Annotated in this window: 44 protein-coding genes and 1 tRNA gene (2 of these 45 only partly in view); 21 read left to right on the forward strand and 24 right to left on the reverse strand. The window is 60.6% G+C overall.

What is annotated here, in order from left to right:
* The 5 genes from HP062_RS05290 to HP062_RS05310 all read right to left on the reverse strand — a co-directional run.
* On the reverse strand, positions 1 to 61 hold the 5' end (the start) of the coding sequence (locus HP062_RS05290; RefSeq protein WP_154911704.1) for a MaoC family dehydratase. It extends 404 nt beyond the left edge of the window; the window shows 61 of its 465 coding nt (coding positions 1-61); its start codon is at positions 59 to 61; the stop codon falls past the left edge of the window.
* Positions 62 to 82: 21 nt separating this feature from the next.
* Positions 83 to 814: a hypothetical protein gene (locus tag HP062_RS05295; protein ID WP_154911703.1), complete on the reverse strand. Its 732-nt coding sequence runs from the start codon at positions 812 to 814 to the stop codon at positions 83 to 85.
* Entirely contained in the window at positions 811 to 1,899 is a 1,089-nt protein-coding gene (locus HP062_RS05300) for an AI-2E family transporter (protein WP_083376750.1), read from the reverse strand. Before HP062_RS05300 ends, HP062_RS05295 begins: the two co-directional genes overlap by 4 nt.
* Before the next feature lie 78 nt (positions 1,900 to 1,977).
* A complete protein-coding gene (locus HP062_RS05305; protein WP_010460308.1) occupies positions 1,978 to 2,613 on the reverse strand; it encodes a response regulator transcription factor in 636 nt (211 codons plus the stop codon).
* Positions 2,614 to 2,617: 4 nt separating this feature from the next.
* Positions 2,618 to 4,894 (reverse strand): PAS domain S-box protein, encoded by a 2,277-nt coding sequence (locus HP062_RS05310; RefSeq protein WP_172791003.1) that lies wholly within the window; start codon positions 4,892 to 4,894, stop codon positions 2,618 to 2,620.
* A gap of 231 nt (positions 4,895 to 5,125) precedes the next feature.
* Here HP062_RS05310 and HP062_RS05315 point away from each other — a divergent pair, with 231 nt between their 5' ends.
* The 6 genes from HP062_RS05315 to phaR all read left to right on the forward strand — a co-directional run bounded on the left by HP062_RS05315 (position 5,126) and on the right by phaR (position 12,833).
* Positions 5,126 to 6,748, forward strand: a complete 1,623-nt coding sequence (locus tag HP062_RS05315) for an acyl-CoA synthetase (protein WP_172791004.1) — start codon at positions 5,126 to 5,128, stop codon at positions 6,746 to 6,748.
* 121 nt (positions 6,749 to 6,869) lie between these two features.
* Positions 6,870 to 7,196 (forward strand): DUF485 domain-containing protein, encoded by a 327-nt coding sequence (locus HP062_RS05320; RefSeq protein WP_010460314.1) that lies wholly within the window; start codon positions 6,870 to 6,872, stop codon positions 7,194 to 7,196.
* Positions 7,196 to 8,866, forward strand: a complete 1,671-nt coding sequence (locus HP062_RS05325) for a cation acetate symporter (RefSeq protein WP_010460315.1) — start codon at positions 7,196 to 7,198, stop codon at positions 8,864 to 8,866. Before HP062_RS05320 ends, HP062_RS05325 begins: the two co-directional genes overlap by 1 nt.
* A gap of 63 nt (positions 8,867 to 8,929) precedes the next feature.
* Positions 8,930 to 10,702: an acyl-CoA dehydrogenase C-terminal domain-containing protein gene (locus HP062_RS05330; RefSeq protein ID WP_083376747.1), complete on the forward strand. Its 1,773-nt coding sequence runs from the start codon at positions 8,930 to 8,932 to the stop codon at positions 10,700 to 10,702.
* A 128-nt stretch (positions 10,703 to 10,830) separates the two neighbouring features.
* Positions 10,831 to 12,099 carry an OprD family porin gene (locus HP062_RS05335; RefSeq protein ID WP_010460319.1) on the forward strand — a complete coding sequence of 423 codons (1,269 nt, stop codon included), beginning with the start codon at positions 10,831 to 10,833 and terminating at the stop codon, positions 12,097 to 12,099.
* 185 nt (positions 12,100 to 12,284) lie between these two features.
* The gene (gene phaR / locus HP062_RS05340; protein WP_010460321.1) at positions 12,285 to 12,833 is read left to right on the forward strand and encodes a polyhydroxyalkanoate synthesis repressor PhaR; all 549 of its coding nucleotides are present in this window, start codon (positions 12,285 to 12,287) and stop codon (positions 12,831 to 12,833) included.
* Between the two features lie 38 nt (positions 12,834 to 12,871).
* On the opposite strand, the gene phaP is transcribed toward phaR, so the two are convergent.
* Positions 12,872 to 13,429 (reverse strand): TIGR01841 family phasin, encoded by a 558-nt coding sequence (gene phaP, locus HP062_RS05345; RefSeq protein WP_172791005.1) that lies wholly within the window; start codon positions 13,427 to 13,429, stop codon positions 12,872 to 12,874.
* 242 nt (positions 13,430 to 13,671) lie between these two features.
* Here phaP and HP062_RS05350 point away from each other — a divergent pair, with 242 nt between their 5' ends.
* The gene (locus HP062_RS05350) at positions 13,672 to 16,140 is read left to right on the forward strand and encodes a DUF3141 domain-containing protein (protein ID WP_172791006.1); all 2,469 of its coding nucleotides are present in this window, start codon (positions 13,672 to 13,674) and stop codon (positions 16,138 to 16,140) included.
* A 181-nt stretch (positions 16,141 to 16,321) separates the two neighbouring features.
* Here HP062_RS05350 and HP062_RS05355 read toward each other — a convergent pair whose 3' ends face one another.
* A complete protein-coding gene (locus tag HP062_RS05355) occupies positions 16,322 to 17,359 on the reverse strand; it encodes an AraC family transcriptional regulator (RefSeq protein WP_010460330.1) in 1,038 nt (345 codons plus the stop codon).
* A 281-nt stretch (positions 17,360 to 17,640) separates the two neighbouring features.
* Here HP062_RS05355 and phbB point away from each other — a divergent pair, with 281 nt between their 5' ends.
* From phbB to HP062_RS05380, 5 genes are all read left to right on the forward strand, one after another.
* A complete protein-coding gene (phbB, locus tag HP062_RS05360) occupies positions 17,641 to 18,387 on the forward strand; it encodes an acetoacetyl-CoA reductase (protein ID WP_010460332.1) in 747 nt (248 codons plus the stop codon).
* Between the two features lie 57 nt (positions 18,388 to 18,444).
* On the forward strand, positions 18,445 to 19,623 hold the full coding sequence (locus HP062_RS05365; RefSeq protein WP_172791007.1) for an acetyl-CoA C-acetyltransferase: 1,179 nt from the start codon (positions 18,445 to 18,447) through the stop codon (positions 19,621 to 19,623).
* Between the two features lie 99 nt (positions 19,624 to 19,722).
* On the forward strand, positions 19,723 to 21,426 hold the full coding sequence (phaC, locus tag HP062_RS05370; RefSeq protein WP_172791008.1) for a class I poly(R)-hydroxyalkanoic acid synthase: 1,704 nt from the start codon (positions 19,723 to 19,725) through the stop codon (positions 21,424 to 21,426).
* A gap of 144 nt (positions 21,427 to 21,570) precedes the next feature.
* Positions 21,571 to 22,224 (forward strand): hydrolase, encoded by a 654-nt coding sequence (locus HP062_RS05375; protein WP_010460339.1) that lies wholly within the window; start codon positions 21,571 to 21,573, stop codon positions 22,222 to 22,224.
* Positions 22,225 to 22,290: 66 nt separating this feature from the next.
* The gene (locus HP062_RS05380; protein WP_083376741.1) at positions 22,291 to 23,613 is read left to right on the forward strand and encodes an OprD family porin; all 1,323 of its coding nucleotides are present in this window, start codon (positions 22,291 to 22,293) and stop codon (positions 23,611 to 23,613) included.
* A gap of 7 nt (positions 23,614 to 23,620) precedes the next feature.
* On the opposite strand, the gene HP062_RS05385 is transcribed toward HP062_RS05380, so the two are convergent.
* From HP062_RS05385 to fdnG, 7 genes are all read right to left on the reverse strand, one after another.
* Positions 23,621 to 23,716: transfer RNA gene (locus tag HP062_RS05385), tRNA-Sec, on the reverse strand.
* Positions 23,717 to 23,722: 6 nt separating this feature from the next.
* Positions 23,723 to 25,630, reverse strand: a complete 1,908-nt coding sequence (selB, locus tag HP062_RS05390) for a selenocysteine-specific translation elongation factor (RefSeq protein WP_172791009.1) — start codon at positions 25,628 to 25,630, stop codon at positions 23,723 to 23,725.
* On the reverse strand, positions 25,627 to 27,048 hold the full coding sequence (selA, locus tag HP062_RS05395) for an L-seryl-tRNA(Sec) selenium transferase (RefSeq protein WP_172791010.1): 1,422 nt from the start codon (positions 27,046 to 27,048) through the stop codon (positions 25,627 to 25,629). Before selA ends, selB begins: the two co-directional genes overlap by 4 nt.
* A 50-nt stretch (positions 27,049 to 27,098) precedes the next feature.
* Entirely contained in the window at positions 27,099 to 28,025 is a 927-nt protein-coding gene (gene fdhE / locus HP062_RS05400; RefSeq protein ID WP_077748482.1) for a formate dehydrogenase accessory protein FdhE, read from the reverse strand.
* A gap of 5 nt (positions 28,026 to 28,030) precedes the next feature.
* On the reverse strand, positions 28,031 to 28,684 hold the full coding sequence (locus tag HP062_RS05405; protein WP_010460348.1) for a formate dehydrogenase subunit gamma: 654 nt from the start codon (positions 28,682 to 28,684) through the stop codon (positions 28,031 to 28,033).
* Positions 28,681 to 29,616 carry a formate dehydrogenase subunit beta gene (gene fdxH, locus HP062_RS05410; RefSeq protein ID WP_172791011.1) on the reverse strand — a complete coding sequence of 312 codons (936 nt, stop codon included), beginning with the start codon at positions 29,614 to 29,616 and terminating at the stop codon, positions 28,681 to 28,683. The genes HP062_RS05405 and fdxH overlap by 4 nt, the downstream gene beginning before the upstream one ends.
* Complete coding sequence (gene fdnG, locus HP062_RS05415; RefSeq protein ID WP_154911692.1) at positions 29,617 to 32,682, reverse strand: formate dehydrogenase-N subunit alpha; 3,066 nt, start codon at positions 32,680 to 32,682, stop codon at positions 29,617 to 29,619. It lies immediately after the preceding gene.
* 356 nt (positions 32,683 to 33,038) lie between these two features.
* On the opposite strand from fdnG, the gene HP062_RS05420 reads away from it, so the two are divergent.
* The 6 genes from HP062_RS05420 (at position 33,039) to HP062_RS05445 (ending at position 38,792) form a co-directional block, all read left to right on the forward strand.
* Complete coding sequence (locus HP062_RS05420; RefSeq protein WP_083376736.1) at positions 33,039 to 34,193, forward strand: MalY/PatB family protein; 1,155 nt, start codon at positions 33,039 to 33,041, stop codon at positions 34,191 to 34,193.
* A 221-nt stretch (positions 34,194 to 34,414) separates the two neighbouring features.
* On the forward strand, positions 34,415 to 35,272 hold the full coding sequence (locus HP062_RS05425) for an SDR family oxidoreductase (RefSeq protein WP_010460357.1): 858 nt from the start codon (positions 34,415 to 34,417) through the stop codon (positions 35,270 to 35,272).
* A 169-nt stretch (positions 35,273 to 35,441) separates the two neighbouring features.
* Positions 35,442 to 36,053, forward strand: a complete 612-nt coding sequence (locus tag HP062_RS05430) for a Yip1 family protein (RefSeq protein WP_010460359.1) — start codon at positions 35,442 to 35,444, stop codon at positions 36,051 to 36,053.
* 46 nt (positions 36,054 to 36,099) lie between these two features.
* A complete protein-coding gene (locus tag HP062_RS05435; protein WP_172791012.1) occupies positions 36,100 to 37,443 on the forward strand; it encodes a sodium:proton antiporter in 1,344 nt (447 codons plus the stop codon).
* A gap of 191 nt (positions 37,444 to 37,634) precedes the next feature.
* Entirely contained in the window at positions 37,635 to 37,931 is a 297-nt protein-coding gene (locus tag HP062_RS05440) for a hypothetical protein (protein WP_010460363.1), read from the forward strand.
* 384 nt (positions 37,932 to 38,315) lie between these two features.
* Complete coding sequence (locus HP062_RS05445) at positions 38,316 to 38,792, forward strand: hemerythrin domain-containing protein (protein WP_172791013.1); 477 nt, start codon at positions 38,316 to 38,318, stop codon at positions 38,790 to 38,792.
* 54 nt (positions 38,793 to 38,846) lie between these two features.
* Here the strand turns inward: HP062_RS05445 and HP062_RS05450 are convergent, their stop codons facing one another.
* Positions 38,847 to 39,383 carry a hypothetical protein gene (locus tag HP062_RS05450; RefSeq protein ID WP_010460367.1) on the reverse strand — a complete coding sequence of 179 codons (537 nt, stop codon included), beginning with the start codon at positions 39,381 to 39,383 and terminating at the stop codon, positions 38,847 to 38,849.
* 139 nt (positions 39,384 to 39,522) lie between these two features.
* On the opposite strand from HP062_RS05450, the gene HP062_RS05455 reads away from it, so the two are divergent.
* Complete coding sequence (locus HP062_RS05455) at positions 39,523 to 39,756, forward strand: hypothetical protein (RefSeq protein WP_010460369.1); 234 nt, start codon at positions 39,523 to 39,525, stop codon at positions 39,754 to 39,756.
* A gap of 12 nt (positions 39,757 to 39,768) precedes the next feature.
* Here the strand turns inward: HP062_RS05455 and HP062_RS05460 are convergent, their stop codons facing one another.
* Positions 39,769 to 41,691 (reverse strand): PAS domain-containing sensor histidine kinase, encoded by a 1,923-nt coding sequence (locus HP062_RS05460; RefSeq protein ID WP_172791014.1) that lies wholly within the window; start codon positions 41,689 to 41,691, stop codon positions 39,769 to 39,771.
* Positions 41,692 to 41,837: 146 nt separating this feature from the next.
* Between HP062_RS05460 and HP062_RS05465 the strand changes: the two genes are divergently transcribed.
* Positions 41,838 to 42,593, forward strand: coding sequence for a DJ-1/PfpI family protein (locus HP062_RS05465; protein WP_172791015.1), 756 nt, complete (start codon positions 41,838 to 41,840; stop codon positions 42,591 to 42,593).
* Here the strand turns inward: HP062_RS05465 and HP062_RS05470 are convergent.
* From HP062_RS05470 to HP062_RS05480, 3 genes are all read right to left on the reverse strand, one after another.
* Complete coding sequence (locus HP062_RS05470) at positions 42,574 to 43,470, reverse strand: zeta toxin family protein (protein ID WP_172791016.1); 897 nt, start codon at positions 43,468 to 43,470, stop codon at positions 42,574 to 42,576. The two genes, HP062_RS05465 and HP062_RS05470, sit on opposite strands and share 20 nt — an antisense overlap.
* A 128-nt stretch (positions 43,471 to 43,598) precedes the next feature.
* Entirely contained in the window at positions 43,599 to 45,878 is a 2,280-nt protein-coding gene (locus HP062_RS05475) for an ATP-dependent DNA helicase (RefSeq protein ID WP_172791017.1), read from the reverse strand.
* Positions 45,875 to 47,479: a VRR-NUC domain-containing protein gene (locus HP062_RS05480; RefSeq protein WP_245006838.1), complete on the reverse strand. Its 1,605-nt coding sequence runs from the start codon at positions 47,477 to 47,479 to the stop codon at positions 45,875 to 45,877. The genes HP062_RS05475 and HP062_RS05480 overlap by 4 nt, the downstream gene beginning before the upstream one ends.
* Before the next feature lie 235 nt (positions 47,480 to 47,714).
* Here HP062_RS05480 and HP062_RS05485 point away from each other — a divergent pair, with 235 nt between their 5' ends.
* Entirely contained in the window at positions 47,715 to 47,939 is a 225-nt protein-coding gene (locus HP062_RS05485; protein WP_010460381.1) for a YgdI/YgdR family lipoprotein, read from the forward strand.
* Between the two features lie 84 nt (positions 47,940 to 48,023).
* Here HP062_RS05485 and HP062_RS05490 read toward each other — a convergent pair whose 3' ends face one another.
* The 5 genes from HP062_RS05490 to HP062_RS05510 all read right to left on the reverse strand — a co-directional run.
* Entirely contained in the window at positions 48,024 to 48,386 is a 363-nt protein-coding gene (locus HP062_RS05490; RefSeq protein ID WP_010460382.1) for a hypothetical protein, read from the reverse strand.
* Between the two features lie 200 nt (positions 48,387 to 48,586).
* Complete coding sequence (locus tag HP062_RS05495; protein ID WP_172791019.1) at positions 48,587 to 50,440, reverse strand: polyurethanase; 1,854 nt, start codon at positions 50,438 to 50,440, stop codon at positions 48,587 to 48,589.
* Between the two features lie 96 nt (positions 50,441 to 50,536).
* The gene (locus HP062_RS05500) at positions 50,537 to 52,225 is read right to left on the reverse strand and encodes a polyurethanase (RefSeq protein WP_172791020.1); all 1,689 of its coding nucleotides are present in this window, start codon (positions 52,223 to 52,225) and stop codon (positions 50,537 to 50,539) included.
* 24 nt (positions 52,226 to 52,249) lie between these two features.
* Positions 52,250 to 55,321 carry an autotransporter serine protease gene (locus tag HP062_RS05505; RefSeq protein WP_172791021.1) on the reverse strand — a complete coding sequence of 1,024 codons (3,072 nt, stop codon included), beginning with the start codon at positions 55,319 to 55,321 and terminating at the stop codon, positions 52,250 to 52,252.
* Positions 55,322 to 55,536: 215 nt separating this feature from the next.
* Positions 55,537 to 57,671 carry the 3' portion of an autotransporter serine protease gene (locus HP062_RS05510; protein WP_172791022.1) on the reverse strand. The gene runs 823 nt beyond the window's last position, so 2,135 of the gene's 2,958 nt are visible here — the last part of the coding sequence; the start codon falls outside the window, past its right edge; it ends in the stop codon at positions 55,537 to 55,539.

A 57,671-nucleotide genomic window follows, 5' to 3' on the forward strand; every position in this document is an offset into this window, starting at 1 on the left:
CGAACTGCTGACCCAGGCTCAGGTCATCGAGGTAGAGTTTTTCCCAGGCATGTACGGTCATGATTGTTCCCTGCGCAGCGCATCAGGAATAGCCGATTTCGCTGAGATCGATGGCTACCAGCAAGGCATCCATGTCAGCCAGGCCGTCCTTCCCGCGTCGGTAGGCACGACGCTTGCCGGGCATGCGCAGCCCGTCAGCCTCGATGTAGTCAGACACATATTGGGTGGCAGGCATACCACCACTGACATCCACGTTGTAGTCGTGTCGCCGCAGCAGGAAGTCTTCACCGAAGTAGAAATCCTGTACGGCGCAGTGCGTGGCGATGCTTTCGGGAAAGTGCACCCGCAAACGGCGCCAGCGCTCGGTTGCTTCTTGCCAGGGTTCGATTTCCTCGGTCACCACACCCGGCCACTTGAACAGAAAAGGCATGGTCAGGTAGGACCAAAGCGCATACCCGTTGAAGTACGCGCGATGCAGCGGATCCCACGGGGTGTTTTCGGTGTGGTCGCCAAAGGATTCCCGGGGCGCCCGGCGCTCGGCGATCACCTGCCCGTCGGTGGCTTCGATGGCGATTCGATCGGGTGAATAGGCTGTCCGTTTATCCGGGCCACCGAAGGGGGTTACCGAGGCTTTCTGTTCATGCAGCCAAACGGTCATCTGGCGAGGGGCGCTGTCTTGGGTCAGCCCTTTCGCGGCCCAGAGCGAGCCGCCGGTCACCAGGGTGGCGCGCACAGTGTTGAAGCTGTTCCAGCGGTCCAGACCGCCATGGGCGATCAGCACCTGATCCAGCAGTGGATGATCCTGCGCATTCACAGTGGCGGCCCTCCTGTTTCCGATGGTCGATCCTGCACCCACTGCCAGAATAATTGATAGCCGACGGCAAGGACCACTGGCCCGATGAACAGCCCGATGATGCCACTGGTGACCATGCCGCCCAACGCACCAATCAACACCACCGGCATCGGCACGTCGACACCGCGCCCCAGCAACAAGGGCTTGAGGACGTTGTCCACCAGGCCGGCAATGAACACATAGATGGCGAAAATAATGGTCGCGGTGCTGGCGCCTTCGGTGGCAAAGACGAAGGCAATCACCGGTAGCGTAATCAGCGTCACCGGCAATTGCATGATGCCGAGCAGCAGCACCGCCAAGGCCAGCAGACCGGCACCGGGGATGCCCTTGAAGACAAAGCCGAGGCCCACCAGCAGCATCTGGATGAACGCGATGCCGACCACGCCCAACGCCACCGCACGGATGGTGGCGGTGCACAGTTCAGCGATTTTCGGGCCCCGTGCCGGACCGCTGACTCTGGAGGCAATCTGGACCGCGGCGCGACTGCCGCCTTCGCCATGGGCCATGAAAATCCCGGCAATGATCAAGGCGAAGATGAACGTCAGGAAACCCATGCCGACACCCGCGAGTTTACCCAACAGGCCCAGGCTGACGTGTTTGATTTGCGGTACGTATTTGGCGGTCAGCTCGGGAAGATTGGTGGAGGCTTGAAGCCACAGATCAGAGAGTGGCCGGCCCACCAACGGCCAACTGGCAACTGATTCGGCCGGCGGTGGAATGTGAAAACCACCGCCCTTGACGACGTCCATCGCCCGTTCGACCGAATCGGCAATCGAGGTACCCAGCAGGTAGATCGGCACCATCAGGATGACGATGGCGATCAGAATGATCAGCGTCGCGACGTGCCCGGGTTTGTGGCTCCCCCTGAGTCGCTCTTGCAGCGGATAGAGGGTGATCGCCAGGATCAGCGACCACAACATCAAGTCGCGGAACGGGCTGAATATCTGGAAACAGAAAAGTACCAGCACCGCGATCAACCCGGCACGAATCATTACATCGAGCAGGGTGCGGCTCAGCGTTTTCTCGGTAAAGGGTGTGGGCTCCACGGGTGGCTCCTTGCAGATCACTGCAACGGTAGCGGATCGGTTAGCCCAGCATAGACGCTCAATACACGGCGTGAGGCCTCAACGCAATTTCAGTGGATCGACCAGTCCGGCGGCAATGGCCATGCCCACCAGGTCCGGCAGGTTGCTGGCCTGCATGCGCTTCATCACGCGTGAGCGATACAGGTCGACGGTTTTTGCGCTGACGCCCAGTTGCTCGGCGATTTCCCGAGTGGTGTAACCCTGCACCAGCGGCAGCAAGACATCGCGCTCGCGGGGGGTCAGTGTCAGCAAACGGGCTTGCAAGGCGTCATGGCCCTGATTACCCGAACGGTTGGCCGCGCAGTTGCTCAGCGCCTGTTGCACGCTGTCCAGCAACAACTGCTCGTTATAAGGTTTTTCGATGAAGTCATGGGCGCCTGCCTTGAACGCGCGCACCACGATGGGCACATCGGCGTGGCCGCTGACGAAGATGATCGGCAGGTTCAACTCCCGAGCGCGCATTTCTTCCTGCACGTTCAACCCGCCCATGCCGGGCATGCGCACATCCAGCAGCACGCAGGCGTCGAGCGTGGCATCGCAGGCGCTGAGAAACTCCACGCCACTGGTAAAGGGCAAGGCCTTGAGCCCGACCGATTCCAACAGCCAGACCGTTGAATCGAGCATGCCCTGGTCATCGTCGACCACATACACCACGTGCTCAGTCACACCTGCCATTGCGTTATTCCTGTTGTTGTTTTGTTGGGCCGGCAAGCGGCAAGCGGCAACCCATCAGCAGCCCGACCGGTTGGCGCCGGGCCTGCAATTCACCGCCGAAACCTTCGATGATGCTGCGGCTCATGGACAAGCCAAGGCCCAGGCCATCGGCCTTGCTGGTATAGAACGGGGTAAATATCTGCTCCAGTTCGGGCTCACTGACGCCCGGCCCCTGGTCTTGCACACGGATTTCCACGGTGGCACCACCACCCTGCTCCGCCGTCATCACGATCAGCGAGGGCTGCCCCGGATGTTGTTCGCGATTGGCGTCGATGGCATTGCGCAACAGATTGAGCAGCACTTGCTCCAGCAACACCCGGTCGGCATAAACGGGCGGCAGATTATCCGGCAGTCGATCCTCGATTGTCACTTGGCAATTGCTCGCTTCCCAGGCACACAAACGCACGGCCTCACGGGCGACGTCGGTAAAATTCAGGGCCTGCATGCGCCGCTGCCCCTTGCGCAGAAACGCCCGTAACCGCTTGATCACTTCCGAGGCATGGGTGGCGTGATGGGTGATGCGTTGCAGCCCTTTCGCCACGCGTTCGGCGGCCTCGGGGTTGGTGTCGAGCGTCTGTAAATAGCGTTGACTGGCATTGGCGTAATTGACCACGGCGGCCAACGGCTGGTTGATTTCGTGGGCAATGCCCGAGGCCAGCTCGCCGAGCGTGACCAGTCGCGCCGTGTGTGCCAATTCGTCTTGATGGCGGCGCTGTTGTACCTCGCGCAACTCGCGCTCGGTCATGTCCCGCGCCACCAAAGAGTAATAGCGCTCGCCGCCGGCCGAACGGTGCGCCAGCAGCACCAGCGACACCGGCACCGACGTGCCGCCACCGGGCGGTTGCAACCGTGCATCGGTGCTCCACACGCCGTCGCGTTCGGCGCTGCTCCAGCCGTCACGTTGCAGGCGCGTCAGGTCAGCGCTGGCAAACAGCTGCGCCAGGGCCGGCATCGGTTGTTGCTCGTCGATATCGAGGATGCGCCGTGCGGCCGGGTTGAGGTAAGTGACTTGCCCGTCAGGGTCGATGAACAACACCGGATCGGTGTTGGCCTCGACCACTTCCGCCAGGCGCCGCTTGTTCTCTTCGGCCTGTACCCGGGCCGTGATGTCCCGGGACACACTGACCACCTCGACCACCGCGCCGGTGTAGGTTTCACGAATCGCCCGGCTGGCGGTTTCGAACCAGAGGTAATGCCCGGCGCGGTGGCGAATGCGGTACGTCATGGTGTGATAACCGTCCTGCTCCAGCGCGTCCCGCGCACGCTGCACCAGGTTGGCGAGGTCCTGGCCGTGAAACAGGCCCTGGGCCATTTGCCCGCGCAACTCTTCGGGCCAGTAGCCAAGCAATGTCCAGGATGCCGGCGAGGCATCGAGAAAACGCCCGTCCGGGGTGTGCCGGGAAATCAGGTCGGTGGTGTTCTCGATGATCAGCCGGTACAGCCGCCGTGCCGTGGCGGCTTCGCGTTCGGCCAATACTTGTACCGTGGCGTCGCGGCAACGGGCGAGCACGCGGTTGTCCTGGGGATCGGGGATAAACGTCCAGATCAGAATCTGCGCCTCGAACTGGGCTTCGACCCCTTCGATGGCACGTTGCTGGTCGAGGCAGGCACGCACCAACACCCGATGATTGACCGGCAAAAAGCCCAACACCTCGGTCAGCGGCTTTTCCGCGAGCAGGGCCAGCAGCGCGGCATTGAACTCCAGCGGTCGGCCCTGCGCATCGAGCAACAGACTCGGTTGTGGGTCGTGCCCCACCAGCGGCGACCCCCGCAGCATGCCGTTGACGCTGCTGAGCAAGGTGGTCAACAAATCCTGCACCCAACCCAGCCAGTCCAGACTCACGCCGTCGCAGACTTCCACCAGCAACAGGCCTGACTGCCCCGCCTGCAAGGCCAGATCAAACACTTGGCCATGGCTGATGGCTGCGCGGCGTAATCGGCCGGACAGCCAGCAATCGAGTTGCCGCACCTGGGCCAGGTCCAGGCGCCCGGTCTCGCCCAGCCGATCAAACAGCAGCTGATCGCTGGCCAGCGACGGATCGCCAAGGCCCGGCGGGAAATGCTGGGCGGCGCCTTCGTGGCTGTAAATTCGCGCGGTGGGTTGCCAACTCAGGTAAACCGCCCGCCGCACCTCGGGACATTCCTGCAGCGCACGGCACAACGCATCCGCCCGAGCGGCCAGGGACACGCCCTCGCGCTGCAGGCGCAACCAGCTGTGCAATCGAACGGGAGTCAGGGTCATCACAGGTCCGCATTGTCGGGGGAGCCAAGAATATACCGGCGCTAGAGGTATCGCCGCATTCATTTGGAAGCAGAAGAATCAAATATAGTACATCTACTATACTGCGTAGGTTGTACTTCCATATCCATGGCAGATTGTTATATAAAGCACACCGGACATAAAGGATGACCTCAGCGGCTACGCTGAACAGGCCCATCCATAGAGCTAACAATCAGCCACCGAGTACCCGTCATGTCGATCTATGAACAAGGGCTAGGCCCTTCGGCTGTCAATCACATTGCTTTGTCGCCGCTCAGCTTCATCGAACGCACTGCCAGCGTTTACCCCCACTACCCCGCCGTGATCCACGGTTCGATCCGTCGTACCTGGGCGCAGACCTACACCCGTTGCCGGCGTCTGGCCTCGGCGCTGGCGGGTCGCGGCATCGGCAAGAACGACACGGTGGCGGTGATGCTGCCCAACATTCCCGAGATGCTTGAAGTGCATTTTGGCGTGCCGATGATCGGCGCCGTGCTCAACCCGCTCAACGTGCGCCTGGATGCCGAAGCCATTGCCTTCATGCTGCAGCATGGTGAAGCCAAGGTGCTGATCACCGACCGTGAATTCCATGACGTGATTCACGCGGCCATCGGCATGCTCGATCACCCGCCGCTGGTCATCGACGTCAATGACCCGGAATACGGCGAAGGCAAGGCCGTCAGCGACCTGGATTATGAAGCGCTGCTGGCCGAAGGCGATCCGGATTACGCCTGGCAATGGCCGGACAACGAGTGGCAAGCCATCTCGCTGAACTACACCTCAGGCACCACCGGCAACCCGAAAGGTGTGGTCTACCACCATCGCGGCGCGTACCTGAACTCGCTGGGTAACCAGATGACCTGGGCCATGGGCAACCATCCGGTCTACCTCTGGACCCTGCCGATGTTCCACTGCAACGGTTGGTGCTACCCGTGGATCATCACCGCCATGGCCGGTGTGCATGTGTTCCTGCGCCGGGTCGATCCGCAGAAAATCCTCACGCTGATTCGCGAGCATCAAATCACGCACCTGTGTGCTGCGCCTATCGTGCTCAATGCATTGGTCAACATGCCGGAATCGGCGAAAGCGGCCATCGACCATCCGGTCAACGCCATGGTTGCCGGTGCTGCACCGCCCGCCAAAGTGATCGGCGCCGTGGAAGAAATGGGCATCAAGGTCACGCACGTCTATGGCCTGACCGAAACCTACGGTCCGGTGACGCTCTGCGCCTGGCATGCCGAATGGGATGAGTTACCGCTGGACGAACGGGCACAGATCAAATCCCGTCAGGGCGTGCGCTACCCGACGCTTGAAGGTGTGATGGTCGGCGACTCAAAGACGCTGGAACCTACCCCACGGGACGGTCAGACCATCGGTGAGATCTTCATGCGCGGCAACACCGTGATGAAGGGCTACCTGAAAAACCCGACCGCCACCGCCGAAGCATTCGAAGGCGGCTGGTTCCACACCGGTGACCTGGCGGTGTGTCATCCCAATGGTTATGTCGAGATCAGGGACCGACTCAAGGACATCATCATTTCCGGCGGCGAGAACATTTCCACCATCGAACTGGAAGGCGTGCTGTATCGCCATCCGGGTGTGATGGAAGCAGCCGTGGTTGCCCGTCCCGATGAAAAATGGGGAGAAACGCCGTGTGCGTTCATCACCTTGAAGGCCGACCACCAGGACGTTCGCGAGGCCGACATCATCAGTTTCTGCCGCGAGCATCTGGCGGGCTTCAAAGTCCCGCGCACGGTGATCTTCACCCTGTTGCCGAAAACGTCCACCGGCAAAATCCAGAAGTACGTCCTGCGCGACAGGGCTAAAGCGCTCTAACCCGAACCGACGTTTTACCCACCCGGCGGCAGGTGTTTCATCTGCCGCTTCGGGCTCGTGCAGGCCGAATTCGGCCCTGCCCTGCCCCCAGACACATAACAAAAACAATGTGGAGCCACCCATGATCGACATCCATTCAACCGATACCCAACGTTGTGAACGCATTCGGACCAATCCGAAATTCCTTCAATTGGTGAGCAGCCGTTCGCGCCTGGCCTGGTCGCTGAGTGCCGCCGTGCTGGGCACTTACTACGGATTCATGCTGGTGGTGGCGTTTGCCCCGCAATGGCTGCATGCGCCAGTCGCCGAGCATCGGATGTTGACCCTGGGCATGCCGGTGGGTGCGGCGATCATCATTTTTTCCTGGCTGCTGACCGGTTGGTATGTCTACCGCGCCAACACGCGTTTCGATGCACTGGGCGCCGCCATTCTCGAGGAGAGCAAGTGATGAACCTGCTGCGTAAGCTCATCCTCGCCGCTGCCGGCCTGTTGCCGGCCTCCATCGTCCTCGCCGCCCCGACAATGGGCGCAGTGGAAAAACAACCGCTGAACCTGCATGCGATCGGCATGTTCTTTGTCTTCGTGCTGGGCACCCTGGCGATTACCTGGTGGGCCGCACGGCAAACCAAATCCACGTCGGACTTCTACACCGCTGGCGGTGGTATTACCGGGTTCCAGAACGGCCTGGCAATTGCCGGTGACTACATGTCCGCCGCCACGCTGCTGGGGCTGTCCAGCCTGGTGTTTGCCAAGGGCTACGATGGCTTCATCTACACCATCGGCTTCTTTGTCGGCTGGCCGATCATCACCTTCCTGATGGCCGAGCGCCTGCGCAACCTGGGCCGCTACACCTTCGCCGACATCGTTTCCTATCGACTCGACCAGAACAAGGTGCGGATCTTCGCCGCGTTCGGTTCGCTGACGGTGGTGTGCTGCTACCTGATCGTGCAGATGGTCGGGGCCGGTCAGTTGATCAAGTTGCTGTTCGGTCTCGACTACCCGGTTGCGGTGGTGATCGTCGGTGCATTGATGCTGGTCTACGTGATCTTCGGCGGCATGATTGCCACCACCTGGGTGCAAATCATCAAAGCTGTGCTGCTGCTCGCCGGCGGAACCACCCTGGCGGTGATGGCCATGTCGCAGTTTGGTTTCAGCTATGAAACCCTGGCCGACAAAGCCGTCCAGGCCCATGCCAGCGGCTGGAACATCATGGGGCCAGGCTCGATGCTCGCCGACCCGATCAACACCGCGTCGATGTCGTTGGGCCTGGTGTTCGGTATTGCCGGTCTGCCGCACATTTTGATGCGTTTCTTCACCGTGCCGAACGCCAAGGAAGCGCGCAAGTCGGTGTTCTACGCCACAGGCTTTATCGGTTTCTTCTTCCTGGTGGTCTGCACCCTGGGCTTTGCCGCGATGGTCATCATCGGCACCGACCCGCAGTACTACGTCAACGGTGAAGTCGGCGGCGCCCTGATCGGCGGCGGCAACATGGTTGCCATGCACCTGGCCAAAGCAGTGGGCGGCAACCTGTTCTTCGGTTTCCTCTCGGCCGTGGCCTTCGCCACCATTCTGGCGGTCGTCTCCGGACTGGCCCTGGCCGGTGCCTCGGCGATTTCCCATGACCTCTACGCCACGGTGTTCAAGAAAGGCAAGGCCAGCCAGAAACAGGAAATGCGCGTGACGCGCATGGCGACGGTAGGCCTGGGCATCATCGCGATTCTGTTGGGCATTCTGTTCGAGAAGATGAACGTCGCGTTTCTGGTAGGCCTGACCTTCGGCATTGCCGCGTCGACCAACTTCCCGGTGCTGATCATGGCCATGTACTGGAAAGGCCTGACCACCAAAGGCGCGATCCTCGGCGGTTTTGCCGGCCTGATCTGCGCACTGGTGCTGGTGATCCTGTCGCCAGCGGTCTGGGTCACCGTGCTCGGTCACGCTCACGCGATCTTCCCCTACGACCACCCGGCGCTGTTCTCCATGCCGCTGGCGTTCTTCGTGATCGTCGTGGTGTCGAAACTCGACCGCAGCGTGCGCGCCGACAAGGAGCGTGACGCCTACGCCGACCAGTTCGTTCGCGCCCAGACCGGCCTCGGCGCCGCCAGCGCTTCCGCTCATTGATTGAAAGGGCACGGTCTGCCGTAACGGCGCCGTGCCCACCGCACACCTTTTGAGGTTCACGTTATGCCCGAATTCAACGCCCCGCTGCGCGACATGCGCTTTGTGCTGCACGAAGTGTTCGATGCCCCGGCCCTGTGGGCGCGCTTGCCGGCCCTGGCCGACACGGTCGACGCCGCCACCGCTGACGCCATTCTTGAGGAAGCGGCGAAAGTCACCTCGCACCTGATTGCGCCGTTGAATCGCAGCGGCGACGAAGAAGGCGCCCAGTGGCTCGATGGCCAGGTCAGCACGCCGATCGGCTTCAAACAGGCTTATGCCACCTTCATCGAAGGCGGCTGGGTGGGCCTGTCCGGTAACGCCGATTTCGGCGGCATGGGCATGCCGAAGATGCTTGCCGTGCAGTTCGAAGAAATGCTCTACGGCGCCAACTCAAGCTTCGCCCTGTATTCGGCCTTGAGTTCCGGGGCCTGCCTGGCGCTGGATGCCCACGCCAGCGAGACCCTGAAAAATCTGTATTTGCCACCGATGTATGAAGGCCGCTGGGCTGGTTCCATGTGCTTGACCGAAGCGCATGCCGGCACTGATCTGGGGATCATCCGCACCCGCGCCGAACCCCGGGCCGACGGCAGTTTCAGCATCACCGGCAGCAAGATCTTCATCACCGGTGGCGATCAGGACCTGACGGAAAACATCATCCATCTGGTGCTGGCCAAGCTGCCGGATGCGCCAGCCGGACCAAAAGGGATCTCGCTGTTCGTCGTGCCCAAGGTGCTGGTCAATGCCGACGGTTCCCTTGGCGACGCCAATGCCGTGAGCTGCGGTTCGATCGAACACAAGATGGGCATCAAGGCTTCGGCCACCTGCGTGATGAACTTTGACGGCGCCAGCGGTTGGCTGGTCGGCGAAGCCAACAAAGGCTTGGCGGCGATGTTCACCATGATGAACTACGAGCGCCTGTCCATCGGCATTCAGGGCATCGGCTGTGCGCAAGCGTCCTATCAGAGCGCCGTGGCTTATGCTCGTGAACGTGTGCAGAGCCGCGCACCGACCGGCGCGATGGCCCCGGACAAAGTGGCTGATCCGATCATCGTCCACCCCGATGTGCGCCGCATGTTGCTGAGCATGAAAGCCATGACCGAAGGTGGCCGCGCGTTTGCCAGTTACGTCGGTCAACAACTGGACCTGGCGAAGTTCTCCGATGACGCCCAGGAGCGCGACAGCGCACAAACCCTGGTCGCGCTGCTGACACCAGTGGCCAAGGCGTTCTTCACCGACACGGGTCTGGAAAGCTGCATCAACGGCCAGCAAGTGTTCGGCGGCCATGGCTACATCCGTGAATGGGGCCAGGAGCAGTTGGTCCGTGACGTGCGCATCGCGCAGATCTACGAAGGCACCAACGGCATTCAGGCGCTGGACCTGCTCGGCCGCAAAGTGTTGGCCGACAGCGGCTTCGCGCTGCGTCAATTCACCGGGGAGATACGTCGTTTCGCCCATCAGCCTGACGCGCCCTACTCCGTGCAACTGTTCGATGCCGTGCAGCGTCTGGAAAACCTGAGTGACTGGCTGCAAGACCAGGCCGCCACCAACCGCAACGAAATCGGCGCGGCTTCGGTCGAGTATTTGCACCTGTTCGGTTACGTCGCCTACGCCTGGCTCTGGGCGCGCATGGCCCAGGTCGCGAAGAAAAAACTCAGCGAGGACCCCAAGTTCTATGGCGCGAAGATCGCCACCGCCGATTTCTACATCCGTCGCCTGCTTCCGCGCACATTGAGCCTGGAGCATTCCATTCTCGCCGGCAGCGCCTCGTTGTACGGCCTGAGCGCCGAACAGTTCTAACGATTGAACCGACGCGGCGCCACGCTCCTCTCGATTCGGCGTCCGCGTTTTTTTATTGATAAGCCCTCGTCCACCCGGCGAGGGCCGCGGGACCTGTCTTTCCATAATAAAAACAAAGGGGCTTCACCATGGACCGCAACACCCGCATCCTCGCTACCCGACTATTGCTGGCCGGCGGCGTCATCAGCCTCTCGGCCCCCGCCGCGGCTGACTTTGTCAAAGACAGCAAGGCCAGCCTTGAGCTGCGCAACTTCTATTTCAATCGGGATTATCGCCAGGACAACGCCGCCCAATCCAAACAAGAGGAATGGGCTCAGGGTTTCCTGCTGCGCTATGAGTCGGGCTTCACCGACGGTTTGGTCGGTGTCGGTTTCGATGCCATCGGCCTGGTCGGCGTCAAGCTTGATTCGAGTCCTGACCGCGCCGGTTCCGGCCTGCTCAAACGCCATCGCGACACGAGCAAAGGCGCTCAGGACGAGTACGGCGAACTGGGATTGACCGCCAAACTGCGCGCCTCCAAAAGCACCCTGAAACTCGGCACGCTGCTGCCGAAGTTGCCGACGGTACTGGCCAACGATTCACGGCTGTTGCCACAAACCTTCAAGGGCGGTCAATTGAACTCGCTGGAGATTGAAGGCTTGACCGTGGATGCCGGGCGGCTAACCCAGGTCAATCAGCGTGACTCCTCGGACTACGAGGACATGGGCATCACCCGGACCGGCGCCAAAGGCATCACCACGCGGCACCTCGACAGCGACAGCTTTGATTTCGCCAGCCTGAACTACAAATGGACCAGCAACCTCGCCACCGGCTACAGCTACGGCCACCTCGACAATTTCTACAGCCAGCACCTGGTGAACCTGACCTACGTGATGCCGGTAACGACGGGGCAATCGTTCAAGACTGACCTGCGCTTTGCCCGCTCCACGGATGATGGCGGCAGCAATGTCGACAACAATGCGATTGGCGCCATGTTCACCTACAGCCTCGGCGGTCACGCGTTTGGCCTGGGTTATCAAGGCATGAGCGGCGACACCGGTTTTGCCTACATCAACGGCACCGATGCGTTTCTGGTGAACTTCGTGCAGATCGGTGACTTCGCAAGCAAGGATGAAAAATCCTGGCAGGCGCGTTACGACTACAACTTTGCAGCCATGGGTGTGCCGGGGCTGACCTTCATGACCCGCTATATCACTGGCGACAATATCGACCTGGGCGGCAACCGTCCCGAAGGCAAGGAATGGGAGCGTGACACCGACATTGGTTATGTCGTGCAGAGCGGTCCGCTGAAGAATGTCGGGGTGAAATGGCGTAATGCGACAGTGCGTTCGACCAACTTCGGCAGCGATCTGGATGAGAATCGCTTGATTGTCAGCTACACCCTGCCGATCTGGTAACGATTCAGGCTTCACAAGGGGGACTCGCTTGGCGGCGCAGTTCCCCTTTTTGTTGTGGATTTTCGCTGAGATGGCGAGCCTCTTCGCGAGCAGGCTCGCCCCCACAAGGGGAACGCGGTCAACGGTAGGAGCGAGCCTGCTCGCGAAGGCGGCCTCAAAGGCGCCAAACATGAGAGTAGGTTAAGATGCCTGCAAACCAGGCCCGCCGCGAGACGCCCCGCATGACTGATACCACCCCCCGCCTGATCAAGAAATACCCCAATCGCCGACTCTACGACACCCACACCAGCAGTCATTTGACGCTGGCGGATGTGCGCCAACTGGTCGTCGATAAAGTTGCGTTTAAGGTGGTCGATGCCAAGAGCGGCGAAGACCTGACGCGCAGTATCCTGCTGCAAGTGATTCTGGAAGCCGAAAGCGGCGGCGAGCCGATCTTCACCAGCGAGATGCTGATGGGGATTATCCAGTTCTACGGTCCGTACCAGGGTGTGCTCGGCAGCTACCTGGATAAAAGCATCCAGACCGTCATCGACATCCAGTCCCAGACCGGCGCGCAGTCATCCGAAGCCTGGAGCGACTTCATGCATCAACAGGCCCCGGTCATGCAGGACCTGATGCGCCAGTATGTCGACCAGTCCAAGGCCTTGTACCTCAATACCCAGAACCTGTTCGGCATGTTTGGCGCCAAGCCCGGCACCGATAAAGGGCCGAAAAAAAATGGCGATGGGGAATAAACCCATCGCCATCGTTTGTGCCGCTGGCCTGAAATGACTTACTTGTTACCGCTGGTGGCCTTGGCGCTCGCTTCTGGTGCTGCTTTGGTGGCGGCGTCAAAATTGCTCTGAGCCACATCGGAAGCCTGTTTCACGGCTTTCTGTGCGCTTTCAAACACGGTACTGGCATTGGCAAGGCCCGACTTGAATGCAGCCACGACAGGCTCGGAGCCGGCCGGTGCATTCTTGCTGATCGATTCAACAAACTCATTGACCTGCTGGGTGCCCGCCTCGACCTGACTCGACGTCAGTTTGGCGATGTCCGACTGCGTGCCCACGATCAGCGCTTGAACCTGACGATTGAACTCGGCCAGACGTTCGGCCTGCGCGCTCGGCTGGGTAAACGATGCCTGCAAATCGGCAAAACCTTGTGGATCACGCACGGCCAGCAGCTTGCGCACGCCTTCGAAGTGCTCTTCGGTGGAGTCGCGCAGTGCCTTGAACTGCAACTGGCTCAGCTGTTCAACGCTGGCGAAGACTTTGCCGCTGATCTGCTGCAAAAGATCGAGGTTGGCTTTCTGAGCGGTTTGCAGTTTTTCCGAATTGAAAAAAGACATGCTTTATCTCCTGGTTCTGGAAGGCCCGGATGGGCCTGAGGACGCGATAGCGATCCTGCCAGACATCGCGTTAGCCTTGATATTGCAGTGCACAAAACTATTTGGCAACGGCTATTTTGTGCGGCGCACAATAAAGTTCGCTTCCTTGACCGTTATTCCCTATACACTCGTGAAAATCGAACGACCGGCTTGATTGCTATTAGTCAGGGCAACGTTCCCACGCATGGCGTCAGGAGTTCACGATGGGTCAGGAAGAAAATATTGCGCTGCAAGATAAAGGGCTTTCGACTGCGTCCGGTGTGTTCGAGCACCTGAACCATCTGCAGCGCCTCAATACCCGCAACGTTATTGACGCCGTGCAACAGCGCCAGGCCAAAACCTACGCACCTTCAAGTCTTGAACAACTCAAGCAGCCGACCGCCGCTGACTGGCAGGAATACTTCACCGACCTTGGCCAACGCAGCGTGCTGTTCTGGGACACCTTGCGTCAGCGCGGCGACAACACCCTGGCCCACGAACGCGCCGGGTATCCGCTGCTGCTCAAGTTCAACCATGAAACCCTGATTGCCGGTGAAGACCTGCCGCGCCCGGTCAACTACTCGCTGCTGCAGATCATCGCGGGCCCCGGGCAACAGCTCGACAGCAAAAAGCAGCCGGTGATCATCATCGACCCACGCGGCGGCCACGGCTCGGGGATCGGTGGCTTCAAACAGGATTCGGTCATCGGCGAAAGCCTGCGCGCCGGCCACCCGACCTATTTCATTTCGTTCAGCCATTCGCCACGCCCCGGGCAAACCCTAGCGGACATCGTTGCAGCCCAGGCGCGGTTTATCGAAGAGGTCAGCGCGCGACACCCCGCCAGCACCAAACCCGTGGTGATCGGCAACTGCCAGGCCGGCTGGGCCTTGATGGGCCTGGCGGCGACCCGTCCGGAACTGCCGGGACTGATCATCGTCAATGGCGCGCCGTTGTCCTACTGGGCGGGCGTCAATGGGCGCAATCCGATGCGCTACACCGGCGGTTTGCTGGGCGGTGGCTGGATGGCACGCCTGGGCAGCGACTTGGGCAATGACCGTTTCGACGGCACTTGGCTGGTGAGCAATTTCGAAAGCCTCGACCCGGCCAACACCTGGTGGGGCAAGTACTACCACCTGTTCAGCGAAGTCGACAGCGAGGCCCCGCGCTTCCTGGATTTCGAACGCTGGTGGGGCAGCCCCACCCTGCTCAATGGCGAAGAGATCGAGATGATTGTCGATGACCTGTTCATCGGCAACCAACTGTCCGGCGGCCTCGGGCGCAAGAGCAGCGGGCTCGACCTCAAACGCATCGAAGTGCCGGTGGTGGTGTTCTGTTCCTATGGCGACAACATCACCTCGCCCCAGCAAGCACTGGACTGGATCACCGACGTCTACCCCAGCGATCTCGCCCTGCAAAATGCCGGTCGCACCATCGTTTACCTGCGGCACGCGAGCATTGGCCATCTGGGCATCTTTGTTTCCGGCGAAGTCGCGCGGCGTGAGCACCGGGAGTTGTTGGGCGCCGTCGACGCGATCAACGAACTGCCGGGCGGGCTCTATGAAATGCTCATCGAGGACCTGCCGGAACATTCGCCAACACCCTATGCCGTGCGTTTCGAGCGACGACGTATCGCCGACATCCACGGTGACGTGCAGTCGCCCCGTGACGACGATCGCGAATTCGCGCTGGTCGAGCGTGCCTCTGATTTCAACAACACCCTTTACGACGGGTTTGTAAGACCGTGGTTGCGCCAGTTGATCAACGAGCCGACCGCCGAGCTGATGCGCAAGGCCCACCCGTTTCACCAGCAACAGGTGATGTGGAACAGTTTGAACCCGGCGCTCTGGTGGTTGGCAGGCAGTGCCTCCCAGGTGAGCAAGAACCGTCAGCCGGCAAACCTGTCCAATCCGTTGCTGGCCTGGCAGGCATTGTTTTCCAACCAGATACAGGATGCCTTGAACGGCTATCGGGACCTGCGTGATGCCGCTCAGGAAATGAGCTTTTACGGCGTGTATGGCGTGCTCAACAGCCTTACCGGCAACGTACCGGCTCGCAATCTCCAGGCGCATGCCGAGCAGCACGATAAAGTCCTGATCGACCGCCTTCAGGACGCCCTGCCCCTCGGCGGCTTGATGGAAGCCTTGATCCGGATCCTGTTCCTGCTGGGCCGCGACAGCGACGAACCGGGCAAGCAAAGCGTCGAGAAACTCATCCTGCAATTGCAGGTGCTGCTGCAGGACTACAGCGCCGAGCCGCTGGACTTGCGCGAAACCCTGCGCCTGCAAAAACTGCTGGTCGCCACCCATCCGCAGGAAAGCCTGCAAAGTCTGCCCCTGATGCTGGCTGAGGTCGAAGAACGCCAGCAAGTGCTGGCCGCCGTCGCCAACATGCTGCCAGAACTGCTGACCAGCGGCGCAGACAATCCGTTCTGGTGTGAGCTGCACACGCTGCTCGACGTGCCACTGCCGGGGTTCAACCTGACTCAACCTCCGGGCGCAGCCGATGTTGTCGAGGAGGAAACCCCGACGACAACCCCGGAGCCGATCAAGCCGAACACCGCGGTCGTCGCACCAGAGCCCGCCAAACAAAGCGCCCCCGTGGTCGTCGTTGAGCCGATTGCTCCGGGAGCGCTGACAAAAACGCGCAAACCCGCGAAGGGCAAAAAAGCCGCGAAGAAACCTCCTGCTCCCTGATGAGTAACTTGTGGGAGCGAGCCTATGTGTGTGGCGAGGGAGCTTGCTCCCGCTCGGCTGCGAAGCAGTCGCATAGCTTTTGGGGCCGCTTCGCGACCCAGCGGGAGCAAGCTCCCTCGCCACAAAAGCGCGCTCCCACAAAGGGTTCGTTGTCGACAAAATGTTAGAGCAGTTCACCGCGTCACACTGGCGCGGCTTCCTGGATCTCGAACGATTCATCGGACCGATACTGCCCCGGCGTCATGCCAAACCAGCGGCTACAGGCTTTGTTGAAGCTGCTGTGGTCATGAAAGCCAAGGAGATAGGCGACATGCTTCATGTTGAAGTGAGAATGGCGCAGGTAGAAATCAGCGAGTTGCCGGCGCACCGCGCTCAGCACGTCCTTGAACTGTGTCCCTTCCTTTTCCAGCGCTCGTTGCAGCGTTCGCTTGCTGATGTTCAAGGCCGCCGCAATCGATTCCATGTCGCATTGCCCCTGGCCCTGACTCAGGCGCTCGGTAATCAGCGCGCGAATTCGCCCGACAATGCAAAAACCAAACAGCAGGTCCAGTTGCGCCTCGGCAAAACTGTCATGCAGCACCGCCAGCGTTTCGTTGGCCATGCTCAACGGTCGCATCAATTCCTGCCCGTCAAACAAAATGCTGTCGTAAGGCGCGTTGAACTGCAGATTGCAGCCAAACAGCCGTCGATGCTCGGTGGTGTCTTCGGGTTCTGGATAGGTGAATTCGACGCTCAAGGGTTGCGGTGCGTTGCCGCCCGCCAGCTTGCGGCAGAACCCCAACAACGACGCCAGCCCGGCATCGGTGTATTGGCGCGGTTTGACCGAACCCTGCTGCTGATGATCGAGCCCGGACAACCGGTAATGTTGCTGTTCGGCGGTAAAGAAAAGGCTGAACCCGGTGCCAATCAGCGGACTGAAACGGACCAGGCGTTCGAGGGCGTTTTTCAGATTCAGGCTGGACATCATGGTGTAGCCGATGATCTGAAAGCTGCCGGGGTGGAAACTGCCATAGGCCCTCAAGCCAATGTCCTGATCGCCCGAGGCTTCGGCGGCCAGCTCCCAGAGTCGATAGATGGCCTTTCGCTCGCAAAACGCACCTGGTTGGTCCGCGAGGTCAATGTCTAGTCCAGCCTCCCGACACAGACTGGCAACATCCAGTCCTTGGGCCGAGAGCGTATTGACCAGCACGCTGGCATAGCCTGAACTCATTTTATACATGGCGTCCTCAATGACCTGTGGAACCGGACATCCTGTCCGGAGCCGTGACTGATCTGAAATAAATCAAATATTAACGAGTGGTTCCGTTGCCAATATTGATCCCAGTATAGGTAATCCTCATTTTTCGCCACTGTTCCCGGCCATTCGTCGCCCGGATGCAACTAAACCGGCCATGGCGCCTTTGGACACCAGCCCGTCACCTCCAAACACTTCCGCATCCCCCGCCAATACCGAACAATCGCCCATCTTGCAGCGCAAAACAAAAAAGAGGAACGGAGCTTATGAAGTCGCTTGGTCGTATTGCGTTGGTCACAGGTGGTATGGGTGGGATTGGTACGGCGATCAGCCAGCGCCTGTACAAGGAAGGGTTCAAAGTCATCGTCGGTTGCAGCTCGGATTCCGCCCGCAAAAACGACTGGATTGCCGGCCAATTGGCAGCCGGTTATCAGTTCGAATGCATCTACGGCGACATCACCGATTGGGAGTCGACGCGCAAGGCCTTCGAGATGGCGCGGGAACAATTCGGCCCGATCGATGTGCTGGTCAACAACGCCGGCATCACCCGGGATGCCTCCTTCCGCAAGCTGACGCCCGAGGACTGGAATGCCGTGATCGGCACCAACTTGAGCGGCATGTTCAACACCACCAAGCAGGTGATTGAAGGAATGTTGGCCAAGGGCTGGGGACGGGTCATCAATATCTCCTCGATCAACGGCCAACGAGGCCAGTTCGGCCAGACCAACTACAGCGCGGCCAAGGCCGGCATCCATGGCTTCACCATGGCCCTGGCGCGGGAAGTGTCCGGCAAGGGCGTGACCGTCAACACCGTCTCCCCGGGCTACATCCAGACCAGCATGACCGCGGCCATCCGCCCGGACATCCTCGACACCATGATCGCCGCCACCCCCGTCGGGCGCCTCGGCCAACCCGAAGAAATCGCCTCGATCGTCGCCTGGCTGGCCTCCGATGAATCGGGCTACAGCACCGGCGCTGATTTCTCGGTGAACGGCGGCATGAACATGCAGTAGACCGATCAGGGCAAGGACGCCCTGCTCCCGCTCGACAACATCTTAATGAGGTCACGCATGAACGAAGTCGTAATCGTTGCCGCTACACGTACCGCCATCGGCAGTTTTCAAGGGGCCTTGTCCGCGATTCCAGCCACTGAACTGGGCGCAGCGGTGATCCGCCGTCTGCTGGAAGAAACCGGCCTGGACGGCACGCAGATTGATGAAGTGATTCTTGGCCAGGTGCTCACCGCAGGCGCGGGGCAAAATCCGGCACGCCAGACGGCAATCAAGGCTGGCCTGCCCTTCACCACCCCTGCCCTGACGCTGAACAAGGTCTGCGGCTCGGGCCTCAAGGCTGTGCAACTGGCGGTCCAGGCGATCCGCTGCGGCGACGCCGAGCTGGTGATTGCCGGCGGTCAGGAAAACATGAGCCTGGCGCCTTATGTGCTGCCCAAGGTACGCACCGGTTTGCGTCTGGGTCATGCGCAGTTGCAAGACAGCGTGATTCAGGACGGTTTGTGGGACGCCTTCAACGACTACCACATGGGCATCACCGCTGAAAATCTGGCCACGCAGTACAGCGTCAGCCGCGAAGATCAGGACGCCTTCGCCGCCGCCTCGCAACAGAAAGCAGCTGCCGCCATCGAAGCGGGCTACTTCAAGGGGCAAATCACCCCGATCCTGATCCCTCAGCGCAAGGGCGATCCGCTGGTGTTCGACACGGATGAACAACCGCGCCCGGGCGGCACGCTGCAAGCGTTGAGCAACCTTAAACCGGCGTTCAAGAAAGACGGCAGCGTGACCGCCGGCAATTCGTCGACTCTCAACGATGGTGCCGCCGTGTTGCTGCTGGCCAGCGCCGCCAAGGCCCAGGCCCTCGGCTTGCCGGTGCTGGCGCGCATCAAGGCTTACGCCAGTGCGGGCGTCGACCCGTCGATCATGGGCATCGGCCCGGTCCCGGCCACCCGTCTGGTGCTGGAAAAAGCCGGCTGGAGCCTGGACGACCTCGACCTGATCGAAGCCAACGAAGCGTTCGCCGCGCAATCGCTGGCGGTTGGCAAGGAACTGGGTTGGGACACCGCCAAGGTCAACGTCAACGGTGGCGCGATTGCGTTGGGGCATCCGATCGGCGCGTCGGGCGCGCGGATTCTGGTGTCGTTGGTGCACGAGCTCATTCGCCGTGACGGCAAAAAAGGCCTGGCCACGTTGTGCATCGGTGGCGGCCAAGGTGTCAGCCTGGTCATAGAACGATAACAAGAATCACAGGACTGCTTGCTTGACTGCTGACGCGGTGCCGAATGGCGGCACCGCGGTTTTTTTCTGCCCGGTTTACCGATGTGGGCAAGGAGTTCCATGGACAATAACGCGCACACCTTCAACACCTTCTGGTCAGGCCAGGTCCCGTTCATTGCCTCCTTTGCAGTGCAACAATTACGCTTGTGGGTGAGCACCAATCCTTGGTTCACCGGCCAGGAATACGAGAAGTGGTTTGACCTGCCACGCACCACACTGGAAAGCCTGCAAGCCGAGTATCAAACCCAATGGGGTGATCTGGGCCAGAGGCTGCTGACCGGCCAGCCGTTTTCCTTTGAAGATCGACGTTTTTCCAGTGGCAACTGGAGCACACCGCTGTTCGGCTCCCTCGCGGCGTTCTATCTGCTCAATGCCGGTTTTCTGCTGAAGCTGCTCGATAAACTGCCGATCAAAGACAAGAAACCCCGCCAGCGTCTGCTGTATCTGGTGGAGCAAGCGATTGCCGCCGGGGCGCCCAGCAACTTTCTGGCGAGCAACCCCGATGCCTTGCAACGCGTCGTCGACACTCAGGGCGGCAGCCTGTTCACCGGCCTGTTGCACCTGGCCAGCGACCTGCAAGAAGGCAAGATGCGTCAGTGCGACAGCGGCGCTTTCAAGGTCGGCGTGGATCTGGCCAACACCCCCGGCGAAGTGGTGTTCGAGAACGAACTGTTCCAGTTGATTCAGTACTACCCGCAAAGCGAAACCCAGTACCGGCGCCCGGTGTTCATCGTCCCGCCGTCGATCAACAAGTACTACATCCTCGACCTGCGCCCGGACAACTCGATGGTTCGCCATCTGCTGCAACAAGGCCACCCGGTGTTCCTGATGTCGTGGCGCAACTTCGATCAGGCGCACGCCGGCACCACCTGGGATGACCTGATCGACACCGGCATCATCAAAGGCCTGCAAGTGACCCGCGAGATCAGCGGCGAACAACGCCCCAATTGCGTGGGTTTCTGCATCGGCGGCACGCTGTTGAGTTCGGCGCTGGCGGTACTGGCGGCGCGCGGCGACAAGGACATTGGCAGCGTGAGCCTGTTGACCACCTTCCTCGATTACCTCGACACCGGCCCCATCGACATCTTCGTCGACGAACAACTGGTGGCCTACCGCGAGCGCACCATCGGTGGTCAGGAGGGCCCCATCGGCCTGTTCAAGGGCGAGGACATGGGCAACACCTTCTCGCTGCTGCGCCCGAATGATTTGTGGTGGAACTACAACGTCGACAAATACCTCAAGGGCCAGAAACCCATCCCCCTCGACTTGCTGTTCTGGAACAACGACAGCACCAACCTTCCGGGGCCGATGTACTGCTGGTATCTGCGTCACACCTACCTGCAGAACGACCTGAAATCCGGTCAGCTGGACTGCTGCGGGGTCAAGCTCAACCTGCGCGCCATCGATGCACCGGCGTACATCCTCGCCACCCACGACGATCACATCGTGCCGTGGCGCAGCGCTTATGCCAGCACCCAATTGCTCTCCGGGACCAAGCGCTTTGTGCTGGGTGCCTCAGGGCACATCGCCGGGGTGATCAACCCGCCGGCCAGGGAAAAACGCCATTACTGGACCAACAATCGAGTGTCGAAGGATCCCGACACCTGGTTCATGAATGCCCAGGAACAGGCCGGCAGCTGGTGGAATGACTGGTTTGTCTGGCTGGCAGACCAGGCCGGCGAGCGTCAGCCTTCGGTGTCGCACATCGGCAACGCGAACTTCCCGGCGCTGGAATCGGCACCCGGGCGTTATGTGATGCAATGACCGACAGCCCCGCGCACTGACCGATATTGCGCGGGGCCGTTCTTCTGGCGTCCTCGCAAATAACCAAACACAGCACATCGCTTCAATATTCCCGCCTGAATCTGCGCAACCATGGCCTCCTCACTCACCCGTAAGGACCTCGCCATGGCCATCGCCAAAGCTGCTCCCGGCAAAACCCTGCTGACCCCGACCGACCACACCCTGATCATGATTGATCACCAATCGCAGATGTCCTTCGCGACCAAGTCGATCGACGCCGTCACCCTGCGCAACAACGCAGCCCTCGTGGCCAAGGCCGCGCGCGGCTTCAAAGTCTCGACCATCCTGACCACTGTCGCCGAGAAGAGCTTTTCCGGGCCGATCTTCGACGAAATCAAGTCGGTGTTTCCGGAACACAACGTCATCGACCGCACCAGCATGAACACCTGGGAAGACGAGCGCATCGCCGTCGAAGTCAACAAATTCGGCAAACAGAAAATCGTCCTCGCCGGCCTGTGGACCTCGGTGTGCATCGTCGGCCCGGCGCTGTCGGCCATCGACCAGGGTTTTGAGGTCTACGTGATTGCCGACGCCTGTGGCGACGTCAGCACCGAAGCCCATGAAATGGCCATGCAGCGCATGATCCAGATCGGCGCCCGTCCAATGACCTCGCTGCAATACCTGCTCGAACTGCAACGCGACTGGGCACGTACCGAAACCTATGAAGAAACCGTGAAAACCTCGATTGCCAACGGTGGTTCCTACGGTCTTGGCCTGATCTACGCCAAAACAATGTTCGGTGCCTCGGAAGGCCATTAAGCGGTCCTCCTCTGAAAAGCGAGCGACTGCGGACCCTCCGCAGTCGCTGCTGCGTGGTGATTGATGATGAAGTTTGGCAAGCAAGACCTGCGTACCCGGTTGCCCTTTTGGTTGTCGGTGCTGTTCGCCGGAACAGCCTGGGCGGATGAACCCGCACAAGGGTTTCTGGATGGCGCGGCGCTTGACGTGCTCAGCCGCAACTTCTACCTCAACAGCGACTACCGGTCCCCTTCGCCGACAGGTAAAAGCTATAAAGCCGAGTGGGCTCAAGGCTTTATCAGCACTTTTGAATCTGGATTCACACCCGGCACGCTCGGCTTAGGCCTCGACGCCCACGCCTTTCTGGGATTGAAGCTGGATGGCGGCAAAGGTCATTCCGGGACCGGATTGCTGCCCGTGAATGATGACGGCCGTAGCGAAGACAACTATTCCAGTGGCGGCGGCGCACTGAAAATCAGAGCCTCGCGAACCACCTTGGCGTTCGGTGAAATGATGGTGGAAACCCCGGTGTTCGACACCGCGGACAAACGCTTGCAACCGGAATACGCCACAGGCTTTCTATTGAACAGCCGCGAAATCGATGACGTGAATCTGCTGGCCGGGCATTTCACCGCGTTCAAAAACCAGGACAGTTCTTCGAGCAAAGGCAATTTCTACGGCTACGGCGCCAACACCGAAGCCGGAGGCATTACGTTTCTGGGCGCTGACTTATTCACCCAACGCCCCGTCGGCGGCGCGCTCTATGCCTCAGAACTCAGCGACACCTGGCATCAGTACTACGCCAACCTGCACCTGAAGCAGCCCGGGGTGTTCCTCGACGCCAATCTCTACCACACGCAAGACACCGGCAAAGCGCTGGCCGGCGCCATCGACAACACCGCGTTCAGCCTGTCGGGCAAGTACACCGTCGATGCCCACGCCTTCACCCTGGCCTATCAAAAAATCAATGGCGATACGCCGTTCGATTTTGTCGGCGGCGACTCGATCTACCTCGCCAACTCGATCAAGTACGCCGATTTCAACGGCGCCCACGAACGCTCATGGCAGGCACGCTACGACCTCGATTTGAGCACCTTCGGCATACCTGGCCTGAATTTCATGACCCGTTACGTCATGGGCAGCCGGATCGACGGCACCCGTGCGCCCAAGGGCGGCGCCTACAACCCTTTCGATGAGTCCATCGGCGAATACGTGCCACAACAAGGTGATGGCGGCCGGCATTGGGAGCGCGACATCGACCTGCGCTACATCGTGCAGTCCGGCGCGGCCAAGGGGTTATCGCTGCAACTGTCCCATGTCTCGCATCGGGCCAATGCGGCGCAGGCCGGCGATGATATTGACCGGGTGTACGTGGTCGTTCAGTACCCGCTGAATTTCGGGCATCTATGAAGGGAAATGGCGGAAGGCAGCCGGAGTCGAACCTGCCCGGGAACGGATGCCGTCCCCAACCGGGTTTGAAGCCCGGCCGCGCCACCGGGCGCGATTGCCTTCCTTGAAGTCAGTTTCCTGATGGCTGGGCCAGGGCATTGTCGAGCCGCAGATGGCGCTTGTCGCCAAAGCGTCGGGTCAGGCCCAGCCGGTCGAAGTATTCGAGGATCTGGATGCTGCGCTTGCGCCCCAGGCCCACGGCATCGCGAAATGCCGTGACCTGAATCACCGGGTTCTGCGCGGCCAGTTGCACAAGCATAGCCGCCAATCGGCGAATGACTGCTTCGGTGTAGAACAGGTCGCGGACGACCTGATGCACCAGCCCCAGCCTCGCCATTTTTCGCAGCAGCAGGCGCACCGTCACTTCGTCATGGCCAAGGTCGCGCACCCATGGGGCATTGAATCCGGCCTGTTCGAACAACGGTTGCAGCTGTTGCCACAACGCTTCGTCCTCTTCGCTCAAGCGCACCTGATGCTCGGGCAAATGCAGCCACGGCCCGCTGGCCAGCATGGCGCCACTGGTGAGTAATTCGTCGACCAGGCTGATGAAAGTCGGCCGATCCAAAGATGTCCCGGCGAAGCGCCGCAAGCGATCCCGGTCGGGGCCCATCTGGTCCGGTTCGAGCTGGTGGAAACGAGCCAGATGCCCCAGCAATGGCGCTTTCAGCGCTTCCCAACGGTCAGCGCTGAACAGCAAGGGGCCTTGGCGGGTATCGATCAAACGGATATTGGCGGGCAGGACCCAGGTGTCACGCGGCCGGTTGAACTGACGCTCCAGGCGTCGCGGGTCGAGCCCGGTTTCGCTGTTCAGCAATAACGCAGGCAGCACGTCTTCCAGCGCATGGCGGGTGGCGAGTGCCTGCAGCTGCGCCAATCGCTCGGGACTGCGACGGTGTCGGGTCGGGGCGAACGGGTCGAGCACCCGGCCACCGCCGAGGGTTCGTTGAGCGCTCTGGTCACGCAGAATCAACGGATCGCCCTTGACCACCTGCGCCGGCGCATTCAGCAGGATTTGCGCGAACATCCGTTCACCCGGCGCAACGCTGGCACCTTCCAACAGCGCCACTCGCCCCGTGACATCCTGCGTCCCCAAGTGAACATGCACCGTTTGAAAGTGCTCGAACGCCTTGGCTTCGCTGGCCAGTAACCGCATGTCGATGTCCAGGCGCTGGGTCGGTGCGTAGAGCCACTCGGACACCAGCCAGTGGCCACGGTGAATCTGCTCCAGTGCCAAGCGCTCGGCACTCAGGTTCAGCGCCACTCGCTGACCCGCAACCCCAATCTCTGCGGCCTGGTTTTGCGCATGCAAGCCACGCACGCGCACGGACTTGCCCAACGGACCGAGCATCAGCGTATCGCCCACGGCAACCTGCCCGGACAGCGCCGTGCCGGTCACCACGATACCGGCCCCGGCCACGCTGAACGCACGATCAATCGCCAGACGAAAACCGCCACGGGTGCTGCGTTGCAGCACATCACGCTGCGCATCCAGCAAGGCCAGACGCAACGTCTCGACGCCCTCCCCGGTCACGCTCGACAGGGCAATCTGCGGCGCGCTGGCATACGGCCCGGGCGCCAGCAAACTTTCGATTTGTTCGCGCACGGCCTGCACGCGGGCCGGATCGACCCGGTCGCATTTGCTGATCGCCACCAGCGCCCGAGGGATGCCCAGCAGTTCGACGATTGCCAGATGTTCGCGGGTCTGGGGCATGACGCCGTCATCCGCTGCCACTACCAGCAATACCAGATCGATGCCCTGGGCTCCGGCCAGCATGTTGTGAGTGAAGCGCTCATGACCCGGTACGTCGATAAAACCGGTCAATGCAGCGCCCGGTTCCAATGCGGCGTAGAGATAACCGAGGTCGATGGTCATGCCGCGCTCGCGCTCTTCCCGGCGACGGTCGCCGGCCTGGCCAGTCAATGCCTGGAGCAACGCCGTCTTGCCGTGGTCGATGTGCCCGGCAGTGCCCACGATCACCCAGGCACCTGCAACTGATCGAGTTGCGCCAGCCACGCGACTTCATCGTCCAGTTGGCGCAGATCCAGCCACAACGCATCGTCGTCAATCCGGCCCAGAACCGGGATAGCCAATTGACGAAGCGCCGCTTCAAGGGCCAGTAATTGCCGTCCACGCAATCGTTTAGAAACATTTGGCCGCAGACATAAAGCGGCGCTCGGCAGGCGAGCCACCGGTTGGCTGCCGCTGCCGATCATGCCCAGCGCCGCCACTGCGCTGACGCTCCAGCCATCGCCCAAGGCCTGCGCCAATGACGGTTGCAGACGTTCGGCTTGCGCAAGAATGTCGGCCTGCGGTCGGGTCAGCAGGCGCAGGCTCGGTAGTCGTTCGGCCAGTTGATCGGGATTGCGGTACAGACTCAACACCGCTTCGAGGGCTGCCAGGGTCAGTTTGTCGACCCGCAACGCACGTTTGAGCGGGTTCTTCTTGATCTTCGCGATCAAGTCTTTGCGGCCGACGATCAACCCAGCCTGTGGACCGCCGAGTAACTTGTCGCCGCTGAAGGTGACGATGTCCGCGCCATCGATCAGCGCCTGGCGCACCGTGGGTTCGGCGGGCAAGCCCCAGCGGGTCAGGTCCAGCAGACTGCCGCTGCCAAGGTCTTCGAGCAGTGGCAGCCCGTGCTTGTGCGCCAATTCAGCCAACTCGGCCGTCGGCACCCGGGCGGTGAAGCCTTCAATGGCGTAATTGCTCGCATGCACCCGCATCAGCAGACCACTGCGCGGGCCAATCGCCGCCTCGTAATCCCGGGCGTGGGTACGATTGGTGGTGCCGACTTCGTGCAGTTTGACGCCGGCCCGGGCCATGATGTCGGGAATGCGGAAGGCACCGCCGATTTCGATCAGCTCGCCCCGGGAAATGATCCCTTCCTTGCGCGCGCCCAGGCTGTTGAGCGTCAGCAGCACGGCAGCGGCGTTATTGTTGACCACGGTCACGGCTTCGGCGCCGGTCAGCTCACGGATCAAGCCTTCGACCAGGTCGTCACGGTCGCCGCGCTTGCCGCTTTGCAGGTCGAATTCGAGATTGAGCGGATAGCGAGCGGCCCTTTGCACCGCTTCGATGGCTTCGTCTGGCAATAACGCGCGACCGAGGTTGGTGTGCAGCACTGTGCCGGTCAGGTTGAACACCCGGCGTACCTGGCTGCGATGCTGGAGATCCAGGCGCTCGCCCGCTCTGCCAGCCAAGACTTCGGGGGTGATTTCAACGGCGTCGAGTTGGCTTGACAGTACCGGTTCGCGCAGGTCATCCAGCAACTGCCGCAGGCTGGCCAGCAGCGCGTCACGCCCATAGCGCTCGGTCAATGGCACGCACGCCGGATGGCGCAGCAAACTGTCGATGGAAGGCAGCCGCAAGGCTGGGCTGGCGGATCTGGCAGGCATCAGGCGCTCCCGCAAACGTTAACTGTCGCGCCTGAGTGTAGCCGTTGTGCTTAATCGCCTCCCGGTGCGAGCAGAAGATTCGGTGCCGGGCGCACGTAACCCTCCTGTTCCAGACGCATGTCCAGCATCAGGCTGGTCAGGTCGGTCGAGAGCGCTTCGGCCTCGGCGTCGTTTTCCAGGTACAGCAGTTTCAGGTAGCTGTGGCAGCCGGGGCAGGTTTCGGCGCGCAGCGGCGCCTGATTAGCGGCATGGCGGTCGTCATCGAGGCTGACGTATTCCAGGCCTTTGCTTTGTTCGCAGTACACGCATTTGACCCGCACCACGTGCCATTCGCAGGCACACAACGAGCACACCAGATAACGCAAACCGTTGTGTTTGCCGCGATGGCGAATGACCCCGGCCATGGCCGGCGAACCACAGGCCGGGCATTGGTTGAGGCTGTCGCCGGGTTTGAGCGCAAGCTTCGGCGTGTGCAGCAGCCAATGACTGAACGCGGCCTGCAACGCTGCGCCAAGAAAGGGCACCAGCGCCGCCGGCAGCAGCGAATACTGGCCGCTGACCAGTGCGATCGCCCAGGCTTTGCGTTGCCCGCTGTTGGCATTGCGCAAGGACGCGATGGCTTTCTCGACGGCGGAGTCTGGTGGTGGCGAGTACCGCTGCAACAAGGCGTCGAGATACGCGAGCCAGGTGTCTTCGCGCACCAGGCTGTCGGCGGCGAACGGTGGCAGACCGTGTTGCTGGCACATTCGCAGGCGCTCGGGATCGAGTGGCGCCGAGTCAGGTGGATTGTCCAACAGGTCCTGCTGAACGCGGCACAGGTCCGCCACCAGCCGCAGGTAATCGGCCAGTGGGTGCCCGTCTGCCAGTTTTTCCAGGCGCAGCGCCCGCAACGCGAACAGGTTGTTCGGTGGCAGGTGCAGGAACGGCGGAGAACCCGCCGCCGCTTCGATCTCTCCAGGCTCAAGAATGGTTGCCAAAGGGCTTATCCTTTTTTGCTGATCGGCCGCTCAGGGTGCTCGTCCCGGGTCACTTCCCGATACCAGAGCTCATGGTGCTTCTTCGCCCAGGCGCGGCTGACCCCGCCATGCACCATGGCGCTGACCGAGCCTTTGATCCAGAGGCCGGCATAGATGTGGACAATGATGCTCAACACCAGCACAAAACCCGCCAAGGCATGTAGCAGCATCGCCCAGCGAATCGAGGTGATGCCGAAGTATTCGCTGAAATACGCACGCCAGATCACCAGCCCGCTGAACAGCAACACCAGCATGCACAGCAACAAGATCCAGAACAGCAGCTTCTGCCCCGGGTTGTACTTGCCGATCGGCGGCACACCCTCCTCTTCATTGCGGATCACCCGCCCGACGCGCCGGAGCCACAACCGGTCATTGCTGATAAAGAAATTCGCCCGAAAGAACTGGATCACCAGACCAAGGAACAGCACAAACATCGCCACCCCCAGGAACGGGTGCAGGATGCGTGTCCACGGCCCGCCGCCGAACAGGTGGCTGAGCCAGAACAACGCCGGGTGAAACAGCGCCAAGCCTGACAGCGCGGCCGTGAAAAACAGGATCGCCACCAGCCAGTGATTGGTGCGCTGGTTTGGGGTGTAGCGCAGGATCTGTCTGCGGATCATGGTCTGTCCTCCCCACGCGGATCAAAGGTATGCACCGACGGATCGACTTCATGCACGGCCGGGTCGTTGAGTGGCGGCAGTTCATCCTCCTCGACCAACTGCGGCCCGACGCGCACGTAGTGGAAGAACCCGGCCAGCACCGCCAGGCCCATGGCCAACAACCCCAAGGGCTTGCTCACGCCCTTCCACAATTCCACCAGCGGGCTGATCGTCGGGCTGCCCGGCAAACCGGCGTACAGCGTCGGCGTGTCGGCGTGATGCAGCACGTACATGACGTGCGTACCGCCCACGCCTTCGGGGTCGTACAGGCCGGCGTGATCGAAGCCGCGGCTTTTCAGGTCGACGATGCGTTCGGCGGCGTGTTCTTTCATGTCTTCCTTGCTGCCGAACACGATGGCGCCGGTCGGGCAGGTTTTCACGCAGGCCGGTTCCAGCCCCACTTCCACCCGGTCTGAACACAAGGTGCATTTATAGGCCTTGTGATCCTTTTGCGAGATCCGCGGAATGTTGAACGGGCAGCCGGTGATGCAATAACCGCAACCGATGCAATGGTCCTGATCGAAATCGACGATGCCGTTGGCGTGCTTGATGATCGCCCCCGGGCTCGGGCACGCCGCCAGGCAACCCGGCTCGGCGCAGTGCATGCAGCCATCCTTGCGGATCAGCCACTCCAGGTTGCCGGCATCGGTTTCATGCTCGGTGAAGCGCATCAGGGTCCAGGTTTCTGCGCTGAGGTCTTGCGGGTTGTCGTAGGTGCCGAGGTTGTGGCCGACGTCGTCGCGCAACTCGTTCCATTCCGAGCAGGCGACCTGGCAGGCCTTGCAACCGATGCACTTGGTGGTGTCGATCAGCTTGGCCACTTCCTCCTGGTTGCGCACCGAGGACGGCACGGTGGTGGTGGCCGAACGGGCGATGATGTCTTGGCTGGCCATTTAGACTTTCTCCACGTTGACCAGGAATGACTTGGATTCCGGGGTCTGTGTGTTGCCATCGCCGAGGAACGGCACCAGGGTGTTGGTCAGGTAACCGTGGCGCGTGAGGCCGGTAAAGCCCCAGTGCAGCGGGATGCCGATCTGGTGCACCACCTGATTGTTGACCTGCAGCGGACGAATCCGCTTGGTCACCACCGCCACCGCTTCGATGTGCCCGCGCTTGGAACTGACCCGGACCCGGTCGCCGGCGACAATGCCTTTCTCCTTGGCCAGCACTTCACCGATCTCGACGAATTGCTCGGGTTGGGAAATCGCGTTGAGCTTGCAATGCTTGCTCCAGAAGTGGAAATGCTCGGTCAGCCGGTAGCTGGTCGCCGCATACGGATAGTCTTTGGCCACGCCGAGGGAATCCCACACCGAATCGAAGATCCGCGCCGCCGGGTTGCTGGTGGCTTTCTTGTTTTGCGGGTGCAGCGGGTTGATGCCGATCGGCGTCTCGAACGGCTCGTAGTGCTCGGGAAATGGGCCTTCGTTCATCTTGTCGACGGCGAAGAACCGCGCGATGCCTTCGGGGTTCATGATGAACGGATTCATCCCGGCTTCCGGCGGCGAGTCGGCCTTGAAGTCCGGCACATCGGTGCCGCCCCAGGCTTTACCGTTCCACCACACCAGGCGCTTTTTCTCGTCCCATGGCTTGCCTTGCGGGTCGGCGGAAGCGCGGTTGTAGAGAATCCGTCGGTTGGCCGGCCAGGACCAGGCCCAGCCCTGATGTTGGTGCATGCCGTAGGGGTCGCTGTTGTCGCGCCGGGCCATCTGATTGCCCGCCTCGGTCCAGCTGCCGCAGAAAATCCAGCAGCCGCACGCCGTGCTGCCGTCGTCCTTGAGCTGGCCAAACCCGGCCAGTTGCGCATTCGCCTTGATCGTCGCGCCCGTGGCGTCGGTGTAGTCGGTGATGGCCGTGCCGTTGATTTCGCGCGCCAGTTCTTCCGGCGAGGGTTCATCGGCGATCTTGTACGGCCACGACAGTTTGAGGATCGGGTCGGGATAAGCCCCGCCCTTGGCTTGATAGCGCTGGCGCAGCCGCAGGAACAGTTCGCTCATGATCTGCACGTCGGTGCGCGCCTCGCCCGGGCCATCGGCGCCTTTCCAGTGCCATTGCAGCCAGCGGCTGCTGTTGACCAGCGAGCCGTCCTCCTCGGCGAAACAGGTGGTGGGCAGGCGAATCACTTCGGTCTGGATACCGGCGGTTTCCACATCGTTGTACGGCCCGACATTGCGCCAGAACTCCGAGGTTTCGGTGGACAGCGGGTCCATGACCACCAGCCATTTGAGCTTGGCCAGGGCCGCCATGACGCGATTCTTGTCAGGCAGCGCCGCGATGGGGTTGAACCCCTGGCACATATAGCCGTTGACCTTGCCCTGGCCCATCAGGTCGAACACTTTGAGGATGTCGTAGTTGGGAATGTCCAGTTTCGGCAAATAGTCGTAAGCCCAGTTGTTCTCCAGCGTGGCGTTGTCGCGGTACCAGGCCTTCATCAGGCTGACGTGGAATTTGCTGTAGTTCTGCCAGTAGGACAGCTGCCCCGGACGCAACGGCATTTGCGTGCGCTTGGTGATGTAGGCGGTGTAATCCTGCTCGGCGTCGTTCGGCAGGGTCAGGTAGCCCGGCAGTGCGTTGGACAGTAAGCCGAGGTCGGTCAAGCCCTGGATGTTGGAGTGCCCGCGCAAGGCATTGACGCCCCCGCCCGGCATGCCGACGTTGCCTAATAACAGTTGCACCATCGCCGCGCTGCGGATGATTTGCGAACCGATCGAGTGCTGGGTCCAGCCCAGCGCGTAGAGAATCGTCATGGTCTTGCCCGGTTGCGAGCAGGTGGCGATTTCTTCCCAGATCTTCTGCATGGCATCAACCGGCATACCGCAAATCTGGCTCGCCAGTTCGATGTTGTAGCGGCTGTAATGCTGCTTCATCAGCTGATACACGCAGTGCGGGTCTTGCAGGCTCGGGTCGGTTTTGACGAAACCGTCCGGGCCCAATTCGTACCCCCAGCCGGATTTGTCGGTATACACACGTTTGGCCGCGTCGTAACCGCTGAAGATGCCGTCCTCGAAGCCGTACCCCGCTTTGACGATAAACGACACGTCGGTGTAGTTGCGCACGTATTCGTGCTGGATTTTGTCCTCGTTCAGCAGGTAATTGATCAACCCGCCCATGAACGCGATGTCGGTGCCGGTGCGAATCGGCGCGTAATAGTCGGCCACCGAAGCGGTCCGGGTAAAACGCGGATCGACCACGATCAAACGCGCCTTGTTGTGCGCCTTGGCTTCGGTCACCCATTTGAAACCGCACGGGTGCGCTTCTGCTGCGTTGCCGCCCATCACCAGGATCAGATTCGCGTTGGCGATATCGGTCCAGTGATTGGTCATGGCACCACGGCCGTACGTCGGGGCAAGACTTGCCACCGTCGGGCCGTGTCAGACACGCGCCTGGTTATCGAACCCCAGCATGCCGAGACTGCGAATGACCTTGTGGGTGATATAACCCGCTTCGTTGGACGCCGCCGAGGCCGCCAGAAAACCGGTAGTCAGCCAGCGGTTCACCGTTTGGCCTTTGTCGTTCTTCTCGATGAAGTTGGCGTCGCGGTCGGCCTTCATCAGGTCGGCAACGCGATCCAGTGCCTCATCCCAGGAGATGCGCGTCCACTCGGTGCTGCCGGGTTTGCGCACCTGCGGATATTGCAGGCGCCCGGGGCTGTGAATGAAGTCCAGCAGGCCGGCGCCTTTGGGGCACAGAGTGCCGCGGTTGACCGGGTGGTCTGCGTCGCCTTCGATGTGGATGATGCTTTGCGCGACGTTTTTGGCGTTATCGCCCTGGCTGTACATGATCAACCCGCAGCCGACCGAGCAATACGGGCAGGTGTTGCGGGTTTCATGGGTGTGGGCGAGTTTGAAATGGCGTACCTGCTCGGCGAAGGCAGGCGTGGGCAGCATGCCCAGCGCGCCGAGGCTCGAGCCCGCAAGGCCGATACCGGCGACCTTGAAGAACTGACGACGGTTGAGGTCCATCGTGCACTCCTGATCAGGTGGAGACCCGGTACTTTTGCCGGGTTTTTCTGGACGATCACGGTGCCGGCAGCGTGGCTACCGACACTTTGAACTCTAGACAATGGGAGAACTGACTGCCTGAAAACCGACCATCGGGCAGTGCCCAAATGCCAGCCATCACGCATAACCCTGTGGGAGCGAGCCTGCTCGCGATAGCGGTGGGTCAGTTTGCATAGATGTTGAATGAGCTGACGCCATCGCGAGCAGGCTCGCTCCCACAGGGGTTTGTGTTGTTTGGGCGATTACCGTCTCGCTCCCACAGGGGCTTGGCGTTTATCATGGCGCCACGTTCAACCCCGCTTTTTATGAGACTGAGCATGACCTTCGATTTTGATCAGGTGTTCGACCGCCACAACACCGGCAGTACCAAGTGGAGCCGCTACCCGGCCGACGTGTTGCCGATGTGGGTCGCCGACATGGATTTCGCCGCGCCGCCGGTCATCCTTGAAGCCCTGCGTAAACGCCTGGAACACCCGATGGTCGGCTACAGCGTGCCTCAGGACGATTTGCGCGCTGCCATCGTCGCCGACCTCTGGAACAAATACGCCTGGCGCGTCTTGCCGGAGGAACTGATCTTCCTGCCGGGTGTGGAGTCGGGTTTCAACATGGCCCTGAAGGCGCTGATCGAGCCGCAACAAAACGTCGTGGTCCAGGTGCCGAACTACCCGCCGCTGCGTCATGCGCCAGGTCATTGGGGCTTGAACAAGGTTGAACTGGAATTCGACGCGCTGGCCGATGGCACGTACAACACGCCGCTTGCGGCCTTGAGCCAGGCACTGACCGGCGGCGGCGCGCTGTTGCTGAGCAACCCGCACAATCCGCTGGGCAAGGTTTTTCCGCGGGAAGAACTGCAAGCGCTGGCGGACATTTGCCTGGAACACAACGCGTGGATCATCTCCGACGAAATCCACGCCGAGTTGTGCTTCGACGGGCGCGTGCACATTCCCACGGCATCGCTCAGCCCGCAGATCGCCCAGCGCACCATCACCCTGATGTCGGCGAGCAAGGCTTACAACATTGCCGGTCTGAAAACCTCCTTCATGATCATCCAGGACTCGGCGGTGCGTGCGCGGGTCAATCATGCCCGTTGCGGCATGGTCGACAGCGTCAACCCGCTGGGAATGGAAGCCACTCGCGTTGCCTACAGCGAAGGCGGCCCGTGGCTGGCCGGGTTGACGGCGTACCTGCAAGGCAATCGGGATTACCTGGTGGAAGCGGTTCGCACGCGCTTGCCGGGCGTGACGATGAACATCCCGCAGGGGACGTATCTGGCATGGCTCGATTGCTCCGCCCTGGGGCTGGACAATCCGCAGCAGTTCTTCCTCGATCAGGCCAAGGTCGGCCTCAGCCCCGGCCTGGATTTCGGCGACAACAACCGCCAGTTCGTGCGCCTGAACTTCGGCTGCCCACGGGCATTGCTCGAAGAAGGCTTGGCACGCATGGCGCGTAGTTTGCTCAACCTCAAGGCCTGACAACACGACAAATCCCTCTGTAGGAGCGAAGCTTGCTCGCGAAGGCGGTGTGCCAGTTGACACATGTATGACTGACACACCGCCTTCGCGAGCAAGCTTCGCTCCTACAAGGGATTTGCCAGGATTCGGGGTTTTGTGCACCCACCTGAATCCAACCGAACTCAAGGCAAAACATCAGGGTCAACCCTTTGAATCCTGTGCCCCGAGATCGGAGATTTGCCATGACTGACTACCCAAGACCACCCTTCCCCAAACAAGGCCAGCCTGTCCCAGGCTCCCAAAAGAAAATGGACCCGTATCCAGACTGCGGCGAAAAAAGCTACAAAGGCTCGGGCCGGCTGGATGGCAAGATCGCCCTGATCACCGGGGCCGACAGCGGCATCGGCCGTGCGGTCGCCATCGCCTTCGCCCGTGAAGGCGCCGATGTCGCGATTGCCTACCTCAATGAACATGAAGACGCGCAGGAAACCGCACGTTGGGTCGAACAGGCCGGACGTCAATGCGTGCTGCTGCCCGGCGACATCGCGCAGAAAGCGCAATGCCAGGCCCTGGTGGACAAGACAGTCGAACGCTTCGGGCGGATTGATATTCTGGTCAACAACGCCGCGTTCCAGATGACGCACGAACACTTCGAAGACATCCCGGACGAAGAATGGGTGATGACCTTCGACGTCAACATCACCGCCATGTTCAGGATCTGCCAGGCCGCGCTCAAGCACATGAAGGCCGGCAGTTCGATCATCAACACCAGTTCGGTCAACTCGGACATGCCCAAGCCCACCCTCCTGGCCTACGCCACGACCAAGGGTGCCATCGCCAACTTCACCGGTGGCCTGGCGCAGATGCTCGGGCCGAAAAACATTCGGGTGAACAGCGTGGCGCCGGGGCCGATCTGGACACCGCTGATCGTCTCGACCATGCCCGATGAAGAGGTGCAGAACTTCGGCGCGCACACCCCGCTGGGCCGGCCGGGCCAACCGGTGGAAGTGGCGCCGATTTACGTGCTGCTGGCGTCGGACGAGGCCAGCTACATCACCGGCCAGCGCTACGGCGTGACCGGCGGTAAACCGATGTTGTGACCGCCCGCTGTAATAGCAGCAGCCTTGTGGCGAGGGGCTTGCCCCCCTCGCCACAAGCTGCGCCAACGGCTACACGTCATTCCGCGAAGTCGCGAAAAAATGAACCCCTGACAAATCTCCCCCCTCAATACGTTTAGGCCCCCATCACGGGCCGTTGGAGGAGGTCGTCATGTCCGCACCTATCGTCAAACTGTTCACCCAGCCCAATTTCGCCTGGACGGATATTCGCCGGGAGGAGGAAGCACATCCGCGCCATTACCTCGCGCATTTGCTGCTGCTCGCCTTGATCCCCGCCGTCTGCCTGTTCATCGGCACCACCTATGTCGGCTGGAGCCTGGCCGAGAACGAAACCGTCAAACTCAGTACTCAAAGTGCGTTGCAGCTCTGCGTGCTGCTGTACGTCACCATCATCGCCGGCGTGGCGTTGATGGGGGGATTCATCCGCTGGATGTCGCGCACCTTCGACGCGCGTCCGACCATCAATCAATGCATCGGTTTTGCGGCGTATACCGCGACGCCGTTTTTCCTGGCGGGGATTGCCGGGCTGTACCCGAGTCGCTGGCTGGCAATCATTGTGTTGATGGCTGCTTCGGCTTATTCGACGTTTTTGCTGTTCGTCGGCCTGCCGACGTTCATGCACGAGCGCAAGGAACAAGGCCTGCTGAATGCGGCGTGCGTCTGGGGCGTCGGGCTCCTGGTATTGGTGACTATTCTGGTAGAGATGATTCTGCTGTGGTTCAACGTGCTGACGCCTGAATACCTGCGCGCCACGGTCGGTTGATCCGCAAAGGCCAACAAACGCGGTCCACCCCCAGCGAGAACCGAGCATGAGTTTCATTTTATGGGTGGCCGTGTTGGGTGCTGTACTCCTGACGCTGGCGCTGACCTCGTCCTACCTGCGATGGATGCCAGTGACCACGTCGGCGGTGTGCCTGGTGCTGGGCGCCGCCATCGGCCCGGCCGGGTTCGGGCTGTTGAAACTGGACACCGCTGACGCTTCGATCTGGATGGAGCATCTGACGGAAGTCGCGGTGCTCTTTTCGCTGTTTGTCTGCGGCCTGAAATTGCGCTCGCCCCTCAAGCATAAAAACTGGCGGATTGCGGTCGGCCTGGCCGGCCCGGTGATGCTGCTGACCATTGTCGGCGTCTGCTTGTTGCTGCATTACGCATTGCAATTGTCATGGGGCGCGTCTGTGCTGATCGGCTCGATCCTGGCCCCCACCGATCCGGTGCTCGCCGCGCTGGTCCAGGTCAACGACGCGCGGGATGACGACAGCGTGCGCTTCGGCCTCTCCGGTGAGGCCGGGCTCAATGACGGGATCGCGTTTCCGTTCGTGATCCTTGGCCTGCTCCTGCTGCAACACGAGGGTAACCCCGGCTGGTTGGGCGACTGGGTGCTGCGCAGTCTGATCTGGGCGGTTCCGGCCGGTTTTCTGACGGGGTACTGGATGGGACGCGGCATCGGGCGCCTGACCTTGGCGCTGCGGATCAAGAACGATGACAGCACGCTGTCTCCGAACGATTACCTGGCCCTTGCTTTGATTGCCCTGGCGTATGTCGGGGCCGAGTCTATCCACGCCTATGGGTTTCTGTCGGTGTTCGCCGCCGGCCTCGGATTGCGCCAGGAAGAAGTCAGCTCCACGGGCAACGACGAAACCCCTGCCGAGCATCTGGTCCAGCCGGTGGTCGGTCACCAGAACGTCGAACCACAACACGCGGTGCATGGCGATACCGACAACCTTGAAGACACCCAGGTCGCCGCGGGCATCATGATGGGTGACATGCTCGCCTTTGGCAGCCTCGTGGAGCGGGCGATGGAAGTGTTTCTGGTGACACTGCTCGGCGTCGTGGTGATCGCTCACTGGGACTGGCGCGCCCTGCTCGTCGGCGGGGTGTTGTTTTTTCTGGTTCGCCCTTTGAGTGTCGCCGTGATGCCGTGGGGCCGATTGCTCGATTGGCGCCAGCGAATGTTGATCGGCTGGTTTGGCATCCGTGGCATCGGCAGCCTGTATTACTTGTTCTACGCCTTGAATCACGGGCTGGGTCAGTCGGTGTCGACGCTGTGCATGGACCTGACCTTGTCCGTGGTCGCGTTGAGCATTTTGATCCACGGCATCAGCACGCAACCCACCCTCGCCCGCTATGAACGGCGCAAGAAACGAATTATTTGATTTTTGCCTGCGTGTTTACAGGTTGAATCAAACGAATTTTCGCCTCGAAGAATTTGAAATCCCTGTGCAACTCGACAGTCACAATCTTAATTCCGCCTGTTTTCTTTTATACGGCGGAACCCGACAGGTTCGGTTCCACTGTGGCAAAGATGCCTATTAAAAGGGACCTCGAAAAAAGTAAGGTGCCGGTCATGGTTCACTATTCAACTCCCGATCAAATCAAAGCCTGCCGGGCGTTTGCCCTGGAATGCAATCGCCAGATGTTCGAAGACGCCCAGGCGTTGAGCCGAAGCGCTTTCGAGATGCTTGAGGACGGCGACATGGACCTGGAACGGTTCGAGCATTACAGGGCGATGCGCAGGAAGGCTGATTTGAAGTTTCAGGAAGCGATTGAGCACCTGCGTTTGCTCAACGCGGACTTCCCACCGATCCCGATGTCCGTGAATAACGCCCACCGGTTGCGCCAGCAGCTTGAAGACCGGGTTTGATCCTGAAAAACCCCGGGGCATCAGCCCTGACGCACTCCATATAGCCGCTGGCGAATTCGCCTTCGGCTATCGCATCAGTTTCCACGCTCTCCGTCAGCGGAACATCCCTTGAACCCGGTGTCAGGATGCGGCGAATCTGATCGACGGTAACACCGACAATTCACATTTTTCGACGAGTGAATTCGCGCCGCGAACTGCATGAGTCAAATTCCAGACTCATGCAGCCTGCACGACCTCAATTCGCCATCAAATCTTTTAACCAATTGTTTTATATAGCTTTACTCATGGCGGTGAAATCGGCACGACAAATGCTCCCAGTGTAAAAGCGACCTACGGCCATGAGACCGTTTGCGCCTATTCCGTGACTATTTGAGAGATTCGACCATGAACGCCATCGACCTGTTGAAAGCCGACCATGAACGCGTAAAAGGCATCCTGACTCAGTTAAGCGAGTCCACCGAACGGGGTGTCAAAAAACGCACCGAGTTGCTGGCCAAGCTCGAAATGGAGATCACCATCCATACCCGGCTCGAAGAAGAAGTCTTGTACCCGGCGTACAAAAAAGCCGGTGGCAAGGAACAGGACGTTATGTACTACGAAGCCAAGGAAGAAAACCGCACAGTGGATTCCCTGGTGTTGCCGGACCTGAAAGTCACCGACCCTTCCACCCCAGAATTCGCGGGTCGGGTGAAAGTGGTCAAGGAGCTGCTGGAACACCACATCGAAGAAGAGGAAACCGAAATGTTCCCTCAGACGAAAAAACTGCTGGGCAAGGCCACCCTGGAAGAATTGGGCGCGCAAATGGAAACGCTCAAGGCTCAGTACAAGAAAGAAATGAGCGCGTCCAATCTGGCGGCTTGATTTGGTAGTCGATGTCAGAGAGCCCGGCAAATGCCGGGCTTTTTAGTCTGCGATTCAGCCACCGGGATTGGTGACCTGGATGTAAACCGCATAAGTGCCCAGCAACACCCAGAACGTCGCGAAAATCCACGGCGTCCGCACGGAAAACAGCAGCGATTTGCGGTAGCCCTTGTGGGACGATTCCATCTCACTGAACAGCGGGGATTCATCGTACGCCAGCCCCATCAATGGCTCGCTGCGCAACAGCTCACTTTGCTTGAAGTGCCAGTGGTCGATGATGTCGTAGGCCGCACGAATGCCCGGCCAGGCGTTCAGCGAGCTCAGTAAACCCAGCAGCGCGAGGAACGGCGGCACCACCAGGGTGAAGAGTTTTCCCCATTCGGGATTGAGGTTGGCCATGCAGGAAGCAAAGGCAATCACCAGGAACGACTGCGCGGCCAGGTAAGCGTCGGTTCGATTGGCGAGGATGCTGGTTTCGTACTGGATTTCCCGACGGTAGAAATCCAGACGCTCCTTGGGCGAGCCGAACATTTTGGCGTTGTGTTCGGACAAGGCTTCTTCGGCGGTAGGTTCGGTCAGTATTCTGGGCACGGAAATTACACAAGGACTGGGAAAGCGTTATGACGAAAACTGTCCCGGCAAAGTTCAGCCGAATTTAATGCGCCTCGCTCGAACGCTATTTCGCTGCCGTGGTCCTTCAAAATACACAGGCTGACTTCAAGGATTGCGGATGGACACTCTCGATTGGGTGCAATGGCCGGCGATGCTGGTCACGGTATTGGCGGCGTGGTTGATCGGCTCGCAATCACCCTCGCGCAGGGTGTGGGGCTTCAGCTGCTTTATCGTCAGCAATCTCTTGTGGGTGATTTGGGGCTACCACACCCACGCCTACGCATTGATCGTGTTGCAGTTTTGCCTGTGTGCCATGAACTTGCGCGGTTTCAAGAAGAACGTGAAAGGCTGAGCACGACGCCCGTTACTTCATGGCCAGCGCAATCACCTCGACCAAATTGAGTTGGGTATACGGTTTGGACAAGCGAGGGAGTGTGGTCGCGAAGCCTTCAAGGCGCTCGGCATAACCCGTGGCAAGAATGATCGGTACGTCCGGCTTCAACGCCCGGATGGCATTGGCCAACTGCTCACCGTTCATTTGTGGCATGGCCATGTCGGTAATGACCAGGTCAACATGCTGCTCGCGTTCGAACAGCTCAAGCGCTTGGGCACCGGACACCGCACTGATCACCCGATGGCCGAGGTCCTCAAGCAACAGGCCGGTGCTGGTCAGCACCAGGCTGTCATCGTCCACGACCATGACGCACAACTGAGCCACTGGCGGAGCGGCCACTTCCGATTCGGCGGGATGATTGAGCGCAGCGGTGGTCGCGGCGGGTATCCACAGTTCGGCGACAGTGCCGATGTCCTTCTGACTCTTGAGAATGAATCGCCCGCCCAGTTGTTCTATGAAGCCATGGATCATCGACAACCCCAGCCCCGTGCCTTTGCCCACCCCTTTGGTGGTGAAAAACGGGTCCATGGCCGACGCCAGGGTGACCTCATCCATGCCCTCCCCGTTATCGGCAACACTCAGGCAAACATAGCGTCCGGGCTCCGGCAATAGTGTCGATTGGTCGCAGACGTCTTCCGTCCGGGTACTGATGACGATTTTTCCGCCGTTGGGCATCGCGTCCCGGGCATTGGTGGCGAGGTTCAGCACGGCCAGTTCGAGCTGATTGACATCGGCCATGACCGGAACGAGGTCGGGGGAAAAACGGGTTTCGAGCTGTACAGAAGGCCCGAGGGAGCTGCGCAGCAGGCCGCTGATTCCTTCCACCAGCGCGGGTATTTCGACGGATTCGGACTTGAGTTCCTGACGTCTGGCGAACGCCAGCATGCGTTGAGTCAGGGACACCCCACACAGGGCACCTTGGGTGGCGTTGTCGACCAATCGAGTGACTTTCGGATTATCTCCCACGCGTTTACGGACGATTTCCAGGTTGCCAAGGATAACGGTCAGCAGATTATTGAAATCGTGGGCGATCCCGCCACTGAGTTGGCCGATGGCCTGCATCTTCTGCGCCTGGAACAGTGCTTCACGGGTTTGTTCCAGAACCTTCTGTGCTTGTGTGGCCTCGGTGATGTCCCGGGTAATTTTGGCAAAGCCCAGCAACGTGCCCGTATCGCCCCAGATCGGATCGACCACCACATGGGCAAAGAACCGCGTGCCGTCCTTGCGCACGCGCCAGGCCCTGTTTTCAAAGCGCCCTTCCCGCATAGCCGTCTCCAACGCACGTTGGGGCTCCCCGGCTTCACGGTCTTCGGGGGTATAGAAGAGTGAAAAATGCTGACCGATGACTTCTTCGGGTCGGTAGCCTTTGATGCGCTGGGCGCCTTGATTCCAGTTGGTCAAGCGTCCATCCGGGGCGAGCATATAGATGGCGTAGTCAGTCACGCTTTGAACCAGCAAACGAAACTGCTGCTCGCTTTGCTTGAGCGTCTCTTCGGCCATTTTGCGGTCGGTGAGGTCCCGGGTGATCTTGGCAAATCCCAATAGATTGCCTGCCGGGTCGCGAATCGGATCGATCACCACATGGCACCAGAAGTGTGTTCCGTCCTTGCGAACCCGCCAGCCTTCACCCTCGAACCGTCCTTCGCGAATCGCCGTATCCAGCGCGCGCTGGGGTAGACCGGCACTGCGGTCTTCTTCGGTATAAAAGCGCGAAAAATGCTGTCCGAGGATCTCCTTCTCCTCATACCCCTTGAAACGTTTGGCGCCAGCGTTCCAGCTGGTGATGATGCCATCGGGGTCAATCATGTAGATCGCATAGTCCACCACCGCATCAATCAGCAGGCGAAAGCGCATTTCCTCGATGGCGTTGGTTTTGGACTGGTTATCACTCATCGATCACACCCGTGACTGTTGTTTTGCGAAGTATGCGTCAAACCGTGGGTTTGGTAAGCCAGAAAACGGTTGTGCACTGGAGCATAGCGTTCACTCCGCCTATTCTCGATGCCAAACGCCATTCCTGGCGGTTCCAAGGCGCCCCGATGATCCTGATTCTGTTGCCCACTTCCGACTACGATCCCACAGAGAGCAGCGTTCCATGGCAGGCCATGCGTCAGGCCGGCATCGAGGTGCGCTTTGCGTCGCCCGAGGGATTGCCCGCCTACGCCGATTCGCGTCTGGTGGACATCGGTTTCGGCCCGTTGAACCCGCTGCTGATGACGCGCAAGGCCGACCTGGCCAGCTACGCCCGGATGATCGAAGACCCCTCCTTTCGCCGACCGCTGAACTATGACGATGTGGACCCCAGCGAGTTCCAAGGACTGCTGATTCCCGGCGGGCATGCCAAGGGCATGCGCAGCCTGTTGGAGTCCGAGCAGGCGCGACGGATCGCCCTGCACTTTTTCAAGACAGACAAACCCGTGGCAGCGGTCTGCCACGGCGTACTGTTGCTTGCCCGAACCCTCGACCCCGATACCGGACGTTCGGTGTTGCAGGGACGCAAGGTCACCGCCCTGGTCGCCAACACCATGGAGCTGCCTGCCTGGGCAATCACCGCCGCCTGGTTCGGACGCTACTACCGGACCTATACCCAAACCGTCGAAGCGGAAGTCACGGCCGCCCTGTCCAGCCCGACGGATTTCCTGCGCGGGCCCGTCCTCGCGGTGCGTGATTCGGCGGACCAGCCACAACGCGGGTTCGTCGTCCGTGATGGACTGTTGTTGACCGCGCGCTGGCCGGGAGACTGTCATCGCTTTGCCGCCGAGTGGGTTCGCCTGCTTACCGGCTCACGTATTTGACGATGTAGGCGTACAGGTCGTTGTAAACGAAGTCAGGAACAACCTGGGCGTAAGTCTGGGTGTTGAGTAACGCCAAGTGGCATTCTTTAACTATCTCGTCACGCTCACTCAGGGTGTGGACATGATTATTGATGATGCTTTCATAGGCGCTGTATGCCGTTGGCGTCGTAGAGGGCGTCACGCAAGCGGTTGTGGTGTAGGTGATATGAGCACGCGAGACGCGTTCCTTCAGCGCCCCGAACCCGCGTTCATACACCGTGATTTGTGAACGATCGACCGCCTTCGAGGCGGTTTCGAAGGCCAGGATCACCGCTTGCTCATTCCTCATGGAGCTCTCCAGTGTCGATCGCGTGACAAACCTTTCCAGTTCGCGGTTTTCCAGGCTTTTAAAGGCTCTTTTGATGCACGAAACGTGAGCGAACTCCAGCGTGCAGCCAACGATATGCGTTTCGAACTGATAGCCGGCCGCCGTCGCGAGTGGTGGAAATGCCGCGAAATCGATGCTGTCGAACGCACACTCCATGATGATGTTGTATTTGAGTGTGAAGGCTTCGGTGAAGATTTTGGCGCAAAGCTCTCGTACGAAAGCTTCGGTATGTTCATAGGCATGCAGCACGCCGAGCTTGATCATCTCTGCGTATTGAGGATGTTTCTGCCGGTATTCGGGCAGGTAGAGACGAACATACTTGTCGTAGCGCCTGGTCGGCAGGAGTGTGTTTTCCAGCAGGAAGGTTTTACCCGAGCCTTGAAGCCCGGCAACCACCAGGATTTTCGGCGTTTCCTCGGCCGTGATACCGCGGAACAGCGTGGTTTTGATGGCATTGAACGCGGCGCTGACTTGTTCAGTGGTGTAGGTGTAGTTAGGTGCGGAGGACATGCCTTGATTTCCTTATCAAAGAGCCGGCTGAAATTGATTGCCTGCCCTTTGAATAAAGCGCTGTTTCACCGCTTGTTCAAATACGTCTGTCTTTCAAGATATGTACCTGTTTTAAAAGGTAAATAATCCTACGCACCAGAAGCCAAATGCGCCTGTTCGACCGACCACCAACGCGGCAGCAAGTGCTTGACCTTGCTGTCGCCGAACCGGTCATCGATCAACATCACCACCCCTTGATCCTGCTGAGTGCGGATCACCCTTCCTGCCGCCTGCACGACTTTCTGTACGCCGGGATACAAGTAGGTGTAGTCATAACCGGCGCCGAAAATCGCCGCCATTCGATGCTTCATCTGTTCGTTGACCGGATTGAGTTGCGCCAGCCCCAGGGTGGCAATGAATGCACCGATCAGGCGTGCGCCGGGCAAGTCGATGCCTTCACCGAACGCTCCGCCGAGCACTGCAAATCCGACGCCCTGGCTGTGCACGGTGAACTGGTCGAGAAAGGCCTGACGCTGCCCTTCCGCCATGCCTCTGGACTGCGACCACAAACTGATCTGCGGATGTCGTTCGGCCAGTAACTGCGCCACTTGCTGCAAATAATCGAAGCTGCTGAAAAATGCCAGGTAGTTGCCGGGGCGTTGGCTGAATTGGCGGGCGATGAGTTCGACAATCGGTTCGAGGGACGCCTGGCGATGGACGAATCGGGTCGATATCTGGCTGACGATGTGCACTTTCAACTGGTCGGCATGGAACGGCGATTCGACATCAATCCACACTGTATCCGGCGGCGTACCCAGCAGGTCCGCGTAATAATGCCGAGGGCTCAGCGTCGCCGAAAACAGCACGGTGCTGCGCGCAGCCGTCAGGCGTGGGCGGATGAAACCGGCCGGCACCACATTGCGCAGGCACAGTTGCGACAGGTTTTGTTTACGTTCGAGGTCGCGCTTGCTGATGTCGAACAGGAACTGTTCATCGAAGAGTTCGGCCACCCGGCAAAACTGCAGCATGTCGAAGTAAAAACTCTGTAGGGCGCTGTCCAGGCCTTGGGGATGATCGTTGAGATAATCGCCGATGCTCGCGCTGCATGACGACAGCGCCAGGAGAAGTTTTTCCGGTGCCTTGTCGTAGGCCTGATACGGCGCCAATTGCAGATTATGCAGGGCATTCCACTCACGTTTGACCCGCTGCAACGGTTTTTTCAGGGCGTCCGGTGCGGTTTTTCGTACCCCGCTGAGGGTCGACTGATCGAGCGTGGCGCTGTACATCTGCCGGCCGCGTTCCACCAGGTTGTGCGCCTCATCCACCAACACCGCGACTTTCCAGTTATTGGCCTGAGACAAGCCGAACAGCAACGCACTGAAATCGAAATAGTAGTTGTAGTCGGCGACCACCACATCGGCCCAGCGGGCCATTTCCTGGCTCAGGTAATACGGACAGACCTCATGCGCCAGTGCCACTCGGCGCAAGGCGTCCTGATTCAGCAGGCTGAGTTCGCTGGCGGCCTGGCGGGCGGCCGGCAAACGGTCGTAAAAGCCCTGGGCCAACGGGCAGGATTCTCCGTGACAGGCTTTGTCCGGGTGCTCGCAGGCCTTGTCCCGGGCGATCATCTCCAGCACCCGCATCGGCGGCGCATCGGCGCTCTCCAGGATGACTTGCGCGGCATCCAGCGCCAGTTTGCGCCCCGGCGTTTTCGCCGTCAGAAAGAACACTTTGTCCAACTGCTGCGGCGCCAGGGCCTTGAGCATCGGAAACAGCGTGCCCACGGTCTTGCCGATGCCGGTTGGCGCCTGAGCCATCAGGCAACGACCGGTGCTGACCGCCTTGAATACCGATTCTGCCAGGTGCCGTTGCCCCGGACGAAAGTCGGCATGGGGAAACGCCAATTGCTGCGCCGCGTGATTGCGTGCTTCGCGATGGGCCATCTCCTGCTCGGCCCACAGCAGGAACAGCCCGCAATGATGCTCGAAGAACGACTGCAGCTCTCCGGCGCTGAAGACCTCGACCAGGCAGGTTTCCTTTTCGCTGACAATGTCGAAGTACACCAGCGCCAGATTGATCTGCGCCAGTTCCAGCTTCTGGCACATCAGCCATCCGTAGACCTTCGCTTGCGCCCAGTGCAATTGCCGGTGGTTGGCCGGTTGCTTGCTCAGGTCGCCGCGATAGGTTTTGACTTCTTCCAGGCAGTTTTGCGCCGGGTCGTAGCCGTCCGCCCTGCCCTTGACCTTCAAGGTTTTATACAGGCCTTCGAGGGCGACTTCGCTTTGATAGCCCTCGCTTCGGCGCGAGGCGACAGTGCGGTGTCCGACGATGCCTTCCAGCGCGGTTGGCGACGGCGTGAAACGCAGGTCGAGGTCGCCGACCTTGGCGGTGAATTCACACAGCGCCCGCACCGCAATGCTGTAACTCAAGCGCTCTGCTCCGCCCATTGCACGTAGCAGACGGCGATTGGCATCTGGTGTTCGTGACAGAACTCCAGCCAGCGCAACTGGTTGTCTTGCAGGCGATCGCCGGGGCCTTTGACTTCGATCATGCGGTAGGTCTTGTGCTGCGGCCAGAACTGGATCAGGTCGGGCATCCCGGCCCGGTTGGCCTTGATGTCCAGCAACAGGCGATTGAACCAGTGCTTGAGGTGTTCGGCGGGCAGGCAGTCAAGCGCCTGATCCAGCAGTTCTTCGCTCAGCGCGCCCCAGAATACAAAGGGTGACTGCACGCCCCACTTGGCGACGTAACGCTCACGGATGGTCTGGCTATAACGCCCGTCATCGAGTTCGGCGAGACAGGCCTGAAACACCTCCGCCCGACGTGCATGGAAGTCTTCGTTGAGCAGGTCCACCGGCCCGCGCTGGAACGGGTGGAAAAACGCCCCCGGCAACGGCGCAAAGATCGCCGGCCAGCACAACAGTCCGAACAGCGAGTTGATCAGACTGTTCTCGACGTAATGCACCGGCGCCGAATCCTCCGCCAGGTGTGCCTGAACATGAAATTCGACCGACAGCGCCGGATCGGTCCTGGGCAAGTGCAGGTCCAGGCGCAGCATTTCCCGGGGCGATGGCCGCTTCATTGCCGGGCCGCCCAGTTTGCGCCGCAACCTGGGCAACACACGCAGCACATGCTGATGCTCGGTGGCGCTTTCCGGCGATTGCTCCGCGTGCGTGGCCAGGTGCAGGGCCAACTGATATTCACCACAGCGTTCGAGCACACGGATAAGACGCACCCGAGCGCCGGGGTAGGCGCAATCGCGATAAATCGACAGCGCCGTGGAGAAATCCGTCATGCGTTCACAATGCTGACCAATCTGGAACAGCAACTTGCCCCGGCGTCGTTGCAGCCAAGGGTTGTCGAGTAGCACCTCGTTGATCTGCTCGACAATGTCCGCCACCTCTTCACCGGCCTCGAAACGTTGCTGGCAGTGGTGCAGGAACAGGCAGGCGTCCACGTCTTCACGGCTGCGCAAGCCCCGGGATTCGGCGCAGAATTCGACTTTCTCGTAGGTAAAGATGCCGAGATCGGCCAGCACGAACTCTGACCAGTCCTGATAAAGGTTGCCGAAGAACATCAGCCGCAAGCGGTCGCACAGGTCCATGATGGTCAGCGTGAACAGCCGGTCGTTCAGTTGCGGGCACCATTGCGCGAAGCTCTGCGACTCGCAGAACTGCTCGCTCAGGGTCGCCAGCCATTCGGTCTTCTTGCCTTTGGGTTGATCGATGGCGGCACCGAAGCAGTGAAGAATCTCGGCCTTGAGCAGAACGTCGAACAGTTCCTCGATCTGTAGCGGCGATTGCGCAGAGATCCAGCCTGCCGCCAGCAATGGCTCGGCAGCACTGGCAATGTCGCCAATCTCGACGTAACTCAATTTGCCGGCCCTGAAATGCAGGCCCTTGCGCATCACCATCCTGACCAGCAGCGCCCGGGACTCGCGGGGTTGCCGACGAAAATCGCGGATGAAGGCTTGCTCCTCGACGCTCAGCACATCGGCATAACGATGCTCAAGCCAATCAAGCACTTGCATGAAGTTGTTCAAGTAATAGAACGGGTCGTCGAGAGGATTTTCAGTCACAGGAAAAAAGGGCCATGGCGAGCGAGTACTGGTTATGCGTACAGATACCAGTTACAGCGCGTTCGGTGCAAACGGAAAAGGATAAGCGGCGGCGCTATTTGGCTATTTTCAGGTGGCCATCGAACTTTCTGCCGTTCCACGGCACCAACCGGCATAGCGGCTTTTTTCACGCATTTGAGAGGTGGGTATGAATATCAAGACTCTGGGTTTGCCTTTGGCAGCGGCAGCCTTCCTGGCACTGGCCGGTTGCTCCACGCCAACGGTGGTGACGCTGCAGAACGGCACCCAGTATTTGACCGAGGACATGCCGAAAACCAAGACCAAGGACGGGTTTTACGAGTTTGAGGATATTTCCGGCGCGAAGGTGAAGGTCAATGCCAAAGATGTGGCCACGGTCCGCGAGGAAGACTGAGAACCGCATTATCGTTCTTCGTGGGCAAGCCTCGCTCCTACAGGGTTGTGCGATGTGAGGCTGGCCCGCGAAGAGGCCGAAAATCTACGGCATCCACGGCGTACTGTTATCGCAGGAGATGAACTTCCCTCCCCGCCTCCTCAGTTCTTCATGAATCTTCTGGCAGCGCTCGTAATCCTGCTGCATCGCGTGGTCGATGCTGATGTTGCCTGTCATCTCCGGCTGCTTTTCCCCCGAGCGAAATGTCACAAAAGGCTCTTCCGGCTGGAGCTGGAAACGGCTTTTTTCTACCAGCGGGTCGGCGGGTTCCGACGGTGCCGGTGTGGGCAGTTGATCTGGCGTCATGCCATAGCGGCTCAAAATCGAGCTATGAGGCAACTCCGCAGCGGCACTTCCTGATAACAGGGCCAGCGCCAGACCGATGAGGTGCTTCTTGCTGTTACTCACGTTGCGTAATCTCCTGATCCAGTACTCAATCCTGTTGTTGCAAGGTATTGGAGTCCGCAGGTGACTGTCGGGTCACGTTCTCAGGCAGGTTTACCGCGTTATCGTTCTTCGCGGGCAAGCCTCGCTCCTACAAGGAATCGCACAACCCTGCAGGAGCGAGGCTTGACCGCGAAGAGGCCCTTACCGGCGCCACATCACCCTCAGGCGATTACGATCCCGGCGCCAGACAAACTGTCCAGCCCAACCCCCACCAACGTCACCGAATCCCCGCCAAACGTCAGCACCGTATCCTGCCCCACCGTCGTGGCATGAGCCCGATAGTCATCATTCGGCGCGACCCCCTGAACCCCGAGGAATACCAGCTTGTCGTTTGCCTGATACCCCACCACCCGGTCCTGACCAAACGCACCGCTGAACAGGAACGTATCAATCCCGCCCCCCGATTCCATCAGGTCATTCCCCGCCCCGCCCACAAACACATCGTTGCCCTGGCCGCCGATCAAATGATCGTTGCCGTCCAGACCGAACAACCAATCGCCCGTCGTATGCGCCTTGAGCGTATCGGCCCCCGTGCCGCCCTTCACCGATGACGCGTATGACGTCAGGTTGTTGCCGACGGCAAGTCCATTGGCCGTCACGCTGTGCGTCACATCATCCTTGAACAGCCCCCACAAGAACCCCGGTTCCTTGGTGACAATACTGCCGATGTCTCGGGTGATGCTGATACCGCCATTGGCGTCACGAACATAGAGGGTACCGGCACCATCGTTGGCAAAGTTGAAATTTTTCACCGACTGCTGCAAGTCCAGCACGTTGCTGCCCTTGCCACCCAATACGATATTGTAGCCGCCACCGTCACGGAAGGTGTCGTTACCGTCACGCCCCTCCAGGTAGTCGTTACCCTTGCCACCCTGAATCAGGTCGTTACCGTCGCTGCCGATGATGAAGGTACTGCCCTTGTGGGTCTCGGCATTGCGATTGAGGTCCTGAACCCAGGTATTGGCGCGTGCCGGGTCCGAGAGATTGGCGACGACGATCGTCGAGTCCTTGCTGGTGAGGTCGTAGAACTTCGATTCGATCACCCGGTTCATGCCGTCGCCATAGGCGGTCGGCAAGTGCGAGATCCAGGTCGGGATGTTGAGGATGGAGAACGGCAGCACATTCCATGCGGTCGAGGCGTAGTGATCGTTGAAGCTGACGATGTTATCGGTCGCCGAGGCCTTGGCGGCATCGTGCACACCCACCGACGACAGGTTGAAGGATGAACCGTCGAGGGCCCGAAACACCGGGTCGTTCTCATAGCCGACATTGAGCACTTTGTCGGTGCTGCTCTGGGTCGGGGACGCGTAGGCGATGTAGTTGGAATCCTGGTAGAACCCGGACCACTTCTCCGCGCTCAAGTCCGCCAGGCTGTTGACCGCCAGCCCGCCGAGGCTGTGGCCGCTGACCAGCACGTTTTTGCCCGACAGGCCATTGGCCTGGGCAAATGCCATGACGTCGCCGAGCAGATTGCCGAAGGCTTCGCCCACATAGTTTTTCGCATAATCCTTGGGACCTAGCGCCGCCAGCAGATCGTTGATCACATCGCCGATGGAATCGCCGATCAAGATTTCCCGCGGGCCGCTGGTGCCGCGAAAGGCGATGCCGATTTCGCTGAGATGGCCTTGAGCATCGTACTTGCCGAGGATTTCGACCTGCGCGCTGGTGTACCCGGCCTTCTCGCCGAAGAACGTTCCGCGAGCGTCGACCTTGCCGTCATAACCCAGTTGCGAGGCCGTGATGGGCGTCCAGCCGGCTTTTTGCACGGCCTCCAGGGCGGCTTTTTCCGAATCGGGGTTCCAGGGAATGCCGGGGATCACGCCTTGAGAATCGGTGCCGCCCAGCAGCGCGGTAACCAAAGTCACCGGCAAGCCCAGGCCGAAGCCGTTGTGCTGGTAGCCGGTGGCAAAGCCATTGTCGAGGTTGTGATAGGAATACAGCGTGATCGCCATCGCGTCGGTGAATAACGCTTTGGAATCGGCTGTGCCGAAGTTTTTGTAGTCATACACACCCATTGGTATTGCCTCTCTTTTGTTGGAATTGTCAGAGATAGCTCACAACCAGGACGCCTCATTCACGAGGCGCCCCGGAGCATTTAGTGGATGCAGCCTTTACGCAAACGTGATGCCTGAAGCCGACAGGTTGTCCAGTCCTACTCCCACCAGCGTGACGGCAAAATCGCCCACTTTCAGCACCGTGTCATGGCCCGACTGCGAAGCGTGTTGCTTGTAGTCATAACCCTGCCCCGCGCCCTGAACGCCGAGGAACACCAGCTTGTCGTTGCCCTGGTAGCCATTGATCGCGTCGAAACCGAAGGCGCCGCTGAACAGGAAAGTGTTGTGGCCTCCCGAGGCCTGCATCAGGTCGTTGCCCGCGCCACCGACGAAGGTCACCTGGCTTTTGTCGCTGCGCAGCAGGTCGTCGCCGGCATGACCGAACAACCAATCGCCGTCGACGCTGGCCGCCAGTGTGTTGCCGTAGGCGTCACCGTTGAGCGAGTGGTTGTAGTGGGTCAATTCACTGCCGTTGAGCAAGCCATTGGCGGTGACGCTGTAAGTCACCTCCTTGCTGCCCCACCATGAACCCGACTCCTTGCTCACCAGCGAACCGATGTCGCGGGTCATGCTGATGCCACCATAGGCATCGCGCACGTACAGGGTGCCGTCGCCGTTGTTGGCAAAACTGAAGTTCTGCAACGGCTTCTGCAATTCGAAGGTGTTGCTGCCCTTGCCGCCCAGCAGAAGGTTGTAGCCGCCGTCGTCGCGCAAGCGATCGTTACCGTCGCGGCCTTCGATGAAGTCATTGCCGGCACCGCCCTTGAGCAAATCGTCGCTGTCGGTGCCGATGATGAAGGTGCTGCCGGTGTGGGGTTCGCCGCTGCGTCCGCGGTCCTCGACCCAGGTGGTGCCCCGGGACGACTCCGTCAGGTTCGAGACGATCAGCGTTGAGTCCTTATCGGTGAGGTCGTAGAACCGCGAGTCGATCACCCGGTTCAAACCGTCGGCATAGCCCAACGAGCCATGGGCTGACCAGTTCAGCGGATTGAGGATGCTGAACGGCACCAGGTTCTGCGCGGTGGACGCGTACTGGTCGTTGAAGTTGACGATGTTGTTGGTGGCCGAATCCTGATGACCGTCGTGCTTGCCCAAGGACCCACTGCTGAACGTGGTGCCGTCGAGCACCCGGAACACCGGGTCGTTCTCGTAGCCGATGTTCAACACGTTGTTGCCGGTGGCGCTCTGGGTCGGTGAGGCGAATGCGATGTAGTTGGCGTCCTTGTAGAAGCCGCCCCAGTTGTTGCCGCTCAACTCGGCGAGGCTGTTGACCCCCAACCCGCCGAGGCTATGGCCGCTGACCATGACATCCCTGGCGTTCAGGCCATGGGCGATGGAAAACGCGGCAACGTCCTTGAGCAAGTTGTCAAAGGCGTTTTTCGCGTAATTCGTCGCGTAATCCACCGGGCCGACGGCGGCCAGCAGGTTGTTCTTCATGTCGCCGAAGGTGTCGCTGTACCCCAGGCCTCCGGTGCCCCGGAAGGCAATGCCGATACCGATCAGCTTGCCCGCCGTGTCGTACTTGCCGAGCACTTCGGCTTCGGCGCTGGTGAAGCCGTCCTTCTCACCATAGAAAGTGCCCTGAGCGCCGACCTTGCCTTGATAACCCAGTTGCTTGGCGCCAATTGGCGCCCACGCGGTGGCCGGCAGCGGCTGACCGGTTGGCGTGTACGCATACAGCGTCAGGGCGATGGCGTCGCTGTACAGCGCCTTGCCGTCAGCATTTTTGTAATCAAACAGTCCCATGTTGTTTGCTTCCTTTGCGTTAAATCAGAACTGCCAGTCGAGTGTCAGACCTACACCGTGGTCTTTTTCGTTGGAGCCCAGCAGTCCGTTGTAATCCAGGCTCACACGCACATCCTTGGCCACCGCCAGACCGGCGCGCGCACCAATGACGGCGGCGTTACGATCCAGGGACACGCTCTGCACGCTGAACCCGGTGTTGCCGTTGGCGAAGGCCAGGTGGTCTTCGGAACGGGTGCTGCTCAGGTTGTGCTGCCAGCCCAGGGTGCCGGACAGTTCCAGTTGCTGTTTGTCCGACAGGGCAATGGCTTTGCTTGCCCGCACACCGAGTGTCGAGAGCACGGCGTCGCGGTTGTCTTCGCCCCCCTTGAGCGCGGCGGCATCGCCTTTCTCGGTGAAGCTGTCGCGGTTGAGGTGCACGTAAGCCAGGTTGGCAAACGGTTCCAGGGCCAGCGGTTGCAGGTCCAGGCGATACGCGGCTTCGGTAAACAGCTGGGCGGTGGTCGCATCGCGTTTGGATTTCTGTTTGCCGCTGACGTCACCGAATTGCAGGTCACGTTTCACATCGATGCGATGCCAGCTATAAGCGCCGCCGACACTCAAGCGCAGTGCATCGATTTCATGGCCCAGGTAGGCGCCCAAGTGGTAGCTGTCGACCGAGGCTGACGAATGCGTGCCATCGCCCATGCTCAACGAACTGTCGCTATACCCGGTGACGAAACCGAGCCGCGTATCTTCAGTGATGAGACCGTCGACACCGGCCAGCAAGCCGCCGATGGAGCTGGTGGAACTGGCGTTGTCATGCCCGCCGTCGCTCTTGCCCCAGGCGCCGAGGACTTTGACCCAGGCATTGCTGCGGTCATCGGTGGGTGCCGCGGCATCGAACAGATCACGCTCACGCAGGCGTTCGCCGACGGCATCACGCAGGTAACGGCTGTCGTTGATCAGCAACGTGCCGATCGCCGGATGAATCTCACCGGACAGTTGCTGGAAGGCTTGTTGCGCGACGGCAGCGGTTGGCGACAGCAACAGGGTTTCATAGAGCGGATTGCCCGCGCCCAGTTGCTCGGCAGCGGCAGCCACGGCACGTTGGTTCGGGGTCTGGCCGACGCTGGCGAAGGACGCGGCGTTGCGCTCTACCGCCAGTTGGATGCCAGTTGCCGAGTAGTCGAGCGCGCCGCCGATGAACAGGTAGTTCGGCAGGACTGCGCCAAACCGCCCTTCGATGCCGCCAGCTGCTTGCAGGATGTTGTATTGATTGCCAAGCAGCGATTGCACGTCGCTGGTGGTCAGCAAGGTCGGGCTGTTTTCCAGGGACAGGCTGACAGTCGCGCCTTCGATCACTGCTTTACCGCCCGCGATGATCTGGTCGCTGCTGGTCGGCGACAATTCCACGGCGTAGGTCGAGCCCGGCTCGAACGTCACGTCACCCGCGACCTGCAAGGTGCCGATGGAATTGCCGGGGGCCACGGTGCCGCCGCTTTTCGCGGTCAATGCGCCGATGCGGCCGTTACCGCCGAGGATCCCGCTGTCGTTGACGGTGACCGCCGAGAGCAGCGAGCCGTTGATCGCCAATCGACCCTGATTGACCAGCGTCGGGCCGGCGTAAGTGTTGGCGCCGGTCAGCACCAGCGTGCCGATGCCCTGCTTGGTCAGGCCGCCGTGGCCGGAAATGTCGTTGCGCCAGACGTCCCGGCCACACTGCACGTCATTGCACACGCGCTCGGTCGGTTTGCCCGCATCGATAATCGCGCCGATGCCGGGCAAGTCCGCGACAAACTGGCTGGAGCCGTAGGCGCCCTGGATGCGGAACTCCTCGGGTATGTCTTGCTCGGTGACCAACATCGCCGGGCCATCGATGCCTTTGCGCAGGTTGATCATGCCCCAGCCATACAGCGCGTCGACACCCGGTGCGCCCATGTCGGTGGCCGTGGTGCGCAGCACGCTGGCAACCTGGGCGCCAGTCATGTACGGGAAGCGTTCCATCAGCACCGCCACCGCGCCCGCGACGTGCGGCGCCGCCATGGAGGTGCCGTTTTTGTTGGCGTAGCCGATGGTCATGTTATCGGCATTGGTGCCGCCGATGACTGCGCTGAAGATCTTGCTGCCCGGTGCCGACACGCAGAAACTCGCGGTGTAGCCGCAACGCGACGAGAAGGTGCTGATGTTGTAGAGGTCCGGGCTGTTGAGGTCCGGGTTCTTCTGCAAGGCCGCGACGGTCATCCAGTTCGGTGCGATTTCGGGGACGAAATAACCGAGGCCGGCAATGGCGTCCGGGTTGTTGAGGTTGTAGTCGTTGCCGGCGGCGAAGATCGTCACGATGCCGCTGCGAGCGGCCGCGATCGCACCGTCATAGGCACCGCCCTGGCGCGTGCCGAGGATGGGTTGGATCTGATTGAATTGCAGTTGCGCGTCCTGCACGGTGAAGTGCGGATACGCCGGGTCGCGGCCGCCCAGGTCGAAGCGATCGGTGATGCCGATGCCCCAGCTGTTGTTGATGATCCGCGCCCCGCTGGCGATCAATGCATCCCAACCGGCCTTGTACACCGCGCCGTCGTTGCCGAGGATGATCCCGTCTTCGGGGCCCGGGTCGCCGTTGTCGGCACTGATGATTTGCGCGTTGTACGCCACGCCGTGCATTGGATTGCCGTCACGGCTGCCCGCGGCGATCCCGCCGACGTGAGTGCCGTGGGAGCCGAGCTTGCCGTCGTAGCCGACCGAGGGCGAACCGTCATACACAAACGCATCGCCGGCTTTGACCGGGATGTACGGGTCGGTGTATTCGCGGATACCGCGGGTGACCAGGGTGACGACCTTGTTGGCACCGGAAAACTCCGGATGCTGGGCGTAAACCGGTTGATCGAAGATCCCCAGTTTCACGCCTTTGCCGCTGTAACCGGCGGCGTAGGCATCCTGGGCATTGATGCCGCCCAGGCCCCAGTCAGCGTTGAACTCAGCGCTACGCCAACTGTTGGGATCGCCTGCTTTGCCGCTTTCCACGTAGGGCACCGCTTGTGCGGTGCCTACTGAAGCCAGTGCACAAAGCAGGGCTCGGTTGAGTGCTTTCAAGGCGAATAAGTTGTTGTTCTTAACTTTCATACAGCGACCATCCTTAGTTGTCTTGCCAAAATCCCTGTGGCGAGGGGGCTTGTCGGAACGCCGCATCGTCCCGTTCGGCTGCGCAGCAGTCGCGAGCCCGGCTGATGCGTTTTGTCTGCCAAATCACCGCTGCCAGTTTCGGGGCGGCTTCGCCACCCAGCGGGAGCAAGCTCCCTCGCCACATTTAATGTTTGCCACGTTTTTTGTTCGTGTTTTTAAAACTGCCAATTGAGGCTCAGCCCTACGCCATGGCTCTTCTCGCGGCTGGCCAGTTGGCCGGTGTAATCGAGGTTCACGCGAATGTCCCGGCTCAGGGCCAGGCTGGCATGCGCGCCTACCAGTGCCGCGTCACGCACCATTGGCGCCCCTTCCACCGAGAACGCCGTGCTGCCGCTGGCAAATGCCAGATGTTCTTCAGCATCGGTATTACTCAGGTTGTGCTGCCAGCCGAGACTGCCGCTCAGGTCTAGTTGCTGCTGGCCGGACAGGTTCACCGTTTTCAATGCGCGCACGCCCAAGGTGCTGAGCACCGCATCCCGCGTGTCGCCGGTGCTTTTCAGTGCGGCGCCATCACCTTTCTCGGTGAAACCCTCGGTGTCGAGGTGCACGTAGGCCAGGTTGGCGAAGGGTTCGAGCGCGAGCGGTTGCAGATTCAGGCGATACGCCGCTTCACCGAACACTTGAGTGGTGCCGGCGTCGAACTTGGCTTTCTGCTTCGCGCTGACGTCGCCGTATTGCAGGTCACGTTTCACGTCGGCACGATGCCAGCTGTAGGCACCGCCGGCACTCAGGCGCCAGGCACCGACTTCGCGGCCGGCGTATGCACCCAAGTGATAGCTGTCGACCTTGGCCGATGAATGCGTGCCCGAGCCCATGCTCACCGAACTGTCGCTGTAACCCGTGACCAGGCCTATCCGGGTTTGCTCGTCGATCGCGCCATCGACACCGGCAAGCAAGCCGCCGATCGAGGTGGTGTAACCGGCGGTGTCATGGCGGTCATCGGTCTTGCCCCAGGCCCCAAGCGCCTTGATCCAGCCATTGCTTTGCGCGCCTTTGGCGTCAACCAGTCGCTCACCGATTGCATCGCGCAGGTATCGACTGTCGTTGATCAGCACCGAACCCAACGCCGGGTAGATTTCCCCCGACAACTGCTGGAACGCCTGCTGTGCGGACGTCGCGGTGGGCGACAGCAACAGGCTTTCGTACACCGCATTCCCCGCCCCAAGCCCTTCCACGGCGGAAGCGACGGCGCGTTGGTTCGGCGTCTGGCCGACGCTGGCGAACGTCGTGTCGTTACGCTCCACGCTCAGTTGAATACCGGTGGCGGCGTAATCGAGGCTGCCGCCGATGAACAGATAGTTGGGCAACACCGCACCGAACTGACCTTGAATGCCGCCGGCCGCTTGCAGGATGTTGTATTGCTGACCGAGCAGGCTTTGCACTTGTTGAGTGCTGAGCAAGGTCGGGCTGTTTTCCAGTGACAGGCTGACCATCGCACCGCTGACCGTGGCCGTGCCGCTCGCAACGATCCGGTCGCTGTCGGTCGGCGACAGCTCCACCGCGTAAGTCGAGCCGGGTGCAAACGTGACGTCGCCGGCGACCTGCAAGGTGCCAATGGAATTGCCCGGCGCGACGGTAGCGCCGCGATTGGCCGTCAGATCCCCGACTCGTCCTGAACCGCCCAGCGTGCCCCCGTCATTGACGGTCACACTGGATGCCAACGAACCGTTGACCGACAGCAGGCCGCCATTGACCGTGGTTGGCCCGCGATAGCTATTGTCACCGGTCAGCATCAAGCGTCCGGCTCCTGACTTGATCAGGCTTCCTTCGTAGACCCGAGTGGTGGCGGCAAGATCGCGGGCCATGCCGACGGTGTAATCCGTCTGATCCTGCTGACTGGCACCGGCCGGTACGCCATTCTCCCAGCCCTTGGTCCTCAACGTCTGTTGCCAGGCACTGCGTTCGGCCGCGTCTTCACTCTGCCGCTGGATCAGCGCGTTGTCCGAGATGTCGTTGCTCCAGACATCGCTCTGCCCTGCCCCCAGATTGGCGTCGAAGCGCCCGAGCAATTGCCCCGGCCCGCGCATCGCCCGTTCGAGGTTGGCCACGCCCCAGCCGACGCGGGTATTGGGCGCCTGGGTGACGGAACCGTCGAGTTGGGTGGCGGTGGTCAACAGGGTTTCCAGCGCCTGCTGGTTGGTCATGTACGGATAGCGTTCCATCACCAGCGCCAGCGCGCCGGTAGCATGCGGCGCGGACATGGACGTGCCGGACTTGATCGCATAACCGGCGTCGGGAATGGTGCTGTCGATCTTCGCACCGGGGGTGGTGATGCACCAATACTTGGCGA

The organism is Pseudomonas sp. B14-6, from assembly GCF_013260315.1.
Classification (GTDB): Bacteria; Pseudomonadota; Gammaproteobacteria; order Pseudomonadales; family Pseudomonadaceae; genus Aquipseudomonas; species Aquipseudomonas mandelii.

Coding starts and splice junctions, on each gene's coding strand:
- HP062_RS05305 (WP_010460308.1), bottom strand. CDS start 2,613: ATGGCAGGTGTGACTGAGCACGTGGTGTATGTGGTCGACGATGACCAG.
- HP062_RS05310 (WP_172791003.1), bottom strand. CDS start 4,894: ATGACCCTGACTCCCGTTCGATTGCACAGCTGGTTGCGCCTGCAGCGC.
- HP062_RS05315 (WP_172791004.1), top strand. CDS start 5,126: ATGTCGATCTATGAACAAGGGCTAGGCCCTTCGGCTGTCAATCACATT.
- HP062_RS05320 (WP_010460314.1), top strand. CDS start 6,870: ATGATCGACATCCATTCAACCGATACCCAACGTTGTGAACGCATTCGG.
- HP062_RS05325 (WP_010460315.1), top strand. CDS start 7,196: ATGAACCTGCTGCGTAAGCTCATCCTCGCCGCTGCCGGCCTGTTGCCG.
- HP062_RS05330 (WP_083376747.1), top strand. CDS start 8,930: ATGCCCGAATTCAACGCCCCGCTGCGCGACATGCGCTTTGTGCTGCAC.
- HP062_RS05335 (WP_010460319.1), top strand. CDS start 10,831: ATGGACCGCAACACCCGCATCCTCGCTACCCGACTATTGCTGGCCGGC.
- phaR (WP_010460321.1), top strand. CDS start 12,285: ATGCCTGCAAACCAGGCCCGCCGCGAGACGCCCCGCATGACTGATACC.
- phaP (WP_172791005.1), bottom strand. CDS start 13,429: ATGTCTTTTTTCAATTCGGAAAAACTGCAAACCGCTCAGAAAGCCAAC.
- HP062_RS05350 (WP_172791006.1), top strand. CDS start 13,672: ATGGGTCAGGAAGAAAATATTGCGCTGCAAGATAAAGGGCTTTCGACT.
- HP062_RS05355 (WP_010460330.1), bottom strand. CDS start 17,359: ATGTATAAAATGAGTTCAGGCTATGCCAGCGTGCTGGTCAATACGCTC.
- phbB (WP_010460332.1), top strand. CDS start 17,641: ATGAAGTCGCTTGGTCGTATTGCGTTGGTCACAGGTGGTATGGGTGGG.
- HP062_RS05365 (WP_172791007.1), top strand. CDS start 18,445: ATGAACGAAGTCGTAATCGTTGCCGCTACACGTACCGCCATCGGCAGT.
- phaC (WP_172791008.1), top strand. CDS start 19,723: ATGGACAATAACGCGCACACCTTCAACACCTTCTGGTCAGGCCAGGTC.
- HP062_RS05375 (WP_010460339.1), top strand. CDS start 21,571: ATGGCCATCGCCAAAGCTGCTCCCGGCAAAACCCTGCTGACCCCGACC.
- HP062_RS05380 (WP_083376741.1), top strand. CDS start 22,291: ATGAAGTTTGGCAAGCAAGACCTGCGTACCCGGTTGCCCTTTTGGTTG.
- selA (WP_172791010.1), bottom strand. CDS start 27,048: ATGCCTGCCAGATCCGCCAGCCCAGCCTTGCGGCTGCCTTCCATCGAC.
- HP062_RS05405 (WP_010460348.1), bottom strand. CDS start 28,684: ATGATCCGCAGACAGATCCTGCGCTACACCCCAAACCAGCGCACCAAT.
- fdxH (WP_172791011.1), bottom strand. CDS start 29,616: ATGGCCAGCCAAGACATCATCGCCCGTTCGGCCACCACCACCGTGCCG.
- HP062_RS05420 (WP_083376736.1), top strand. CDS start 33,039: ATGACCTTCGATTTTGATCAGGTGTTCGACCGCCACAACACCGGCAGT.
- HP062_RS05425 (WP_010460357.1), top strand. CDS start 34,415: ATGACTGACTACCCAAGACCACCCTTCCCCAAACAAGGCCAGCCTGTC.
- HP062_RS05430 (WP_010460359.1), top strand. CDS start 35,442: ATGTCCGCACCTATCGTCAAACTGTTCACCCAGCCCAATTTCGCCTGG.
- HP062_RS05435 (WP_172791012.1), top strand. CDS start 36,100: ATGAGTTTCATTTTATGGGTGGCCGTGTTGGGTGCTGTACTCCTGACG.
- HP062_RS05440 (WP_010460363.1), top strand. CDS start 37,635: ATGGTTCACTATTCAACTCCCGATCAAATCAAAGCCTGCCGGGCGTTT.
- HP062_RS05445 (WP_172791013.1), top strand. CDS start 38,316: ATGAACGCCATCGACCTGTTGAAAGCCGACCATGAACGCGTAAAAGGC.
- HP062_RS05455 (WP_010460369.1), top strand. CDS start 39,523: ATGGACACTCTCGATTGGGTGCAATGGCCGGCGATGCTGGTCACGGTA.
- HP062_RS05460 (WP_172791014.1), bottom strand. CDS start 41,691: ATGAGTGATAACCAGTCCAAAACCAACGCCATCGAGGAAATGCGCTTT.
- HP062_RS05465 (WP_172791015.1), top strand. CDS start 41,838: ATGATCCTGATTCTGTTGCCCACTTCCGACTACGATCCCACAGAGAGC.
- HP062_RS05470 (WP_172791016.1), bottom strand. CDS start 43,470: ATGTCCTCCGCACCTAACTACACCTACACCACTGAACAAGTCAGCGCC.
- HP062_RS05480 (WP_245006838.1), bottom strand. CDS start 47,479: ATGCAAGTGCTTGATTGGCTTGAGCATCGTTATGCCGATGTGCTGAGC.
- HP062_RS05485 (WP_010460381.1), top strand. CDS start 47,715: ATGAATATCAAGACTCTGGGTTTGCCTTTGGCAGCGGCAGCCTTCCTG.
- HP062_RS05495 (WP_172791019.1), bottom strand. CDS start 50,440: ATGGGTGTGTATGACTACAAAAACTTCGGCACAGCCGATTCCAAAGCG.
- HP062_RS05500 (WP_172791020.1), bottom strand. CDS start 52,225: ATGGGACTGTTTGATTACAAAAATGCTGACGGCAAGGCGCTGTACAGC.
- HP062_RS05505 (WP_172791021.1), bottom strand. CDS start 55,321: ATGAAAGTTAAGAACAACAACTTATTCGCCTTGAAAGCACTCAACCGA.